This window comes from Agrobacterium sp. (assembly GCF_059499945.1).
Window position 1 is genome coordinate 1 of record NZ_JCABZP010000002.1, and the last position, 53,542, is coordinate 53,542.

Here is a 53,542-nt window from a genome sequence, read left to right on the forward strand (position 1 = left end):
AGCTGCGCTTCGCTATCCGCGAAGGCGGCCGTACCGTCGGCGCCGGCATCGTGGCCTCGATCGTCGAGTAATTTCGACCATTGAAATTCTGACTGGCGGCGGTGTGAACAACACCGCCGCCGGCCTTTTAGTAAAAAGCCTGGCGGCGTTGCATTTTTAGTGCTTGAAAAATTCGGTGAAAGCGCGTAAACGCGCACTCACAATCACCGCTGGATTCGCAAGCGATTGCGGAGCGCGGTGTTTTTAGCAATACAGACTACCGAAATGATTGGGGTGTAACGCTCATCCCTCTCGATTTTTGAAAATCTGCGGCGCCACGATCAATAGAAGTTCATGTGTTTCCGCGTGCGGAAACGAATAACAAAGAACAAGGACAAGACGAATGAACGGCCAGAATATCCGTATCCGCCTCAAGGCGTTCGATCACCGGATCCTCGATGCCTCTACCCGTGAAATCGTGTCGACCGCAAAGCGCACCGGCGCCAGCGTTCGCGGCCCGGTTCCGCTCCCCACCCGCATCGAAAAGTTTACCGTCAACCGCTCTCCCCACGTTGATAAGAAGAGCCGTGAACAGTTCGAAATGCGGACGCACAAGCGTCTTCTCGATATCGTTGACCCCACCCCGCAGACTGTCGATGCTTTGATGAAGCTCGACCTCGCTGCTGGCGTTGACGTGGAAATCAAGCTCTAAGACCCGGCCCGATCCATCCAAGGTGAGGGCTGAAGTAACAAGGCCGGGCTTCACCCTCGGGTGAAGGCCAATAACAAGGAAGGTACGTGGAGAAATCCAACGACTTCCAAACCGGAGACCGGAAACATCGTGAGATGTCGAAGGGCACTCCTTAACAAAGGCCAGAGAGGGTTTTCCCTTCAAGGCTCGCAAGAGGATGAACCAATGCGTTCAGGTGTGATTGCACAGAAAGTGGGTATGACACGCGTCTATAACGACGCAGGTGAACATATCCCTGTAACAGTATTGCGACTGGATAACGTACAAGTCGTTGCCCAGCGCACGGAAGACAAGAATGGCTACACCGCAGTTCAGCTCGGTGCCGGCCAGTCCAAGGTCAAGAACACGACGAAGGCGCTTCGCGGTCATTTTGCCGCTGCCAACGTCGAGCCGAAAGCCAAGCTCGTCGAGTTCCGGGTTTCCCCCGAGAACCTGATCGACATCGGTGCAACACTGACCGCAAATCATTTTCAGTCCGGCCAGCTGGTCGACGTCACTGGAACCACGATCGGTAAAGGTTTTGCCGGTGCTATGAAGCGTCACAACTTCGGTGGTGGCCGCGCTTCGCACGGTAACTCCGTATCGCACCGTGCACACGGTTCGACCGGTAACAACCAGGATCCGGGCCGCGTCTGGAAGGGCAAGCGCATGGCTGGTCATATGGGCCAGACGCGCGTTACGACCCAGAACCTCGAAGTCGTTTCGACCGATGAAGACCGTGGCCTCATCCTCGTGAAGGGTGCAGTTCCCGGCTCGAAGGGTTCCTGGATCATCGTCCGCGACGCCGTCAAGTCGGCTGCGAAGTAAGGGAGCCTTATCATGGAATTGAACGTCAAAACCCTCGAGGGAAAAGACGCCGGCAAGGTTTCTCTGTCGGATGAGATCTTCGGCCTCGACCCCCGCCAGGACATCCTGGCCCGTATGGTTCGCTGGCAGCTTGCAAAGAAGCAGCAGGGAACCCACAAGTCCAAGAACCGGTCGGAAGTTTCCCGCACCGGCGCGAAGATGTACAAGCAGAAGGGTACGGGCCGCGCTCGTCACCATTCGGCTCGCGCACCGCAGTTCCGCGGCGGCGGCAAGGCCCACGGCCCGGTCGTTCGCAGCCACGCACATGACCTTCCCAAGAAGGTTCGTGCGCTTGCTCTGCGTCACGCCCTGTCTGCAAAGCTGAAGGCTGAAGAACTGATCATCGTCGATCAGCTCGTCGCGTCCGAAGCAAAGACCAAGGCTCTGCTGGGCAGCTTCGCTTCGCTTGGCCTGACCAACGCTCTCGTCATCGGTGGCGCCGAACTTGATGGCAACTTCAAGCTCGCTGCTCAGAACATCCCGAATGTGGACGTTCTGCCGGTACAGGGCATCAATGTTTACGACATCCTGCGCCGTGGCAAGCTGGTGCTTTCCAAGGCTGCTGTAGAGGCTCTGGAGGAGCGGTTCAAATGACGGATCTTCGCCACTACGATGTGATCGTATCTCCTTCGATCACGGAAAAGTCGACGCTGGTATCCGAACAGAACCAGGTCGTATTCAACGTCGCCAAAAGCGCTTCCAAGCCTGAAATCAAGGCTGCCGTGGAAGCTCTCTTCGGCGTCAAAGTCACGGCTGTGAACACGCTTATCCGCAAGGGTAAGACCCGTCGTTTCCGTGGGTTCGCCGGTAAGCTTAAGGACGTCAAGAAAGCCGTCGTTACGCTCGCCGAAGGTCAATCCATCGACGTGTCCACCGGACTCTAAAGGTTAGGCCCAAGCGGGCAAAGACCCAAAAGGGAACAAGAATATGGCATTGAAAAGTTTCAATCCGACCACGCCGAGCCAGCGTCAGCTGGTTATCGTGGACCGCGCTTCGCTCTACAAGGGCAAGCCGGTAAAGGCTCTCACCCAGGGCCTCAGCTCCAAGGGTGGCCGTAACAACCAGGGCCGGATCACCGTCCGTTTCCAGGGTGGCGGTCACAAGCGGACCTACCGTCTGGTTGACTTCAAGCGTCGCAAGTTCGACGTTGAAGGCACCGTTGAACGTTTGGAATACGACCCCAACCGCACCGCGTTCATCGCGCTGGTTACGTATACCGACGGCGAACAGGCTTACATTCTCGCGCCACAGCGTCTCGCTGCCGGTGACAAGGTGATCGCCTCCGACAAGGCAGTGGACGTGAAGCCCGGCAACACCATGCCGCTTCAGTACATTCCTGTTGGTTCGATCATCCACAACGTCGAGATGAAGCCGGGCAAGGGCGGTCAGATCGCTCGCTCCGCCGGTACGTATGTCCAGCTCGTCGGCCGCGATGCCGGTATGGCCATCCTGCGTCTCAACTCGGGCGAACAGCGTCTGGTGCACGGCTCCTGCCTCGCATCGATCGGCGCTGTTTCGAACTCGGATCACGGCAACATCAACGACGGTAAAGCCGGTCGTTCGCGTTGGCGTGGCAAGCGTCCGCACGTTCGCGGCGTCGTCATGAACCCGGTCGACCACCCGCACGGTGGTGGTGAAGGTCGCACGTCGGGTGGTCGCCACCCGGTTACTCCGTGGGGCAAGCCCACGAAGGGCAAGCGCACCCGTTCGAACAAGTCGACCGACAAGTTCATCATGCGCTCGCGCCATCAGCGTAAGAAGTAAGAGAGGTAGTCACTAATGGCTCGTTCAGTATGGAAAGGTCCGTTTGTTGACGGCTATCTTCTCACCAAGGCTGAGAAGGTGCGCGAGAGCGGACGTAACGAAGTAATCAAGATCTGGAGCCGTCGCTCCACGATCCTGCCGCAGTTCGTTGGTCTGACGTTCGGCGTCTACAACGGCAGCAAGCATGTGCCCGTCTCCGTCAACGAAGACATGGTCGGACACAAGTTCGGTGAATTCTCTCCGACCCGTACCTATTACGGTCACGGCGCGGACAAGAAGGCAAAGAGGAAGTAATCATGGCGAAGGCTAAGACCGAACGCCGGCTGAAGGACAATGAGGCTCAGGCCATTGCCCGTACGCTCCGCGTCAGCCCCCAGAAACTGAACCTGGTTGCCGCTCTTATCCGTGGCAAGAAGGTTGATCGCGCTCTCGCCGAGCTCGAATTCTCCCGCAAGCGCATTGCAGGCACCGTCAAGAAGACGCTCGAATCTGCAATTGCCAATGCGGAAAACAACCATGACCTCGACGTCGACGCTCTCGTCGTCGCCGAGGCCTATGTTGGCAAGTCCATCACCATGAAGCGTTTCCACGCCCGTGGCCGTGGTCGTGCTTCCCGCATTGAAAAGCCGTTCTCTCACCTCACGATCGTTGTTCGTGAAGTTGAGGAAAAAGGGGAGGCCGCATAATGGGTCAGAAAATCAATCCGATTGGCTTCCGCCTCGGCATCAACCGTACCTGGGACAGCCGCTGGTACGCTGACACCGCTGAATACGGCAAGCTTCTGCATGAAGACCTGAAGATCCGGGCTTACCTGATCAAGGAACTCAAGCAGGCCGGCATCGCCAAGGTCGTCATCGAGCGTCCGCACAAGAAGTGCCGCGTCACGATCCACTCGGCTCGTCCGGGTCTGATCATCGGCAAGAAGGGTGCAGACATCGAGAAGCTTCGCAAGAAGCTTTCCGAGATGACCAACTCCGAAACGCACCTCAACATCGTTGAAGTGCGCAAGCCGGAAATCGACGCGACGCTGGTTGCCCAGTCGATCGCTCAGCAGCTCGAGCGCCGCGTGGCTTTCCGCCGTGCGATGAAGCGTGCTGTTCAGTCCGCAATGCGTCTTGGCGCCGAAGGCATCAAGATCACCTGCGGCGGCCGTCTCGGTGGTGCAGAAATCGCTCGTACCGAATGGTACCGCGAAGGTCGCGTTCCGTTGCACACGCTGCGTGCGGACATCGACTACGGCACAGCCGAAGCTGAAACCGCATTCGGTATCTGCGGCATCAAGGTCTGGATCTTCAAGGGCGAAATCCTTGAGCACGATCCGATGGCTTCTGAGCGTCGCGGTCTCGAAGGCGACGCACAGGGCCCTGCAAGCCGTGAGCGTGGCGATCGTTCCGATCGTCGTCGCGAAAACGCTTGATTGACGCTGGCGAAAGATAAGCTCGGAGAAGTAAGAAAATGTTGCAGCCAAAGCGTACTAAGTACCGTAAGCAGTTCAAGGGACGCATCAAAGGCGTCGCCAAGGGCGGCTTTGACCTGGCATTCGGTGAATTCGGCTTGAAGTCGCAGGAACCGAACCGCGTGAATGCACGCGAGATCGAAGCGGCCCGCCGCGCGATCACGCGTTACATGAAGCGCGCAGGTCGTGTGTGGATCCGCGTATTCCCCGACGTTCCGGTTACGGCCAAGCCGACCGAAGTTCGTATGGGTAAGGGCAAGGGTTCGGTCGATTACTGGGCATGCAAGGTCAAGCCCGGTCGTATGATGTTCGAGATCGACGGTGTTACCGAGGAGATCGCCCGTGAGGCGCTTCGTCTCGGCGCTGCCAAGCTCTCGGTCAAGACGCGCTTCGTACAGCGCATCGCAGAGTAAGGAGCAAGGCACATGAAAGCCGATGAAGTTCGCGGCCTCAGCGCCGACCAGCTCAAGGACAAGCTCGCCGATCTGAAGAAGGAGCAGTTCAACCTGCGCTTCCAGAAGGCAACTGGTCAGCTGGAGAAGTCCTCGCGCATCAACGAAGTCCGCAAGGATATCGCCCGCGTTAAAACCATTGCCCGCCAGAAGGCGGCAGAAGCCAAGGCCTAAGGAAAAATAATATGCCGAAACGCATTCTGCAGGGCGTCGTAGTGTCCGACAAGAACGAGAAGACTGTCGTAGTTCGTGTTGAGCGTCGATTCGCTCACCCGCTGCTTCAGAAGACCGTTCGTCGTTCGAAGAAGTACAAGGCACACGACGAGAACAATCAGTATAAGGTCGGCGATGTCGTTTCCATCGAGGAATGCGCACCGATCTCCAAGGACAAGCGCTGGACGGTTGTATCCGCCCAGGCTTAATTTCATCAGAATCGCGCCAGGTCTCTTGAACTTGGCGCGAATTCCTGTATGAAGCACCGCAAGGACGCTCGTGAATCGAGCGTCTTTTGCTTTGATGCGCACGGAAGGTCCTTCGGGAAACCACCCTGTCACGACATTTCCGCGCAAGACGAAGATATATTCATAAGCTGGGGCAGGGGGCTCGCTCGGGAGAGTTTGCCCAACCGTTCCGGTAACAACAAGAAGGCGACCTGACATGATTCAGATGCAAACAAACCTCGACGTGGCGGATAATTCCGGCGCACGTCGTGTCATGTGCATCAAGGTGCTGGGCGGCTCGAAGCGCAAATATGCTTCTGTTGGCGACATTATTGTCGTTTCCATCAAGGAAGCTATTCCGCGCGGCCGCGTCAAGAAGGGCGACGTGATGAAGGCGGTTGTCGTTCGCACCGCCAAGGACATCCGTCGCGCTGACGGCAGCGTCATCCGTTTCGATAACAACGCAGCCGTTCTTATCGACAACAAGAAAGAGCCGATCGGCACCCGTATCTTCGGACCGGTTCCGCGCGAACTTCGCGCCAAGAACCACATGAAGATCATCTCGCTGGCTCCAGAAGTGCTGTAAGGAGCTATAGCGATGCAGAAAATTCGTAAAGGCGACAAAGTTGTCGTATTGACCGGTAAGGACAAGGGCCGTACCGGCGAAGTAATCCAGGTGATGCCGAAAGAAGACCGTGCCGTTGTGCGTGGCGTAAACATGGTGAAGCGTCACCAGCGCCAGACCCAGGCACAGGAAGCCGGCATCATCAACAAGGAAGCATCCTTGCACATCTCCAACATCGCCATCGTCGACAAGGATGGCAAGCCGACCCGCGTTGGTTTCTCTGTTGTGGATGGCAAGAAGGTCCGCGTGGCCAAGCGTTCGGGAGAAGTGATCGATGGCTGATAAGTACGAGCCGCGTCTCAAGACGGAATACGTTTCCCGTATCCGTGGCGCCATGCAGGAGAAGTTCTCCTACGCCAACGTGATGATGATCCCGAAGCTTGAAAAGATCGTGATCAACATGGGTGTTGGCGAGGCAACTGCCGACTCCAAGAAGCCCACGATTGCTGCCGCCGATCTGGCTGCAATTGCTGGCCAGAAGCCGGTCGTTACCCGCGCTCGCAACTCGATCGCTGGTTTCAAGGTTCGCGAAGGCATGCCGATCGGTGCGAAGGTTACCCTTCGTGGCGCACGCATGTACGAATTCCTTGATCGTCTGGTCAACATCGCGCTGCCGCGCGTTCGCGACTTCCGGGGCCTGAACCCGAAGAGCTTTGACGGCCGTGGCAACTTCGCCATGGGCATCAAGGAACACATTGTGTTCCCTGAGATCAACTACGATAAGGTTGATCAGATGTGGGGCATGGACATCATCGTTTGCACGACGGCGACGTCGGACGACGAAGCTCGGGCTCTGCTGACAGAGTTCAACTTCCCGTTCCGTCACTAACCGTAACGACGAGCGTAGAAAAGGAACTCCGATATGGCGAAAACAAGCGCAGTTGAAAAGAACAAGCGCCGCCGCAAGTCGGTCGCCCAGCAGGCCGCCAAGCGCGCTGCACTGAAGGCGATCGTGATGAACCAGTCCCTTCCGATCGAAGACCGGTTCAAGGCCACTCTGAAGCTCGCTTCGCTGCCGCGTGACGGCTCGAAGACGCGTATCCGCAACCGCTGCGAAGTAACGGGCCGTCCGCGCGCGTTCTATCGCAAGCTCAAGATGTCGCGTATCGCGCTTCGTGAGCTGGGCAATTCCGGCAAGGTGCCGGGCATTGTCAAGTCGAGCTGGTAAGGAGACGGGCACATGACCATGACTGATCCTTTGGGTGATATGCTCACCCGCATCCGCAATGGTGCCGCTCGCCGCAAGTCTGCGGTAAGCACGCCTGCTTCCAGCCTCCGCGCACGCGTTCTCGACGTGCTGCAGGCTGAAGGCTACATTCGCGGTTATTCCAAGGTCGATTTCGAAAACGGCAAGTCCGAATTCACGATCGAGCTGAAGTACTACGAAGGCGCGTCCGTGATCCGTGAGATCGGCCGCGTTTCCAAGCCGGGCCGCCGGGTTTATGTCTCGGTAAAGTCCATTCCGCAGGTCGCGAACGGCCTCGGCATCACCATCCTTTCGACCCCGAAGGGCGTGATGGCCGATCACCAGGCTCGCGAACAGAACGTTGGTGGCGAGGTTCTTTGCTCGGTCTTCTAAGACCCGAGCAAGGATCTCCATAACGAACAGACAGGATTGAATAATGTCTCGTATCGGTAAAAAGCCCGTTCCGGTTCCCGCAGGTGTGACGGCCAATGTCGACGGCCAGAAGGTCACTGCGAAGGGCCCGAAGGGTGAACTGTTTTTCGTCGCTAACGACGACATTCAGCTGAAGCTCGAAGATAACGGCGTTTCCGTAACGCCGGCTAACGGCACCAAGGAAGCTCGTTCGAAGTGGGGCATGTCCCGCACGATGATCGAGAACATCTTCAAGGGTGTTAAGGACGGTTACGAGCGCAAACTCGAAATCAACGGCGTCGGTTACCGTGCCGCCATGCAGGGCAAGAACCTGCAGCTGGCTCTCGGCTTTTCCCACGACGTGGTTTACGAGCCGCCGGTCGGCATCACCATTGCCGTTCCGAAGCCGACGGAAATCATCGTTTCCGGCATCAACAAGCAGCAGGTTGGCCAGGTAGCCGCGGAAATCCGCGAATACCGCGGTCCCGAGCCCTACAAGGGTAAGGGCGTGAAGTACGCTGAAGAGCGTATTGTCCGCAAAGAAGGCAAGAAGAAGTAAGGATCACGCGAAATGGCTAGCAGGAAAGAAGCACTTGCACGTCGCGCGAGCCGTGTGCGCCGCCAGATCAAGGCGGTTGCCAACGGCCGCCCGCGCCTGTCGGTTCATCGCTCGTCGAAGAACATCTACGCCCAGATCATCGATGACGTTGCTGGCAAGACGCTTGCGTCTGCCTCCACGCTCGAAGCAGATCTGCGCGGCTCGCTCAAGACTGGCGCCGACGTTGCAGCAGCAGCTGTCGTAGGCAAGCTGGTTGCCGAGCGTGGCGTCAAGGCTGGCGTCAAGGATGTCGTATTCGATCGTGGCGCGTTCATCTATCACGGCCGCATCAAGGCCCTGGCAGACGCTGCCCGCGAAAGCGGTCTGAACTTCTGATTTTTTTCCGCCCGGACAACGATCCGGGCGGAATTTCACCGGGCCATGCGGGTCTCCTCAAAGAGGCCGGTGGTCTTTTCGTTTGCCGTTCCACCCGTAAAAGAAAAAGGACAAGGACAATGGCACAGGAAAAAAGAGGTTCTCGCGACGATCGCCAGAACCGTGAAGAGCGCGATAGCGAATTCGTCGACAAGCTGGTCGCGATCAACCGCGTTGCAAAGGTTGTTAAGGGTGGCCGTCGCTTCGGCTTCGCCGCTCTCGTCGTCGTCGGCGACCAGAAGGGCCGCGTTGGCTTCGGTCACGGCAAGGCTCGCGAAGTTCCGGAAGCCATCCGTAAGGCTACCGAGAGCGCCAAGCGCGATCTGATCTTCGTTCCGCTGCGCGATGGCCGCACGCTGCATCACGACGTCAATGGCCGTCACGGCGCAGGCAAGGTTCTGCTGCGTTCGGCCAAGGCCGGTACCGGTATCATCGCCGGTGGCCCGATGCGCGCTGTTTTCGAAACCCTGGGTGTTCACGACGTTGTTGCCAAGTCGACCGGTTCTTCGAACCCGTACAACATGGTTCGCGCAACGTTCGACGCTCTGAAGCATCAGGTTCATCCGAAGGACATCGCTGCACAGCGCGGTCTCAAGTATGCGACGCTTCAGGCTCGTCGTGCCGCCTCCGGCAACGCTTCTGAAGAATAAGGAGCTGGATCATGGCCAAGAAGACTACTGAAGCCAAGAAGACTGTTACGGTCGAACAGATCGGCAGCCCTATTCGCCGCCCGGCAATCCAGCGTCAGACGCTGGTCGGTCTGGGTCTCAACAAGATGCATCGTCAGCGCACCCTGGAAGATACTCCTGCGGTTCGCGGCATGATCCGTGCGGTCCAGCATCTCGTTCGCGTCGTTGACGAGAAGTGAGACGGAGTAACCTATCATGAAACTCAATGAAATCAGAGACAACGAAGGCTCCTCCAAGGACCGTATCCGCGTAGGTCGCGGTATCGGTTCCGGCAAGGGCAAGACCGGTGGTCGCGGTGTGAAGGGTCAGAAGGCTCGTTCGGGCGTCGCCATCAACGGTTTTGAAGGCGGTCAGATGCCAATCTACCGTCGTCTGCCGAAGCGCGGTTTCAACAACATCTTCGCTTCCGAATATGTTGTCGTATCGCTCGGCCGCATTCAGACCGCTATCGACGCCAAGAAGCTTGACGCTTCCGCAACGATCGATGCTGCAGCTCTCAAGGCTGCCGGCATCATCCGTCGCGCCAAGGACGGCGTTCGCATTCTCGCTGACGGCGAGCTGAAGGCAAAGGTCGCTTTCGAAGTTGCCGGCGCTTCCAAGCCTGCAATCGAAAAGATCGAAAAGGCCGGCGGCTCGATCAAGCTTCTCGCTGTTGCAGTAGAAGCTTCCGAGTAATATATACACTTCAGACGCCCGGGGCGCATAGTCGCTCCGGGCGTTTGCGCTCCCTGGCCTATGGTGCTTTCGATCTAAATCGATTTATAGAGCATCAGGGCAATCTCTTCGCGGTGTGCTTCCTTGGCCCCGCTTGCGGCAGAAAGTGCTGCAGGGAGAGCCTCACAGTTCTTGAACTTCCGTAGGGGAGGGGATAGGACATAAAAAACAGGGTGAGGCATGATGGCGGTCGAGAGCCGCATTTGTCCGAAGCCCGGTTTTGACCAGTATCTTTTAGACCTTTCCGCATCGGCCGGTTGCGCTGGCTGGCAAGGGTCATTCGGAGAAATTTATGGCTTCAGCAGCGGAACAACTGGCTTCGAACCTGAATTTTTCGACCTTCGCTAAGGCGGAGGATCTGAAAAAGCGTCTCTGGTTTACTCTTGCCGCACTTCTCGTCTACCGTCTCGGCACCCATATTCCGCTTCCGGGCCTGAACCCCGAAGCCTATGCGCAGGCCTTCCGTGGCCAGGCCAACGGTATTCTCGGTCTTTTCAACATGTTTGCGGGTGGCGCTGTCGAGCGCATGGCGATCTTCGCCCTCGGCATCATGCCTTACATCTCCGCTTCGATCATCGTGCAGCTCATGACGTCGGTCGTGCCGTCGCTCGAAGCGTTGAAGAAGGAAGGCGAAGCCGGCCGCAAGATCATCAACCAGTACACCCGCTACGGCACGGTGCTGCTCGGCACGCTGCAGGCCTATGGCATTGCGGTCGGCCTTGAAAGCGGCAACGGCCTTGTGGTCGATCCCGGCTGGTTCTTCCGCGTTTCCACCGTCATCACGCTGCTCGGCGGCACGATGTTCCTGATGTGGCTCGGTGAGCAGATCACTTCGCGTGGTATCGGCAACGGTATTTCGCTGATCATCTTCGCGGGTATTGCCGCAGGCCTGCCCAAGGCGCTCGCCGGCACGCTCGAACTCGGCCGTACCGGTGCGCTTTCGACCCCGCTCATCCTGATGGTTGTCGTGGTCGCCATCGGTGTCATCGCTCTTATCGTCTTCGTGGAGCGCGCCCAGCGCCGTCTGCTCATTCAATATCCGAAGCGACAGGTCGGCAACCGGATGTTCCAGGGCGATACTTCGCATCTGCCGCTGAAGCTCAACACGGCCGGCGTCATTCCCGCGATCTTCGCATCTTCGCTGCTGCTTCTGCCGGCAACGGCTGCTGGTTTTGCCGGCAACACCAACCTGCCGGCCTGGGCGACTTCGATCATCGCGTCGCTGCAGCACGGACAGCCGCTGTTCATGGCGCTCTATGGCCTGCTGATCGCGTTCTTCGCGTTTTTCTATACGGCGATAGTCTTCAATCCGAAGGACACCGCAGATAACCTCAAGAAGCATGGCGGCTTCATTCCGGGCATTCGTCCGGGCGAGCGCACCGCGGAGTACATTGATTACGTCCTGACCCGTATCACCGTGGTCGGCGCGATTTATCTGGTCTTCGTGTGTATCCTTCCTGAGACACTTATCGCACGCACGGGCATTCCATTAGCCCTTGGTGGTACTTCGCTTTTGATCGTTGTCAGTGTAACTCTGGATACGGTTGCGCAGATTCAGGGCCACCTGATCGCGCAGCAATATGAAGGGCTGATCAAGAAGTCGAAGTTGCGTGGAGGAAAGAGGGGACGATGAGACTGATATTTTTGGGTCCGCCGGGTGCGGGCAAGGGAACCCAGGCCAAGCGCCTGACTGATAAGTACGGGATCCCGCAGCTTTCCACCGGTGACATGCTTCGCGCTGCGGTCAGCGCGGGCACCGAAATCGGCAAACGCGCCAAGGCCGTCATGGACGCCGGCGGGCTTGTTTCCGACGATATCGTCAATCAGATCGTTTCCGAACGCATCGAAGCACCGGACTGTGCCAAGGGCTTTATTCTGGACGGCTATCCGCGCACCGTTCCGCAGGCCAAGGCGCTTGCAGACAACATGCGCAAGAAGAATCTGGTCCTAGATGCCGTTATCGAACTCAAGGTCGACGAAGAGGCGTTGATTCGCCGAATCGAAAACCGTGTGGCTGAAACCATTGCCGCCGGCGGCACGGTTCGCTCGGATGACAATCCGGAAGCGTTCCGCAAGCGCCTGACGGAATATCGCGAGAAGACCGCGCCGCTGTCTGCCTATTACAGCGAACAGGGCGAACTCGTAACGCTTGACGGTATGGCTGACGTCGATGCTGTCACCGAGGCCATCGAGCGCGTTCTCGAGAAAGCCTCCGCCTGATCATGGAGCGGATGGGCGAGGCTGTTGTGTTCTTGCCCATATCTCGCTTCCGCATGGCGACTGATCCTTTGGATCGCAAAAGAATCTTGGCGGAGCCGGTTGCTTTTTTGCGCTGATTCCGTTAAACACCGCGCCAACTCGCGACATCCCAAGCGACTGGCGCGGATTTCCCTGAGGGAAGGGAGATCCGGGTTCGGTCGTTTTGACTTGTCGCGGACATCAATTTTGAACTGGCGGTCTCGGCCGCTCGAATGGAATCACCACTTGCCGGATGGCAACTGGAACCAAGGAGAAAAGACGTGGCACGTATCGCTGGCGTCAACATCCCGACTGCAAAGCGCGTTGTTATTGCGCTGACCTACATTCACGGGATTGGTCCGAAATTCGCGCAGGAAATCATGGACAAGGTCGGTCTTCCGGCTGACAAGCGCGTTCATCAGCTGACGGATGCTGAAGTTCTTCAGATCCGCGAAGCCATCGACCGCGACTACCAGGTCGAAGGTGACCTGCGTCGCGATACGTCGATGAACATCAAGCGTTTGATGGACCTCGGCTGCTACCGCGGCCTGCGTCACCGTCGTGGCCTTCCGGTCCGCGGTCAGCGCACGCACACCAACGCCCGCACCCGTAAGGGTCCGGCGAAGGCTATCGCTGGTAAGAAGAAGTAATTTTCCGGTTCTCCGGAAAGGGGAGGCTGGTGCAGTCCGCGCCAGCCTTTCTGAGTTTGGCGTGAAGCTCGGATACGGGTCGATCGCCGGTGTAGCCGCTGGTGTTACGGCGGTGAAGAGATCAATGAAAGGTATAAAATGGCCAAGGAAGCCGCACGCGTTCGCCGTCGCGAACGTAAAAATATTACGTCGGGCGTCGCGCACGTCAACTCGACCTTCAACAACACGATGATCACCATCACCGACGCACAGGGCAATGCTATTGCCTGGTCGTCTGCTGGTGCCAAGGGCTTCAAAGGTTCGCGTAAGTCGACCCCGTTCGCTGCCCAGATCGCTGCTGAAGATTGCGCGAAGAAGGCTCAGGAACACGGCATGAAGTCGCTTGAAGTTGAAGTTTGCGGTCCGGGTTCCGGTCGTGAATCGGCACTTCGCGCTCTGCAGGCTGCCGGTTTCATGATCACCTCCATTCGCGACGTGACGCCGATCCCGCACAACGGTTGCCGTCCGCGCAAGAAGCGCCGCGTCTGACGCGACCGTGGTTCGGAAATTCCGCCTTTCCCCAGGTCAGGCGGAATTTTCGTGTATCTGGCGTGTGCGCGTCGATTTCGATCGACGGACTTGCGCTCAAGAACCCACCGATGAACCACTGAATTAGGTTCCTCTCGGTGTTTTCATGCTCGGTCCGTCACGATTGGATGGTGGCGGCGAACGGAAGGTTTAAAGATGATTCAGAAGAACTGGCAGGAACTTATCAAGCCGAACAAGGTCGAGTTCACCTCGTCCAGCCGCACCAAGGCAACGCTCGTTGCCGAGCCGCTGGAACGTGGTTTCGGCCTCACCCTCGGCAACGCGCTGCGTCGCGTTCTGTTGTCTTCTCTGCGCGGCGCCGCTGTTACGGCCGTGCAGATCGACGGTGTCCTGCACGAATTCTCCTCCATCCCCGGCGTTCGGGAAGATGTGACGGATATCGTGCTCAACATCAAGGAAATCGCCATCAAGATGGATGGCGACGATTCCAAGCGCATGGTCGTGCGCAAGCAGGGCCCAGGTGCCGTAACCGCTGGTGATATCCAGACGGTTGGCGACATCGAGATCCTGAACCCCGACCACGTGATCTGCACGCTTGATGATGGCGCTGAAATCCGCATGGAATTCACCGTCAACAACGGCAAGGGTTACGTACCGGCTGAGCGCAACCGCGCGGAAGATGCCCCGATTGGCCTCATTCCGGTGGACAGCCTCTATTCTCCGGTCAAGAAAGTGTCCTACAAGGTGGAAAACACCCGTGAAGGTCAGGTTCTCGACTATGACAAGCTGATCATGACGATCGAGACCAACGGTTCGGTTTCCGGCGAAGACGCCGTTGCCTTCGCCGCTCGTATTCTTCAGGACCAGCTCGGCGTCTTCGTCAACTTCGACGAGCCGCAGAAGGAAGCAGAAGAAGAATCGGTTACCGAACTCGCGTTCAACCCGGCGCTTCTCAAGAAGGTCGACGAGCTGGAGCTGTCGGTTCGTTCGGCTAACTGCCTGAAGAACGACAACATCGTCTATATCGGCGACCTGATCCAGAAGACCGAAGCCGAAATGCTTCGCACGCCGAACTTTGGTCGCAAGTCGCTGAACGAAATCAAGGAAGTTCTCGCTTCCATGGGTCTGCACCTCGGTATGGAAGTACCGGCATGGCCGCCTGAGAACATCGAAGATCTCGCCAAGCGTTACGAAGACCAGTACTAACAATCAAAAAGGCAGACCCTTTAAAGACTGCCTTTCCCCGTCAAACAGCAGGTAAGTCACCTGCATGTGCCAGGAAACGGCAGGTCCGGATAGGAAGCCTGCACTAAAGGAGAATAGCAATGCGCCACGGAAATTCAGGCCGCAAGCTCAATAGAACCGCCAGCCACCGCAAGGCAATGTTTGCCAACATGGCTGCTTCGCTCATCACCCATGAGCAGATCGTAACCACCCTTCCGAAGGCGAAGGAAATCCGTCCGATCGTCGAGCGTCTCGTGACCCTCGGCAAGCGCGGCGACCTGCACGCTCGTCGTCAGGCGATCTCGCAGATCAAGGATCAGGACGCCGTTCGCAAGCTGTTCGACGCGATCGCTTCGCGTTACGCAACCCGCAACGGCGGCTACCTGCGTATCATGAAGGCCGGCTTCCGCCAGGGCGACAACGCGGCTCTCGCCGTTGTTGAATTCGTCGAGCGCGATGTTGATGCCAAGGGCGCAGCCGACAAGGCTCGCGTTGCCGCAGAAGCTGCTGCTGCCGAAGCCGCATAAGTTCTGACGCCTTCAGGCGTCGTGAATTAAAAAGCCGGGTGAGAGATCACCCGGCTTTTTTGCGTTCGTCTATTGGGAGTAGGAGCAGTTGGGACTTCCGCCATCGCAAAGGTTTGATGGGGGAGGGAGCGCCTCAGTTCCGAAGGTATAGTTCAGGGCTGCGAACCATCCGCTCAAACGTAACCCTGAAGGAAAGTATAGTCTCACTCCGGAACGTGGATGCGGCCCTTGATGTGCTTGAGGTGCGCGACAATTGTAAAGGTCATGATGACCAGCAGCGACCATGAACTCCACTTTCCGATGTGGACGACGGACCAGGCGCCGATTTGATCGGGGTATTTCCAGATGCCGAAGAAGGTGGAGATGTTTTCCGCCAGCCAGACGAAAAAGCCGATCAGGACGAAGGAGAGAAGCAGAGGCATCTTGCGGTCGCGATCATAGGGGCGGTAAACGACGGTGGCGCGGGAATAGAGGCCGATGGTGCAGGCGGCGATGTACCAGCGGTAATCGCCGATGAAGTGATGGGTGAAGAAGTTGGCGTAGATGGCGATACCGATCAGGGTCGCCATCCAGTAGGCGGGATAGTGGCGAATGCGCACATCCAGCAGCCGCCACGCCTGAATGATGTAGCTGCCGACGGCGGCATACATGAAACCGGAAAAGAGCGGTACGCCTAGCACTTTGGTGTAGGCGAAATCCGGATAAGACCATGACTGGATGGCGCTCGACGTCTTGAACACTTCCAGTGCGAAGCCGACGATATGGAACAGCAGGATGGCCTTGGCCTCGTCAAGCGTTTCGAGCCTGCTCCAGATCATGAAGAACTGGATGCCGAGCGCAATGATCAGCAGCACGTCATATCGGGGAATGCCGAGCACGCCGCCATGCGGCACCACGAAGATGGAGACGAAGAACAAGCCCGCGAACATGCAGGCCCGTGCCTCCTTGATGCCGAAATACAGAAACTCTACGATAAAACGCCTGATGCCCTTGAGTTCGCCCCAGGGATAGGTATCGCAGAGCAGATTGTCCAAGACGGAGAGGCGACTTGCGGCCGGGCTTGTTGTTGTGCTCATTTCCGTCCCCGATCTCAGTTCGTTACCTTTCATACGAAAACCCGAAGGAAGCCGTATGGGCCTGCCGCGCGTATCCCCATCTTATTTAGCCCGCATCCGGTTTCTGGCGGCGGCGATGGCGGTGATCGTCTGCGGCCTTTGCCTGCGGACCTTCGGTTACGATGTGGGACTGCCGTTCGTGGCGGTAAAATATGGCGGATCAGTGCTCTGGGGTGCGATGGTTTATCTGTTGCTGGCGACCGTCTTTCCCTACCGTTGGCGTGGCTATGAGGTCCATGCCGCCATTATTGCGGCTATCCTCGTGGAACTCGTCCGGCTTGTTCATTTCCCGGCGCTGGATGGGTTTCGCGCAACGACCTCCGGCGCTTTGCTGCTCGGCCGTGTTTTTTCGCTGTGGAATATAGTCTGTTATATCGCGGGAATTGGGGCCGCCCCCATTATGGCCGGACGGGTCTGGCGCGTTTCGCCCTCTTCATCGCCATGATCGACGGCCGAACCAGCCGGTATCCGAGCAACACCACCATCGTGCTGATATAAAATACCGGCTCCAGCGTGATCGATTTTCGCGCCAGCACGAAATGCAGCACGCCGACGATGAGCACGAGATAGACGAGTTTGTGCAGCGTGTTCCAGCGGCTGCCAAGCTTGCGGATCGACCAGCGGTTGGAGGTGAGCGCAAGTGGAATGAGCATGGTAAGCCCTGCCATGCCGAGCATGATATAGGGCCGTTTCAGAATATCGCCGGCGATGGAGCTGATGATCAGGCCACGGTCCAGCACCAGATAGACGGTGAAATGCGCCAGCACGTAATAAAAGGCGATCAGCCCCAGAGCGCGGCGATAGGCGATGAGGTTGATATTGAACAGGTCGCGCAGCGGCGTCACCAGAAGCCCGAGACAGAGGAAACGCAGCGCCCAGATGCCGAGCAGGTGCTCGAAATCCTTGACCGGATTGAAGCCGAGACCACCGGTTGCGGCGAGGTAGAAATACCAGACGCCCGGACAGAGGCCGATCGCATAAAGCGACCAGATAGCCGCCGGCTGATAACGCTTCGGCAGCGACGGAAGCGAAAAGGCGAGGGCCATGGTCAGTAATTCGCTTTCAGGTCCATGCCGCTATAGAGGCCTGCTACCTCGTCATAACCGTTGAACATCAGGGTAGGGCGGTTCTGGGTGCCGAAAAAGCCGCCTTCGCCGATGCGCTGTTCCGTCGCCTGGCTCCAGCGCGGATGGTCCACATGCGGATTGACGTTAGAGTAGAAGCCATATTCGCGGGCGTTGGAGTTTTTCCACGTCGTTTCCGGCTGTTTCTCGGTCAATGAAATCCGGACGATGGATTTGATGCCCTTGAAACCGTATTTCCACGGAACAACGAGGCGGATGGGCGCACCATTCTGGTTCGGCAGCGTTTCGCCGTAAAGGCCGACGGCGAGGATGGTTAGCGGATGGCGTGCCTCATCGAGGCGCAGACCCTCGACATAGGGCCAGGACAAAGGCTGGAACAGACCGCTCTGGCCGGGCATTTCTTCCGGCCGCACCACGGTTTCGAAGGAGACGTATTTCGCGCTGCCAAGCGGCTCCACCTTGTCGAGCAGCGCGGCGAGAGGGAAACCGATCCATGGAATAACCATCGACCAGCCCTCGACACAGCGCATGCGATAGGTACGCTCTTCGAGCTGATATTTCATCAGCTCTTCGATGCCGAATTCCTGCGGTTTGGAGACAAGGCCATCCACCTTCACGGTCCATGGGGTGGGCTTGAACTTGCCGGAATTTTCCTTGGGGTCGGATTTTCCGACGCCGAATTCGTAAAAATTGTTGTAGCTGGTGACGGCGTCGAGCGGGGTGAGCTTTTCATCCAGCTTGTAGGCGCCGGGTTTCGCCGCAAGCGGAGCGGCAATTGCCTCTCGGCCGCCAAGCCCGATTGCCGCAAGTCCTGCCGCCGTACCGAGGAAGCCGCGTCGGGACAGGTAGATATTCTTCGGCGTGATTTCTGTAGCCGCGATCAGGGGCGGACGATAGGCGGGCATTTCAACCTCCACAAAAGTCGGGTGCATCGGCGATAAATCGATTATGATAGGCTATACGGCTGCTGCACAGATATGTTTCAGCGCGTCGTGCAAAAACAACGGCCGGGCGGCGGAAATCGCGCATTTGTGATAAGTGGTCGCGTGAATTGCTGCACCGGGAAGCGGCGTACCGTACCGAACCGTACTGTTTTGCCTGAAGGTGACAGTGACAGGGCTTGCGGTTTGCGCTAGAAAAACCGCAAAATAGGGCAGGAGCTATTTTTACCGCCTTTGCGGCAATGCGCTCTTCGCCATGAGATCGAGGAAAACACCATGCCAGCCTATCGCTCAAGAACGACAACCCACGGCCGCAACATGGCGGGCGCGCGCGGCCTGTGGCGCGCCACCGGCATGAAGGACAGCGATTTCGGCAAGCCGATCATCGCTGTCGTCAATTCCTTCACGCAGTTCGTGCCGGGCCATGTGCATCTGAAGGATCTTGGCCAGCTCGTTGCCCGCGAAATCGAAGCGGCAGGCGGCGTGGCCAAGGAATTCAACACCATCGCGGTTGATGACGGCATCGCCATGGGCCATGACGGCATGCTCTATTCGCTGCCGTCGCGCGAAATCATCGCTGACTCGGTGGAATACATGGTCAATGCCCATTGCGCCGATGCGATGGTGTGCATTTCCAACTGCGACAAGATCACGCCCGGCATGCTGAATGCGGCGATGCGCCTCAACATTCCTGCCGTCTTCGTTTCCGGCGGTCCCATGGAAGCGGGCAAGGTCGTTCTGCACGGCAAGACGGTCGCGCTTGATCTGGTCGACGCCATGGTTGCGGCAGCAGATGACAAGATTTCCGACGAGGACGTGAAGGTCATCGAGCGTTCGGCCTGCCCGACCTGCGGTTCCTGCTCCGGCATGTTCACCGCCAATTCGATGAACTGTCTGACCGAAGCTCTGGGTCTGTCATTGCCCGGCAACGGTTCGACGCTCGCCACCCATTCGGATCGCCGGCGGCTGTTTGTCGAAGCCGGTCACCTGATCGTTGATCTGGCGCGCCGTTATTACGAGCAGGACGACGAGACCGTTCTGCCGCGCACGATTGCCAACAAGGCGGCGTTCGAAAACGCCATGTCGCTGGATATCGCCATGGGCGGCTCCACCAATACGGTTCTGCATATTCTCGCAGCAGCCCATGAGGGCGGTGTCGATTTCGGCATGGAAGACATCGATCGTCTTTCCCGCAAGGTTCCCTGCCTTTCCAAGGTGGCGCCTGCCAAGCAGGACGTGCACATGGAAGACGTTCACCGTGCGGGTGGCATCATGCGTATTCTCGGTGAGCTGGAACGCGGCGGCCTCATCAACCGCGATACCTATACGGTGCACGAAGCGACGCTTGGCGATGCCATCGACCGCTGGGACATCACCCGCACCAACAGCGAGACGGTGCGTGAATTCTTCAAGGCTGCCCCCGGCGGCGTGCCGACACAGGTGGCTTTCAGCCAGTCCTCGCGTTGGGACGATCTGGATACAGATAGCGACAACGGCGTCATCCGCTCGGTCGAAAAGCCCTTCTCCAAGGATGGTGGTCTGGCCGTGCTTTACGGCAACATCGCGCTCGACGGCTGCATCGTGAAAACTGCGGGTGTTGACGAATCCATCCTGAAATTCACCGGCCCGGCGGTCGTTTACGAAAGCCAGGACGCAGCGGTGAAGGGCATTCTCGGCAACGAGGTCAAGGCGGGCGACGTCGTCGTCATCCGTTATGAAGGACCGAAGGGCGGCCCGGGCATGCAGGAAATGCTCTATCCGACCAGCTACCTGAAATCCAAGGGCCTCGGCAAAGCCTGCGCGCTCATCACCGACGGTCGTTTTTCGGGCGGTACTTCTGGCCTTTCCATCGGCCATGCCTCGCCGGAAGCGGCGCAGGGCGGCGCAATCGGCCTCGTGCGTCAGGGTGACCTGATCGAGATCGATATTCCGAACCGCACCATCAATCTCAGGGTAGCGGATTCGGAACTGGCTTCGCGCCGCGCCGAACAGGAAGAGCTGGGCTGGAAGCCGGAAGCACCGCGCAAGCGCAATGTCACGACGGCGCTGAAGGCCTATGCGGCCTTTGCGTCCAGCGCGGACAAGGGCGCGGTGCGGATTCTGCCGGAGTAATTTCCGCATTTGTGGTATGCTTTAAAGCCGCCGTTGATTAACGGCGGCTTTTTTGTGCCGATCACTCTTTATCGAGCCGATAAGGTCGAAGCGGCACAACTTTTCTCCGTTGCCTGCAAAGGGCAGTTGCACGGCCGGTCGCAACAAAACCCAGCTTGTCCATCAGACGGTGCGACGCCCTGTTGTCAAATAGGGGATTGGCATGCAGGGTCTTGATGCCCATGTGCTGAAAGGCATAATCGATGACGAGGCGTCCGGCTTCTTCTCCGTAGCCCTTTCCCCAAACACGGCGATCAAGCCAAAGACCGAATTCGCCTGAAAGGCCGATGAGACCGACCAGCCTGCCGTCATCCACCGCCCATACCGGGAGCCGGCGTTCAGCAATGCGCCTGATCAGACGCCGTGCATCATCGGGTTCGAAAGGGTAGGTCGTGCGCAGCAGATTGCGCAATATGAGCAGGTCGTTCGTCAGCCGGGCGAGCGGCGGCGAGTCCGTCATCTTAAAAGGTCGGAGGACAAGGCGTGATGATTTCAATTGCGGCATCGTTTCCCGTCTTTTGCATTTGTGGCAGGGCGATAGTCCTCAAGATCAGAAACTGATTCAAGCGCTTCGCATCTCGATTCCGGAATGCATGGCAACGCCTTGTTTTCATGAAGGTTCCGGTGGACTATCAAATTGCGGTATGGGAATGCGGTACTTGAAATATGGTCACATTGGAGTGATTGGCGGAGTTACCTCTTTTCATCGCCGTATGGCTTACTAGCTCAGTGACATGAAAAGACGAACCGCACTCGCCCTCATTGCGTCCCTGCCTTTTGCTGAACTTGCCCGCGCGCAAAGCTCCAGCAATGGCATCCGTTTCGATCCGTTGCTGAGGGAGGCGGACGCGCTTTCCAGCCTCAGGACGGTTCTAGTCAGCATTGACGGCGAGGAGGTCGCAAGCCGCGCCTATCATGGGGCCAGCGTGAATGGCTCCACCAATATCAAGTCGGCCTCGAAATCGATCATTTCGGCGCTGGTCGGCATGGCGATTGATCGCAAGATCATTGAGAGTGCAGACCAGCCGATTGCGACAGTTCTGCGCGGCGATTTTCCGCCAAGTCCCGATCCCCGGCTGGAACGGATCACCATCGGCAACCTCTTGTCCATGCAGTCAGGTCTGGAGCGCATGTCCGGGCCGAATTACGGCCGCTGGGTCGCCAGCCGCAACTGGGTTCGGATGGCGCTGGGTTCCGGTTTTGTCGGAGAACCGGGCGGCGGCATGCTCTATTCCACGGGTTCCACGCATCTGCTCTCGGCGATATTGACCAGGGCCTCCGGCCGCTCGACGCTTGCTCTGGCGCGTGACTGGTTTCGTCCGCTCAAGGGATTTGCGATCGGCGGCTGGGAGCGTGATCCGCAGGGTGTCTATCTCGGCGGCAACCAGATGGCGATGACGGCGCGATCGTTGCTGGCCTTCGGCGAGCTTTACCGGCGTGGCGGGACGACACCGGAGGGCGAGCGACTGATTTCGCAAGGCTGGATCGACCAGTCCTGGCAGCAGCGCACAAATTCGGTCTTCAACGGCGACGGATATGGTTATTGCTGGTTCATCAAGGAAATGGCGGGCGAAACGGTCTATTACGCCTGGGGTTATGGCGGGCAGATGCTCTATATCGTTCCCACGAGGCGGCTATCCGTCGTGATGACCTCTCGTGAGGATGCACCTTCCGCCAGAACCGGTTATCGCGATCAGTTGCATGGCCTCATGGAAGTCATCATCCGTGCGGTGTAAGGGCAGGTGATAATGGTCAGAGCGGCCTGTTGATGCTCTGGAACGCCTCTCCGAGACGTTTCATGCGCTCCTCATAGGCGGCTGTCAGGCAGGCAACGTCGGCTGAACACTCCTGACGTTTCTTCAGCCATTTGCTCTGTTCGTCGCGCAGCGTGTCGCGTGCACCCATGGCCATCAGCTGGGTGAGGATGTCGAAGGTGGTGGCCATCTTCACATCCTGATCGTTGAGGGCACGGTTGTCGCAGATCGCCTTTTCATCTGCGGCCAGATCGGTCTTTGCGCAGTCGAAGCTTGCAGCAGCGGCCGGCGAAACGAGGGAGGAGGCGAGGAGCAGGCCGCAGGCGAGGAGGGGCTTTTTCAAATCCATGACGTGTCTCTTTGAGAAATGCTGTTGCGGATGAAACCGGAAAGGCGGCTCGCTGGTTCCATTTCGCTGTTGCCATGATTTGGGAAAAGGCGCGACTTGGGAAAAGGATAGCCATCATCTTGCCGCTCTTTGCTTTACAGGCTTTGGCGTTATAACTCCATCATATTGATGACGATGAGGAATCACATGCGAAGCGTGTTGAAGTATCTGTCCACCGGCTTTCTCGCCGCGCTCATTCTCCTGCCCGTGGGCGCTGGCGCACAGGACAACAGGACCGTGCCCTCAAGCCACACGGAAATGCAGCTTTCCTTTGCGCCGCTGGTCAAGCGCACCGCAGGCGCTGTCGTGAATGTCTATGCCGAGCGCGTCGTGCAGCGGCGTCTGTCGCCCTTTGCCGGCGATCCTTTCTTCGAGCAGTTCTTCGGCCAGCAGATGCCGAACCGCACGGAAAAACAGTCGTCGCTTGGCTCCGGCGTGATTGTGACCGCCGGCGGCCTCGTGGTGACCAACAATCACGTCATCGACGGTGCTGATGACATCAAGGTGGCGCTGGCGGATGGGCGTGAGTTCTCCTCCAAGGTGCTGCTGAAAGATGACCGGGTCGATCTCGCCGTTCTGCAGATCGATGCGAAAGAGCAGTTCCCGGTGCTGTCGCTTGGCAATTCCGATGCGATTGAAGTTGGTGATCTGGTGCTTGCCATCGGCAACCCCTTCGGTGTCGGCCAGACGGTGACGAGCGGCATTGTCTCGGGTCTCGCCCGCAATCAGGTGACGCAGGGTGATTTCGGCTTCTTCATCCAGACCGACGCCTCCATCAACCCCGGCAATTCCGGCGGCGCGCTGATGAACATGGCGGGTGAACTGATCGGCATCAATACGGCGATCTTCTCCAAGGGCGGCGGATCGAACGGTATCGGTTTCGCCATCCCCGCCAATCTCGTCCGGGTTTTCGTCGCTGCTGCTGAACGCGGTGACGCGAGCTTCGAGCGTCCCTATATCGGCGCCACCTTCGATCCCGTGACATCAGACGTTGCTGAAGCGCTTGGCCTGCACCGGGCCCGCGGCGCGCTTGTCGTCAGCGTCGTCAAGGGTGGACCGGCCGAAAAGGCGGGCATCGAGCCCGGCGAGGTTGTTACGGCCGTCAACGGCTTCGAGGTGGAGCATCCGGATGCGCTGGGATATCGCGTGACCACCGCCGGTATCGGCAAATCCGCCGAACTGACGGTGGTGGAAAAGGGCAAAGAGAAGAAAGTTACGATTGCGCTCGATACTGCGCCGGAAACCGCGCCGCGTGATGAGCGCCTGATCGAGGGCCGCAATCCCTTTGCCGGCGCGACAGTCGCCAATCTCTCGCCGAAGCTTGCCGATGAATTGCGGATGCCGTCGCAGGTGACGGGTGTTGTGATCACCGATGTGAAGCGCGGTTCGCCGGCCTATCGTGTCGGTTTCCAGCCGAAGGATGTGATCCTGTCGCTGAACGGTGCAGACATCGCCTCCACCGCTGCGGTCGAAAAGGCGCTGGATGACAATCCCGGCTTCTGGCGCGTGGAAATCCTGCGTGACGGGCAACGCATTCGGCAGTTCCTGCGATGAGCGACGATCTTTTCGCCCCGCAAGTGCCCGTGGAGGTCGCCAACCGGCGGCCTCTTGCCGATCGCCTGCGTCCGAAGACGCTGGCGGAGGTGACCGGGCAGCCGCATCTGACGGGCGAGGAGGGCGTTCTGCGCCGCATGATCGATAGCGGGTCGTTGGGATCGATGATCTTCTGGGGCCCGCCCGGCACCGGCAAGACCACCGTTGCGCGGCTGCTTTCCGGCGAGGCGGGGTTGGCCTTTGAGCAGATTTCGGCGATCTTTTCCGGTGTCGCCGATCTCAAGAAGGTTTTCGAGGCAGCGCGCACACGTCGGATGAATGGCCGGCAGACGCTGCTTTTCGTTGACGAAATCCATCGTTTCAACCGCGCCCAGCAGGACAGTTTCCTGCCGGTGATGGAAGACGGCACCATCATTCTGGTGGGCGCCACCACCGAAAACCCGTCCTTTGAGCTGAATGCCGCTCTGTTGTCGCGTGCGCGCGTGCTGACGTTCGGCTCGCATGACGAGGAGAGCCTGAGCGAATTATTAAAACGCGCCGAGGAGGCGGAGGGCAAGCCCCTGCCGCTCACCGAGGATGCGCGTGCAAGCCTCATCCGGATGGCCGATGGCGATGGCCGCGCCGTGCTGACGCTTGCCGAAGAGGTCTGGCGCGCGGCGCGCAAGGATGAGACCTTCGATACCGCGGGGCTGACGCGCATCGTGCAGCGTCGCGCCCCGGTTTATGACAAAAGCCAGGACGGCCACTATAATCTCATTTCGGCGCTGCATAAGTCCGTGCGGGGTTCGGACCCGGATGCGGCGCTTTATTATCTCGCCCGCATGTTCGATGCCGGCGAAGACCCGCTCTATCTCGGGCGGCGGCTGGTGCGCATGGCGGTGGAGGATATCGGTCTTGCCGATCCGCAGGCGCTCGTCGTCTGCAACGCCGCCAAAGACGCCTATGATTATCTCGGCTCACCGGAAGGCGAGCTCGCATTGGCTCAGGCCTGCGTCTATCTCGCCACCGCGCCGAAATCGAACGCCGTATATACGGCTTTCAAGTCGGCGATGCGGGCGGCCAAGGAAAACGGCTCGCTGGTGCCTCCGAAACATATTCTGAACGCGCCGACCAAGCTCATGAAGGGCGAAGGTTACGGCGATGGCTATCGCTACGACCATGACGAGCCGGATGCCTTTTCCGGGCAGGACTATTTCCCGGAGAAAATGGGGCGCACGACCTTTTACGATCCGCCGGACCGGGGTTTCGAGCGGGAAATCCGCAAGCGTCTGGACTGGTGGGCGAAGCTGCGCCGCGAGCGGGGATCGCGTTAGGTTTTTTGTGCGGTTTGAGCCGAAACCGTATTGCGGTCGATCTTGAGAAAAAGATTCAGGCCGTTGGCAAAAAGAGTCGCAAAACCGCGGCAACTCACTGTTTTTAAAGAAGATCAGGATGCCTTGCGATGTGGTGCTGCCTGCGGCTGCGCGGGCAGCATCTTGACCGAGGATTCTGCGAGGCCGCTATGGCCTTCGGCGTCGATGACCAGATGCCAGTGTAACGTCTCTGGAATGGCGAGGCGGATCGGCGATTTTTTCGCGACGCCGCCGAGATATTTGAAGTCGAGCAATTCGGTAAAACGCTGGAAATTCGCCCCCGTCATCAGCCGGACATTGTTGACGGCCGACAGGGATACTTCAATGACCGTGCCGGCCCGAAGTTCCTTCAGGTCATAATGCGTATAGCGAAAATTGGGCCGTGCCATCGCGCGCCTCCCTGCAGTGTAATTTCGGTCAAGGAGGATAGGGGCGGCAGGGTTAACGCTGTCTTTAAATGCCGCCGGCCGGTTTGAAAATTCACGCTTTTTGTACCGGTTTGGAATGGCGGCGCGAATTAATATGAGCATATAAGAATAATACCAACGTATAATATGTGTATTTAATAATAATAAATTTTTTGCCTTTAACATCGGCTGGTCGAAGTGCATCAGCGACGTTGAGGGGGAACATGAAAAACGTAACAATATCTATGCGCCTGTATGCGCTCGTCGCATTGTTTCTGGCAATACTGGCCGCGGCTCTCACATTCAGCCTGTTTGAAAGCTACCACGAAATGGAGCGCGAACGGAAAGCCGGGCTTGCGGCAATGAACGAAACCGCTGTTGCCATTCTCGATCAATATTACCGGCTGGAGCAGGGCGGAAGCCTGACGCGGGAGGCGGCGCAACAGCAGGCCAAGACGACCATTGCGGCAATGCGCTACGGCAATGGCAGCGGCTATTTCTGGATCAACGACATGCATCCGAAAATGGTGATGCATCCGATCAAGCCCGAGATGAACGGCACGGACCTTACCGCCAACAAGGACCCGAACGGCAAGGCGCTGTTCGTCGAGTTCGTGAACACGGTCAAGGCAGGCGGCAAGGGCTTTGTCGATTATTACTGGCCGAAGCCCGGTGCGCCGGAGCCGGTCGAGAAATTCTCCCATGTCGCCGGTTTCGCCCCCTGGGGATGGATTGTCGGCACCGGTGTTTATGTTGACGATCTTGAAGCGGTGTTCTGGCGCGATGTCTATTTTAATGGCGGTCTTTGTGTCGTGGCCGGCCTTCTGGTTGTCGGCGTGGCCGCAGCCGTCGTGCGCAGCGTTACACGGCCGATCGATCTCATCCGCCAGAGCATGCGGCGCATCGCCGATGGTGACGGCGCGGCGGATATCCAGTTCGCCGACCGTCGCAATGAAATCGGCGCGATTGCCAAGACGCTGCTGGTACTGCGCGACAGCGTCAATGAGCGCAGCGCGCTGCAGGCCCGCGAGGCCGACCAGCAACGGGCGCTGGAAGAAGCGCGGCACGGCAACGAGATGGTGCTGCGTTCCGCATCCGAGCGGCAGGCCCATGCCATGGAGCAACTGGGCAATGCGCTCGAAGCGCTTGCCAATGGCGATCTGACCGTTTCGCTTACCGATATCGGCGCGGACTATGAAAAGCTGCGCATGGACTTCAACCGTGCCGTCGGCGCATTGCATGGTGCGATCGAGGCCATTGCCAGAACCGGCCATGTCGTCAACGACAGTGCCTCCGACATCAGCGGCGCGACCGGCAATCTTTCTCGCCGGACCGAACAGCAGGCGGCGGCGCTGGAGGAGACGGCAGCCGCTCTCGACGAAATCACCGCCACGGTGCGCACCGCTTCCGAGCGGGCCAACGAGGCCCGGCAGATGGTGCAGGACACGAAAACCAGCGCCGGCCGCTCGGGCGAGATCGTGCGTAATGCCGTCGACGCCATGGGCCGCATCGAGGACTCTTCCAAGCGCATCGGGCAGATCATCTCTGTTATCGATGAGATCGCTTTCCAGACCAATCTTCTGGCGCTGAATGCCGGTGTGGAAGCGGCGCGTGCGGGCGAGGCCGGGCGTGGTTTTGCCGTGGTGGCGCAGGAAGTTCGCGAACTGGCGCAACGTTCCGCCAATGCGGCCAAGGAAATCAAGACCCTCATCAACCGTTCGGCCGAGGAGGTCGGCGGCGGCGTCGCACTCGTGCGCTCGACAGGCGATGCGCTGGAGGAGATCGTGGCGCTGGTCAACCGTGTCGATGGCCACGTCAACTCTATCGCCACGGCCGCGCGCGAACAGGCGACCGGCCTGCAGGAGATCAACACCTCCGTCAACCACATGGACCAGATGACCCAGCAGAACGCCGCCATGGTGGAAGAAACGACGGCGGCCAGCCAGACGCTCGCTGAGGAAAGCCGCCAGCTGCGCTCGCTGTTGTCGCGTTTCGAACTTGGACATGGGGTTGCGCGCGAGGTTTCGCGGGCCGCGTGATTTCAGGTGTTTTGGCTGAAAGTGGAGGGCGCGGCTTTGGCTGCGCCCTTAGATGAATGAGAAGCTTTTCCAGCACTCGACGTCATCCTCGGGCTTGACCCGACATCCATTCCTCGCGCGGCTCTGGATCCTCGGGTCAAGCCCGAGGATGACGGAGGAGACGTTTGAGTGTCGGGTGTCGGAGGAGAGGTTTCAGCGTTTCTGTCATGACCTTCGACGCGATTTCGATCGTGCCTTCTTCATTTGCAGCGTCACGCAACAACCAGGTTCGTTATTTCCCGTAACCAATAAGGTTTCGTTTACCTCATTTCTTTAAAATTTATCCTGTATTGCCGCGAATAGCGGCCGCTGAAGGTACAGGTTCTCGTATGGCGTATGTTTCCCTTCCGCGTCGTCTTGTGACGTTGCTGATGATTTCCACGGTCATGGTGTCGTGTTCGGCGGAGGGCCTCGTGCCACCGGCGGAAGTGGACGGCACCACGCGCGTCAGCGCTATCCGCTCCTCGCGGCAGCAGGGTTACAGCGCGCCGGCGGGTGCCGTGTATCAGGCGGAGCGGGTCGGGCAGGGCGGTGACTATCCCGCGGCCGTTTCTCAGCCAATGCCGGAACCTTACGCCTCGCAGGATCCCCTGCTGCAATCGCCGCAGGGCGGGCAGGGTTATTCGACACTCGATTCCCAGCATCAGGCGCGCATGGCGGCCAGCGGCCATACCACTGTGCCGGCGCAGACCATGCAGAGCCAGACCATGCCCGCGCAGCAGATGACCGGCAACCAGATTGCTGAAGGCGAAGGCGGCGTGAACATGGATTCCATGCTGGGTGTGGAGCCGGTCCGCGGACTTGCCGAAGAACAGGATGCGGAGATTGCCGAGGGTGCTTCCGCGCAGCCGGTGGTGGATGGCATCGGCACGGATAATCCCATGGCCGTGCCTCCGGCCCGCCAGCCGCAACGGGCCAGCCAATCGCGGCTAATCCCGCCGCCGCCGCTCGGCTCCTCCTCGCGCCGCCAGCCGGTGGAGGAAGTCGCCATGCTCATGCCTGATAATCCGATGGCGGGCGGTGGGCCGCAAAGCAACCGCTCCATGCCGCCTGGCGTCATGCCATCTTCCGAAGTTGCCTGCCGCTCCGAACTGCGCCGCCTCGGCGTTGCTTTCCGGGACGTTGCGCGTATTGCCGACGGCCCGACCTGCGGGATCGATTATCCGATTGAACTTAGCGGTCTCGCCAGCGGCGTCGCCATCCGGCCGGCGGTGAAGCTCAATTGCCAGGTCACGCTTGCCTTTGCCAAATGGGTGAAGTTCGAACTCGTGCCATCCTCGCGCTTCCGTTATCTCTCCGGCGTTGGTCGCATCACGCCGATGGGCGGCTATTCCTGCCGCAAGATGAATTCGCGTTCCAGCAATCCCTGGTCCGAACATGCGCGCGGCAACGCCATCGACATCGGCACCATCACGCTGAAGAACGGCAAGGAAATCGACGTGCGCAGCAAGAGCTTCTTCGCCTTCCGCGAAAAGGCGCTGCTGAAGGCGGTGAGGTCCGACAGCTGCAAATATTTCTCGACCGTTCTCGGACCGGGCAGCGATCCCAACCACTGGAACCATTTTCACTTCGACCTGCGCACGCGCAAGTCAGGTTACAGGCATTGTGACTAGGAGACGCGAAAGGCGTGATTGGGCGGGGCGATAGTCGGGCGGCGTTTTAGACGCTCGCTATAATGCGTCATGTTTGCAACTTCCGTCATTCCGGCCTTGAACCGGAATCCAGCCAGCTGAAGTCCTTGAGCTGAAAGGAGCCTTGCCGTCGCGCCGACGCGCGTCGGCTGGATTCCGGCTCAAGGCCGGAATGACGGAAGTGTGGATTCACTTTCCGGAATTCCAACTCTTCTGTCACATTCCCACAAAAAAAGACCGGCCCGAAGGCCGGTTGAAGAAGACAGCCTTATCGGGGGGATATCGGCGTCTTTGCAAGGGCATGCAATGGGAAAACGATCCCATGGAGTGGTCCATCCGGCGCGGATATGCGGCAAAAGACATCGCGCCGTACTGACCTGCGGCCAACATGGCTTGCCGCGCTCTTCTGATACGCTATGAGGGTCACATGTTTGTGACAACGGCCTTCGGGAGCTGCCTTTATGCCCCCTGTTTCAGAGCTGATGGTCTTTGCGGCGGCGCTTGCGGTAGCGGGTGTGGTCGCCGGTCTTCTGGCCGGCCTGTTCGGCATCGGCGGCGGCGCGGTGCTGGTGCCCGTCTTCTACCAGGTCTTCGGGCTTCTGGATGTGCCGGAGGCGGTGCGCATGCATCTCTCGCTCGGCACCTCGCTTGCCATCATCGTGCCCACCTCCATCCGTTCGTTTCTCACGCATCGTCAGAAAGGCGCTGTTGATATCGATCTGCTGAAGGGCTGGATCGTTGCCGTACCGCTCGGCACCATCCTCGCATCCGTGGTTGCCGCCTATGCCTCCAGCGTTGCACTGCGGCTGATCTTCGCTTTCATCGCGCTCGCGCTCGCCTTCCGGATGATCTTCAACCGGGCGAGCTGGCATCTCGGTTCCGACCTGCCGCAAAACCCGGGCCGCTTTCTTGTTGGCACCGGCATCGGGCTCTTTTCCGGCCTGATGGGCGTGGGCGGCGGGGTGATGAACAACACCTTCATGACGCTCTATGGACGCACGATCCATCAGGCGGTCGCCACCTCTTCCGGTGTCGGCGTGCTGATTTCGCTGCCGGGTCTTCTGGGCTACATCTGGGCCGGCTGGGGGCATTCGGGCTTGCCGCCGTTTTCCACCGGCTTCATCAACTGGATCGCCGTGGTGCTGCTGATCCCCATCACGCTTGTCGTTGCGCCCTATGGCGCTCGGCTCGCCCATGCGCTCAGCAAGAAGCAGCTGGAGCGGGCCTTTGGGGTGTTTCTGGTCTTCGTCGCAGCGCAGTTTTTCTATAGCGTCTACGGCTGATTTTCCGTCTCTGCCGAACGCAGTGTTCGGTCCGCTGGGGTGGCATTTGCAACCTCTGCGGTCTATATGGCGTTCATCTTACTCGGTTTTTCGAAAGAATTCGCCATGAATGCCATTGTTTCGATACGGAATCTGACAAAATCCTACGCAAACGGCTTTCAGGCGCTCAAAGGTGTCAGCCTCGATATCAGGGAGGGTGAAATCCTTGCCCTTCTCGGCCCGAACGGCGCCGGCAAGACGACGCTGATCTCGATTGTCTGCGGCCTCGTCAATCCGGGTGAAGGTTCGGTGCTTGTCGGCGGGCATGATGTGGTGAAGGATTTTCGCCAGACCCGCGCCCTGATCGGCCTCGTGCCGCAGGAACTGACGACCGACCAGTTCGAGACGGTGTGGAACACCGTCAGCTTCTCGCGCGGCCTGCACGGGCAGAAGAAGAACCCGGAACTGATCGAGCGCATCCTGAAATCCCTGTCGCTCTGGAACAAGAAGGACAACATGCTGCGCGAGCTTTCCGGCGGCATGAAGCGCCGTGTGCTGATCGCTAAGGCGCTGGCGCATGAGCCGAAGGTTCTGTTCCTCGACGAGCCAACCGCCGGCGTTGATGTGGCGCTCCGCCGCGACATGTGGAACGTCGTGTCCGAGCTGCGGGCCAAGGGTGTCACCATCATCCTCACCACGCATTACATCGAGGAGGCGGAAGAAATCGCCGACCGGGTGGGCGTCATCAATGGCGGCGAATTGCTGCTGGTGGAAGAAAAGACGGCGCTGATGAAGAAACTCGGCCGCAAGCAGCTTTTCCTAGAACTCGCCCAGCCGGTGGAGCAATTGCCCGAAAGCCTCGCGCCCTTCGGTCTGACGCTTTCTGAAGACGGTTGCACCGTCACCTATGAAATCGAGGATAATGGCGAGCAGGGCCGTATTGCCGATGTTCTGAGCGCCCTTTCCGCCGCCAACATCCATTTCAAGGATATTTCAACGCGGCAGAGCTCGCTTGAGGATATCTTCGTTTCGCTGGTGGGAGGCCAGAAATGAATTTCGAAGCCATCAAGGCCATCTATCTGTTCGAAATGGCACGCACGCGGCGCACCCTGCTGCAGAGCGTGGTCTCGCCAGTCATCTCCACCTCGCTTTATTTCATCGTCTTCGGAACCGCGATCGGCTCGCGGATTCAGGAGGTTGGCGGGGTTTCCTACGGCGCGTTCATAACGCCCGGCCTCATCATGCTGACGCTGCTGACGCAATGTATCGGCAACGGCTCCTTCGGCATTTATTTTCCGAAATTCACCGGCACGGTCTATGAGATATTGTCCGCGCCCGTATCGATGACGGAAATTGTCGCCGGCTATGTCGGGGCGGCGGCGACCAAGGGCCTGATGATCGGGACGATCATCCTGATAACAGCCACCTTCTTCGTGGATATCACCATCGCTCATCCGTTCATGATGGTGCTGTTCTTCGTGCTGACGGCTGTCAGTTTCAGCCTGTTCGGCTTCATTATCGGCATATGGGCGACGAATTTCGAGCAGCTGAACCTCATCCCCATGCTGGTGGTGCCGCCTTTGACCTTCCTTGGCGGCAGCTTCTATTCCATCGACATGCTGCCGCCCTTCTGGCAGACGGTCAGCCACTTCAATCCGGTGCTTTATCTCATCAGCGGTTTCCGCTGGAGCTTCTATGAGATCGCCGACGTCAATCCGATCATCAGTCTGGCGATGATCACGCTGTTTCTGGCGCTCTGCCTCGGTGTTGTCAGCTGGATGTTCAAGACGGGGTATCGGTTGCGAAACTGATCGGAAAAGCTTTTTTTAAAATTTAACGCCCGGTTTGCACCGGGCGTTTTCGTATTCACAACAAGGAAGCGCAGATCAGGCGACCTGCTTCTGCACCACGTCCTCGACAACCTCGCCCTTGAGGTAAGAAACGAGATCCTTGATCGTCACAACGAGCAGGCCGTGGCGTTCGGCAAAGGCTTCGAGCTGGGGCAGGCGGGCCATGGTGCCGTCGTCATTGGCGACTTCGCAGATGGTGCCGCAGGGGAATTTGCCCGCAAGACGGCAAAGATCGACGGCCGCTTCGGTATGACCGGTGCGGCCGAGAACGCCTTGCGGGTTGGCGCGCAGCGGGAAGATATGGCCGGGGCGGGCGAAGTCTTCGGGGCGTGAATCCTCCGATACCAGCGCGCGCACGGTCTTTGCCCGGTCGGCGGCGGAAATGCCTGTCGTGGTGCCCGGAATATAGTCCACCGAGACGGTGAACGCTGTCTTGAGGGATTCGGTATTGCGCGACACCATCAAGGGAATGTCGAGGGCATCCAGTCGCTCGCCCGGCATGGCGACGCAGATCAGCCCACGCGCATGGTTCATCATGAAGGCGATCTGCTGCGGGGTAATGCTGTCGGAGGCGGCGATGACATCGCCTTCGTTTTCGCGGTCTTCGTCGTCAACGACAATCACCATCTGGCCACGGGAAATGGCTTCGATGGCGTCTTCAATTCTAGCAATGGTCATTTTCTTTCAAGCCTTTCAAGGGTTATGCCGTTTTGCGGCATTTTCGCGCTTCAAGAAGCGCCAAATATCCCTTGGGCGAACAATGCAATGCGAAGCCAGCTCACGCGCCAGCGTCCTATGCCTTGTCCTCTTCCATCCGGACTATACCGTCGGCTCCGGCCTCTCACCGGATCTGCTGACCTTCCGGCTTTGGAGACCGGAAGCGCTCGCGGGCTCCGGGAAAAATCCCGATACCGCCGGTGGGGAATTGCACCCCGCCCTGAGAACAAGGCCAACATAAATTATCAAATGGGAAGGAATCAAGGGGCAATGGCCCGCCCATTGCCCCAATGTGCGAAAAGAATATCCCCGTTGCGGTCGCATTGGGGTATTTCCTTTCCGGGGCCAATGGCTCGGGAAAACCGCAGAATGAACCGCAAAGGGCAGGGGGTTACCGGTCGCGCAGCCGCAGTTCATCGGTCTGCATCTGCAGCGAACCGAGCGTCGACAGGAAGCTCATGCCGAGCAGGCTCTGGCCCAATTGGCCATCCTGGGCGACGAGGGCCGGGATGTTGCGCCGCACGATCGGGCCAATGCTGATTTCCGACAGGGTGACAGGAGCTGCCGCCGTGCGGCCATTCGCAGTCATGACCGGTACGGTATAGCGGAGGTTTGTGGTGTCGATGCCGATTGCGGCGGCATCTGCATTGGCGAGCACCACCGAGCTTGCGCCGGTATCGACCAGCATGTGGATCGTCTTGCCTTCGAGACCGACATTCGCCTCGAAATGGCCGCTCATCGATTTATGCAGCACGATTTCCTGCTCACCGCCCGATGTGGTGACCACTACGGCGCGGCCGGGTATGAGGCCGCCCAGCAGTCGATCGCCGAAGGTTTGCAGATCGTAGCGATAGAGATAAAGCGAGACGAGGCCGAGAATGATGACAAGCCAGACGGCGAGCTGGCGGATGACGGTGCCGAAACTGCCGCGGCTTCCGGCCAATATGCCGGCTGACAGGAGAGCGGCAATGGGCAGAAGATAGAGAACATGGGCGAATTGATCATTATCGATGCCGAGTGTTCGCCCACCGTCATGATTGATGAGCAGCAGGCCAAGGCCGACGGCCAGCAGAAGGAGAACGATGGTCAGCCTGTTCATGCGGTATGCGTCTCCTTGGCGGTCTTGGGCAGGTTTGCCAGTCTTTGCGGCAGCAACCGCATGATCTCGCGGCGCTTCTCGTCGCTATACCCTGCCCAGCCGCCAATTTCATCCAGCATTCGCCCACAGCCGATGCAGAGGCTGCTGGTTTCATCGAGGCGACAGATGTGGATGCAGGGTGTTTCCATGATGATTTATATCAGGCCGTCATGCTGCAAGGGCAAGGGCGACAAGAATCACGATCTCCGTGATCTGCTGGCAGGCGCCGATGGTGTCGCCGGTATGGCCGCCGATCTTCCTGTCGCAGAGCCTGCCGAAAAGCATGGCCGCCAGAAAGGCTGCCGCCAGCACAAGGGCAATCGACAGGAGCGGCAGGGCGTGCAGCGTAAATAGTATGAAAAGCAGCAACCCGATCAAAAGCGCGATGTTGCGCTCGCTTGTTCCCGGCTGACCGGCGCTGGCGGCGATGCCGGAGGTTTTGGCGGCGGGCAGGGACTGCCAGTGCCAAACCATCAGGGCGCGGCTCATGACAAGCACAGCGATCAGGGCGGCGGCGGCGGTTTTTGCCGGCAGCGTCTCAATGAGCGAGGCGAGCGCGGTGGCGCGAAGCGCAAAGGACAGGATCATGGCGATGGCGCCATAGCTGCCGATGCGGCTGTCCTTCATGATCTCAAGCATTCGCGCCTTGTCCTTGCCGCTGCCGAAACCGTCGGCCATGTCGGCCAGGCCGTCTTCGTGCAGCGCCCCTGTCACGAGCGCCGTCAAGCCGATGACAAGCCAGCCGGTGAGCTGGGGAGAGGCGTCGAAGGCCGCAAAAACCACAACGAGGAAAGCGGCGGGCAGGGCGATCAGCAGACCGGCGGCGGGAAAGGCGCGGGCAGTGCGGCGCATCGACACACTGTCGGCATCATCAAAAAAACGCGAGGGAACGGGCAGGCGGCTCAGAAAGGCGAGGGAATGCATGACATCTGTTATAAAATCCCCGGCCTTCATGCTCTCTCCGTTGCAGTTGCTGCATTTCCGGTTGTTCCGCGGCGCATCCGCGATTATGAGAGGCGCAACAAAGACCGATTTGCCGGAAAACACAAGTTCCGGACGCATGAGCCGATGCGACAGCCAACCCGACGACGAGAAAGACAGATATCATGAGCATGAGCGGATTGCCCTTCGACGATTTCCGCGCGCTGCTGCGCGAGCTTCCCGGCCCGGACACGCACGCGCTTGTGGCGGCCAAGGAGCGCAATGCGCAGCTGACCAAGCCCGCCGGTTCGCTCGGCCGTCTCGAAGAAATCGCCATGTGGCTGGCTGCCTGGTCCGGCCGTTCTCCGGCCGTCACCCGTCCGCTGGTGGCGATCTTCGCCGGCAATCACGGTGTTACCCGGCACGGCGTTACGCCTTATCCGACATCCGTGACCCAGCAGATGGTGGAAAATTTCGCGGCAGGCGGTGCGGCGATCAACCAGATTTGTGTCGCCAATGATCTTGGCCTGAAAATCTTCGATCTGGCGCTCGATTACCCGACCGGCGACATCACCTGCGAGCCTGCGCTCTCGGAGCGCGACTGCGCCGCGACCATGGCCTTCGGTATGGAGGCGATTGCCGGCGGCACCGATCTTCTCTGCGTCGGCGAAATGGGCATCGGCAACACCACCGTTGCGGCGGCGATCAATCTCGCGCTTTATGGCGGCACAGCGGAAGAGTGGACCGGTCCGGGCACCGGCTCGGAAGGTGAGGTCATGGCCCGCAAGATAGCGGCGGTGAAAGCTGCCGTGGAATTCCACAAGGACCACCTGTCCGATCCGCTGGAAATCATGCGCCGTCTTGGCGGACGCGAGATCGCGGCGATTGCCGGCGCCATCCTCGCCGCCCGCGTGCAGCGTATTCCCGTGCTGATTGACGGTTATGTGGCGACGGCCGCTGCCGCTCTTCTCAAGACCGCCAACCCTTCGGCGCTCGATCATTGCCTGATCGGCCATGTCTCGGGCGAGCCCGGCCATCTGGCCGCCATTGAAAAGCTCGGCAAGACGCCGCTGCTGGCGCTTGGCATGCGGCTTGGCGAAGGGACGGGGGCAGCACTTGCCGCCGGCATCGTCAAGGCCGCTGCCGCCTGCCATTCCGGCATGGCGACGTTCGAAGCGGCGGGTGTGGACACCCGCATCAGTTCCCGCACCGATCATTGAGGCTGAAGATGGACGTGACGCCGCAAAAGAAGCAACCGGAACCCGTCTTTCGCAAGGAAAAAGGCTGGCGGCATCTTTTGGCCGCCGCCCGCTATTCCGTGCAGGGGCTTGGCCGGCTGTGGCAGGAAGCAGCGTTCCGGCATGAGGTTCTTGCCTTCGGCGTCGGGCTCGCCCTGCTTCTGGTCGTGGGCGCGCCGTTTGCGCATCTTCTCGTCTTTACGGTGCTGATGCTGCTTCTTTTCTCGGTGGAGGCGCTGAATACCGCCATCGAAGAGTTGGTGGATCGCATTTCGCCGGAAATCTCCTCGGTCGGGCGGCATGCCAAGGACCTCGGTTCCTTTGCCGTCTTCTGCCTGTTGATGGCGAACGGATTTTTCGTGCTGTATTCGCTGGTGACGACGCTGTTCCTCTAAGCGGAGCGCCTCCGCTTTTTTGGCTAATGCTCAGGGTTTTCAGGCGAAGGACCGCCGGCGCGGCTGGATGGCGTGGGTTTCCTCCACGGCCGGCAGGCTCTGCAGCACGCGTTTTGCCGGCAGGATGGCGATGCCCTCGGTGCCCTCGCGCAGTTTCGATTTCAGGATGAACTGGCCGTCATGCTTGGCGAGAATGGCCTGAACGATGGGCAGGCCAAGCCCGGTTCCCTGTTCGGCGCTCTTGATCGCGATCGAGCCCTGACCGAAGGCCGACAGCACCACGGGGATTTCGTCTTCGGGAATGCCGGGGCCGTTATCCCTGATCGACACATATTGGCCGCCGCCCGCCGTCCAGCCGGCTTTCACAAGGATTTCACCGCCCTGCGGCGTGAATTTCACGGCATTTGAGAGAAGGTTGAGAATGACCTGGCGGATCGATTTTTCGTCAGCCCAGACCTGCGGCAGGCTGCTTTCGAACTGCTGCGAAATCCTGATATTCTTGGCGCGGGCGCGAAGCTGGATCATGCCGATGCAATCCTCGGCGATTTCCAGCATCGAGATGGATTCCTCATTGAGATCATAGCGACCGGCCTCGATGCGCGACAGGTCGAGGATTTCGTTGATGAGATCGAGCAGGTGCTGGCCGGAGCGGTGGATATCGCCGGAATATTCCTTGTAGAGCGGGTTGTTGAGCGGGCCGAGCACTTCTGACGCCATGACCTCGGAGAAGCCGAGAATGGCGTTGAGCGGGGTGCGCAGCTCATGCGACATGGAAGCGAGAAAACGTGATTTGGCCAGATTGGCCTCTTCGGCGCGGCGTCGCGCCTCATCCGAAACCGAGTTGGCGACTTCGAGCTCGGCGATAAGGTCGTCCTTTTCCGTCTGGGACGACAGGAGCTTGACGCTGGTCTGGTAGAGCCGGCTGGTGATGCGATGACAAAAGAGGATCGCCATGCCGAACATCAATGCAAGGCCGACATCGAATGGATCACGAGAGATGGCCGAGGTGACGCACAGCGCCGCCATAACCGGCAGGAAGGTCATGAAAGTCGCCCGCCGCAGCATGAAATTGGCCATGGCGGTCAGCGAAAGCGCGATCAGCAGCGTTGCGCCCTTGAAGAAGAGAACAAGCGTCGGGTCGTTGCGCACCGGTTCGGCCAGTGCGAACATGGCCCATGCGCAGCCGATGAGGATCTGCATGCCGAGGAACAGATTTTTCCAGTGCTGGAGGTTTTCGGCGGTGATCTCCTGTTTCGCCGCTTTCTTGGCCAGCACCAGAGCGATGGCGTGGAAGCTGAGCGCAATCAGCGACCAGATGATCAGCCCGATGTCGCGGGTGATATAAAGACCGATGACGGAGGCGAGCACGATGAAAAGCGGCATGAACATCGCGCCTTGAAGGGTCTCGGCGATGTGCATGGTCAGCATTTCGCGTTCATAGGCTTCGGTTCCGCCAGCACCCTGTTGCAGGCGTTCACGCGTCGTCTTCACCGTGTCGAAAACCGCCTTGTTGCGGTGTTTTTTCGAGCGGTCGACGATGATCTTGTCGGTGGACGTGCTGACGCTTTTACTCATTGTTACAACGCGGGTGACATGAACCCTTGCAGACTACGCGCAAAATCTTAAGAAGATGCTGCCGTTAAAGGATTTGTTTGCCATTTCTGACAAGGGTTTGTTGTTACATGAGACGAAATGGAGGCAAAAGCAGGCGTTTTTCGGCATTTCGCGATGGCGGGCTTTTTCTCGCCACGGTTTTTCTCGGTATTCTGATCGCGGCCAAGCTCGATCAGATCAACAGCGAAACCTATAGCGGCCGCTTCTTCGTGATCGATGGCGACACGCTGTCAAAGGGTGAGGAACGTTTCCGGCTGCTCGGTATCGATGCGCCGGAGCTTGCCCAGACATGTCTGCGCGGCAGCGAAAGCTGGCCGTGCGGCGAGGAGGCGCGCCGTGTCCTGCAACGGCTGGCCCGGCCGACGGATTTTTCCTGTTCCGGCAGTTCCAGAGACCGTTACGGGCGGCTGCTCGTCTATTGTTCCGCAGACGGCAGGGATGTCTCATCGGAAATGGTGTCGGCGGGTTTTGCGGTCGCATCAGGTTATTTCCAGTTCTCAAGCGAGCAGGCGGCGGCGCGCAGGGAGGCGCGCGGCATCTGGGCGGGAGAATTCGAGAAACCATCGCAATGGCGGCGGGAACACCGTGCCGCGGATCTGGAAACGCCGGCGGCGGGTTTCCTCACCATTATCCGCCATCTCATGGGATGGGACCATGGTTGAGCTAGCGCTGGTGCGTGATGATGGGCTGGACGGGTTGCGCGGCGAAATCGCCCACTGTCGTCTCTGTCGCGATATGCCGCTCAACGGAATGGCTGATCGCCTGCCGCACGAACCCCGGCCGGTGGTCGTCATGTCGACCAAGGCGCGTATCCTGATTGCCGGGCAGGCGCCGGGGCTTCGTGTGCACGAAACGGGGTTGCCCTTCAACGATGCCTCGGGTGACAGGCTGCGCCAGTGGCTGAACGTCGATCGGGAGACATTCTATGACCCGGATCGTTTCGCCATCGTGCCCATGGGCTTCTGTTTTCCCGGTTATGACGACAAAGGCAGCGACCTGCCGCCCCGGCGCGAATGTGCGCCGCACTGGCGCGAGCGGGTAATGGTGGCAATGCCGCAGGTGGAGCTGATCCTCGCCATCGGCCAATATGCACAGGCTTTTCACCTGGGTGAAAGGCGGCGCAAAACCATGACCGAAACGGTGCAAAACTGGCGCAGCTATCTCCATGCCAATTCCGGTCCCGGCATTTTTCCCCTGCCGCATCCGAGCTGGCGCAACACCGGCTGGCTGAAAAAGAACCCATGGTTCGCGGAGGAGCTGCTGCCGGTTCTGCGACAACATGTGGAAATGCGGCTTTAGTGAAACAATTTTCTGTTTTTCTGCGAAAATTAGTGTATTGAAAGGAAATTAATTCAGGAGGGTAGACGCATTGGATCGCCTAGACCGTAAGATTTTGCGCATTCTGCAAGAGGATTCCACGCTGGCCGTTGCCGATCTGGCGAAAAAGGTCGGCCTTTCCACGACGCCCTGTTGGCGGCGTATTCAGAAGATGGAAGAAGACGGCGTCATCCGCCGGCGCGTGGCGCTGCTCGATCCGGTCAAGGTCAACACCAAGGTCACGGTTTTCGTTTCCATCCGCACCGCTTCCCATTCCATCGAATGGCTGAAGCGCTTCTCCGAGGTGGTTTCCGAGTTTCCGGAAGTCGTCGAATTTTACCGCATGAGCGGTGACGTCGATTATCTGCTGCGCGTCGTCGTGCCTGACATTGCCGCCTATGACGCTTTCTACAAGCGCATGATCGCCAAGATCGAAATTCGCGACGTGTCCTCCGCGTTTGCGATGGAGCAGATCAAATATACGACCGAACTGCCGCTCGATTACATGCTGCTGGATAATCCGAAATCCGGCGAGGAGTGATCCGCCGCTGGCTGGGTTTTTGATCAATGCCCTTTCCGGCTGCCGGGGAGGGCATTTTTATTGGCGGGTTGCCTTTCCTGCCCTGCCAGGGGTTGATCCTGTCGGAAGGGCCATCCGATAGCGGCCGCCCGGCCACGACAATCTTATTCCGCCCATAACGGCAAATTCGCACATTCAATTCTCTCGGCGCTGTCTACGCGCAAACTGGGATTTTGATAAAATCTCTCGAATATCTACGCTTTTACTGTCGAAGGATGGAATAGCGAGGGATATCCATATGCTCACACGACGCGGAACATTGGGACTGATTGCAGGTGCGACCGGGGCGGCGTTTCTGCCGCATATCCGGCGGGCAAGCGCCGCAACCACCACATTGCGGATTGGTTGGCAGAAGAATGGCGTGATAGCGCTTGCGAAAAGCCAGGGCGCGCTCGAAGCGCTGCTGAAAGATCGCGGCATCGAGGTCAAATGGTCGGAATTCTCCTCCGGGCCGCCGCTTCTCGAAGCGCTTGGCGCAGGCGCGCTGGATATCGGCCCGACTGGCGATGTGCCGCCGCTTTTCGCGCAGGCCGCCGGCGGCAATCTGCGTTACGTCGGCACCTACAAGGCGGCGGCCGGCGGATCGGCTATCCTCGTGCAGAAGGATTCGCCGCTGAAGGCGCTCGAAGACCTGAAAGGCAAGAAGGTTGCCTTCAAGCGCGGCTCCAGCGCCCACAACGTCACGGTCAAGGCGCTGCGAAAGGCCGGATTGACCTTGAACGACATTACCCCAGTCGATCTTGCGCCGCCGGATGCGGCCGCCGCCTTCCGCAGCGGCAGCATCGACGCCTGGTCGATCTGGGATCCCTATTTCGCGGTGGCGGAAAAAGAGCCGACAACACGGGTTCTCTCGACCGCCGAAGGCATCGTCGATCCGTGGAGCTACTTCCTCGCCAACGGCGATTTCGTCGAGACCAATCCCGATCTCGTGCCGCTGATCCTCAAGGAACTGGCGAATGTGGGTGCGAAGGCGCAGGCCAATATCGATGCAACGGCAAAATCGCTGGCGTCGATCACCGGCGTTCCCGAGGATGTCACCAAGGTCTCGCTGACACGGCCGGGAGCCGATCTCGGACGGGTCTCGCTGGTTCCGGATGAAGCCATTGCCTATCAGCAGGCACTTGCAGACGAATTCTATGATCTGAAGATCGTGCCGAAGAAACTCAAGGTGGCGGATATCGTCTGGCGTCCGAAGGCGAGTTGAGAGGGCGGGAAAATTGAGTCTCTTCAACCCGCTGGCGGATGTTGCTGAGAGCTTGATTCAGGCAGGAGCCGTGTTCGCCATATATAGGGCGAGCGCGTGCTGCTTGTTTCTTCTCCCCGCCGGGGAGAAGAAAGGTGCCGAGATGTCGGGGGCATAAGCCTCCGATGTCGCATCAGCCCTTGAGCTTCGCAATCACCAGATGACCGGGCGTCGGATTGCCGTCCTGCATGCGCACGTTGATGTCGGTCACTTCGAGAACCTCGAAACCGGTCGCGGCCAGTCTTTCGCGGACATAAGTTTCCGCATGGGCGAAACGCTGGTGCGGGCCGACCATATAGGGGCGTCCGGCGAGCGTCGCTTCGGGCAGAGTTTCCGACGAGAAGATCAGCAGGCCGCCGGCATTGAGGTTTTCGGCAGCGCCGAAAAACAGTGGCTCCAGCGCGCCGAGATAGGGCAGCACATCGGTTGCGGTGATGATGTCGAAGGGCTCGTCGTCATTATCTTCAAGAAAGTCCTCGGCTTCGGCGACGTAGAGCGTCTCGTAAAGGTCCTTCTCATGGGCGATCTCGACCATGTTTTCGGAAATATCAATGCCGGTGATATCGTCGGCCATATCGCGCAGCGCTTCGCCGGTGAGGCCGGTGCCGCAGCCGAGATCGAGCAGGCGCTTGAAGGGGCCGAGGTTGAGGGTCTGCAGCCGCTGGCGCACCATCATCGGCACGGCGTAACCGAGCTGCTCGACAAGAATATCCTCGAAAGCTTCGGCATGCTGGTCGAACAGGGTTTCGACATAGGCATCAGGTGCTTTCGATGGCTGTTCGCCCCGGCCCATGGCGGCGATGCGAACGGCCGCGCCGCCGTGATCCTCCGGATCGATGGCGAGAACTTCTTCATAGGCCTTCACCGCCGCATCCACATCGCCTGATTTTTCAAGCGCGAGTGCGCGGTTATAGGCCTCGGCAAGCGCCTCTTCGTCGATTTTCTGGTTCTTCGTCATCGTGCCTTATCCGTCAGCGTCTTCAGTTGAAGTTTGCTGTAAGCCGCATCGGAGGCGGGCGCAATGTTTATGTGGCGCGATGGCTCAGTGGAGGATGAACTCCCCTTTGAGCGCGCGCCATTCCTGCGCCGAGATCACCTGCCGGTGCACGTAGCGGACGGAGTGCAAAGGCCCGTCGAGCTTTTCCTGCCAGAATTTGAGGAACCCGTGCATTTCGGGGAAATCAGGGGCCAGATCATAGTCCTGCCAGACATAGGTCTGGAGAACCAGCGGATGGTCCGGCAGGCGATAAAAAATCTGGGCGGTGGTGAGGCCGTAGCCTCTCAGCATCATTTCCATGTCCTTGTTCATGACGGCGGTTCCCGTTTCCATGATTGCCGATCACAGCATTGCCGCTGTATCGAATATGGGAACACGACATGGTTAATCCAAGCTTGCCAGGGACATGGATTGTCATAAAATAGTTATATTTTTCAAAATGTTAGCAGCCTTCCTTGATGAGTGCTGCCAACTTTTCCGCTTAGCGCTTGAGATGGCGCGTCAGGCGGGCCTCCAGCCATGCCCAGACATGTCTAAGCGTTTCGACGATCGTCAGGTAGAAGATCGCCGCCCAGAGATAGGCCTGATAATCGAAGGTGCGGGAAAAGGCGTAACGCGTCTGCCCCATGAGGTCGAAGACCGTGACGATGGAGACCACCGCCGAACCCTTGATCATCAGGATGATCTCGTTGCCATAGGGACGCAGCGCCACGATGAGCGCCTGCGGCAGGATGACCTTGCGGAAGGTGATGAGTTTCGACAGGCCGAGCGAGGCGGCCCCCTCGTGCTGGCCGCGCGGCACGCTGCGGATCGCGCCGCGCAGGATTTCGGCCTGATAGGCGGCGGTGTTGAGAGTGAGCGACAGGAGGCCGCAATACCAGGCCTCGCGGAAGAACCACCACAGGCCGACGGTCTCCAGCCCCTGGCGGAAGCTGCCGAGGCCGTAATAGATCAGGAAAAGCTGCGCCAGAAGCGGTGTGCTGCGAAAGACATAGACATAGGCATAGGCGAGTGCGCCGATGACGCGGTTTTCCGACATGCGGCCGAAGGCGATCGGCACGGAAAGAATGGCGCCGAGAATGATCGAGCTGCCGACCAGCGTGATGGTGGTGATGAGACCATCGATGTAACGCGGCCCGTAACGCCCGAATTTATCCCAGTCCCAGCCTTCGATCATGGCGAAGATCAGCCCGGCGGCGAGCAGCAGCCAGAGCGTGATGACGGCGATGCCGACGATGCGGGAAATATTGAGCGGCTTGTCCGCTACCGCCGGGGCAGGGCGCGCGGGAATGAGTTCCTGAACATGGCTCATCGGCTTACCTCCGACTTGCGCGACCAGCGATCGATGAAACCGATGCCGATGGACGAAAGCAGCGCGAGAATGAGATAGAGCAGGCAGGCGATGCTGTAAAAGAAGAAGGCTTCCTTGCTGACGCGGGCGGCGATGCCGGTCTGGCGGATGATATCGGCAAGGCCGATGATCGAGACGTAGGACGTGTCTTTCAGGAGGATGACCCAGAGATTGGTCATGCCGGGCAGGGCGATGCGGACGAGTTGCGGAATGATGATGAGCACCATGGTGCGGCCCCGCGAAAGACCAAGTGCGGCACCTGCCTCATATTGCCCCCTGGGTATGGCCTTGAAGGCGGAGAGCAACACTTCGGAAGCATAGGACGAGAACACCACCGACAGCGCCACCATGCCCGCCACGAAAGCGTTGATCTCGACCGGGCCGGTGATGCCGATATAACCGGCCACCGATTGCAGCAGCATCTGGATGCCGTAATAGACGATGAAGAGCGTCAGGAGTTCCGGCAGACCTCGGAAGATGGTGGTGTAGATACCGGTCGCCAGCCGCAGCGATTTTTCTTCCGATTGTGCAGCGAGCGCGATGAGAAAACCGATCAGCAGTCCGACGGGCAGGGTGGCAAGCGCCAGCGAGATCGTGACCTTGACGCCGAAAGCGATCTCATCGCCCCAGCCAGCATCGCCGCAGGCGACCAGGGTGCCGTTTCCGAAAAGCGAGAAGAGACCGACCGGCCCGCAGAAGGGATCGAGAAGTGTCGAGACATAGGTCCAGAACGCACCTATGGCGGAAAATGCTCCGCTCATGCCAGTTTTCCCCTGCGGTCTTAAGCCGCCGTGATTGTTATCGTGACGTTTTCAAACAAAAATGGCGGAAGGGCAAGCCTTCCGCCACGAGATTTCAACAGATCGAACAGGCTTACTCGCCGTAAACGTCGAAATCGAAGTATTTTTTGTTGATCTCCTGATACTTGCCACTGGCGCGGATGCCGGCGATGGCGGCGGTGAACTTGTCGGCGAGCGCCGTGTCACCCTTGCGCACGGCAACGCCCGCGCCATTGCCGTTGATCTCGACGTCGACCTTGAGCGGCGTCAGGATCTTGCAGCAGGCGCCGGCATCCGTCTTCAGCCATTCCGAAAGCACGACGATGTCGTCGATGACGGCGTCGATGCGGCCATTGGCGATGTCGAGCTTATATTCGTCGGCGGTCGGATACATCTTCAGGTCGGCATCCGGGAAATGCTTTTCGGCATAGTTGGAGTGGGTGGTGGAACCCTGCGCGCCGAGCGACTTGCCCTTGAGATCATCGAGGGACTTGATCGGCGAATCCTTCGGTACGGCGATAGCCGGCGGGGTGTTGTAATATTTCTTGGAGAAGTCGACCTTCTGGAGACGTTCCGGCGTGATCGACATGGACGCGATGATGGCGTCGAACTTCTTGGCCTGCAGGGCGGGGATGATGCCGTCCCAGTCATTGGTGACGAAGGTGCACTCGGCCTTCATTTGTTCGCACAGCGCCTTGGCGATGTCGATGTCGAAGCCGGTCAGCGTGCCGTCGGCTTCGAGATTGTTGAAGGGCGGATAGGCGCCTTCGGTGCCGATGACGATCTTGTCCTGCGCGAGGGCTGCGCCCGACAACAGCGAGATGGCGGCAATCGATACGGCTGCGAGCAGACGGGTGGAAATAGGCATTTCGATCCTCTCTTTTGGTCGTTCATCCGCAGTCTGTTGTTGTTTTCAGTGCGGACGCCATGGGCGCTGGGCGCGGCAGGACGGAGGATACCGCCTGTGGCCTTCAGCGCGGATGCAATTATTCATCCGGTTGGTCAAAAAATGCAACTGCAATATTAGTCATCGCGTTTGTGCCGCAGAGCCTCCACGAAAAGGCCTTGATCTGTTCATTTCCGGTACAGAACGCTTTGTTCATCATGGGAACCGAAGTGTGTGCCGGGCGTTGACCAGCGCCTGCACGCGCAGCCGGAATCACGATGTCGCAAGACTGGCGACCAATAATGGCAGATGAGGAAACACCGATGCTGAAGAAGAACACATTGCTGACGGGGGTGGTTTTCCCCCTCATGTCGCTGGCGATTGCGGTGGAGCCGGCCGCGGCCGGTTTTGCCGGTGCCGCGCGGGCGCAGGCGCTTCCCGGACAGGCGACGACCGGTCAGGTGATTCTGGCGCAGGCACAGCCGGAAGAGCCGAACCCGGAAGAGGAACTGCGCAAGCGGCGCAAGCAGGCCGAAGAGGCGCAGCCGCAGGCCGAGCCGCAACGCCAGGAGCGCGCACCGGAACCGCCGCGTGAGCCGGAGTCCAAACGCGAAGCCGCGCCCGCCGAGCCACGCCCAGAACCGCAGAGGGAGCCCCAGAGGGAACCCCAGCGTGAGCCGCAGCCCGAACCCCAGCGGGAACCGCAGCAGCAGCGCGAGGCCCGCCCGGAGCCCGCGCCGGCCGAACAGCCGCAGGAGCGTCCCCGCAAACCAGAACGCGCACAGGAGCCGCAGGGCGAGGGCGAACAGCGCCCGGCACGCCAGCGCGAGGCGGCACCCGAAGCCGCACCTGCCGAGGAGCAGCCGAAGGAACGTCCGCGCAAGCCCGAACGGGCCGAGCAGCCCGCAGGTGAGGGTGAGCAGCAGCGTCCCCGTAAGGAGCGCGCGAAAGAACCTGCAGCCGAACAGGAGCCCGCAGCACGCCCTGAAAATGCCGAGCAGCCGGCCAAGCCTCGCGAGCCGGCGCCTTCCAAAAAGCCGCAGGTAGAGGAAAAGGCCCCGGAACAGAAAGCCGAACCGGCTGAAAAAGCCGTTCCGGAGAAAAAGCCTGCCGCCCCGGAGCCGGCAGTGAAGGAAGCACCGGTTCCGACCGAAGCCCCGACGCCCGCACGTCCGCCGGCGCCCGAGGCCCAGCCCAATCCCGCACCGGGTCGTCAGCCTTCCGAACAGCCGCCGGTAGAGGGCCAGGGTAGAACTGAACCTGCAGCCCCGCTGCCAGGCGCGCCGACGCCTCCGCCGCCGAGCGGTACGACGACCGGACAGGCGCCGGCCGGCGAACCCGTGCCCAATCAGGTCGCTGTTCCGCAGACGGAAGCGCCGCCGATGACGAAGGAAGAGCTGGACAAGGCCAAGGCCATTGCCAAGGACCCGTCCAAGACCGCCGATACCGTCATTCTGCCGGTCGACAAGGGTGCCGCCGTTCTCGACAGCGACAAGGAAGTGGAACGCTCCGGCAACCGCCAGACCCGCGAGGAGCGCCGTCGTGAACGCGAGCAGGCCGGCGACGTGAAGGTTCCGACATCGGACGCCGAAGCGCAGCGCGCCGGCGCCGCCGAAGGCAAGGCTCCGCCACCGCCCGTCAAGATGGAGGCGATCACCTCCCAGCAGGGCGAACGTGTCGATCGTCGTCCGCAATATGAGCGGCCGGAAGGTGTCCGCGAATGGCAGCCGCGCGAAGGCCGCCCGCGCGATCGGGATCGTGACGGCGACGCGCCGATCATCCTGCAATTCGGCGACCGTGTCGTGGTGCGCGGCGATGATAACCAGCGCTTCATCCGCGATGGTGGTGAGCCCTATTACGAGCGCTTGGGCGGCGGTCGTGTCCGCGAAACCGTGGAGCGCCGCGATGGAACGCAGGTGGTTACGATCCGCAACCGTTATGGCGACGTGATCCAGCGCTCGCGCATCGACGATCGCGGCCGCGAATATGTGCTGTTCTATGCACCGGAGCTGATGGAAGATCCGGACCGTGATTATGTCTATCGCGATCCCGGCCTCGACCTGCCGCCGATGCGCCTGCGCATTCCCGTGACCGATTATATCATCGACACGTCGAGCGATCCGGACCGCGATTATTACCGCTTCCTGGAACAGCCGCCCGTCGAACCGGTGGAGCGGGTCTATTCGCTGGATGAAGTGCGTTATTCGGCCCGTATCCGCGACAAGGTGCGCCGTATCGACCTTGATACGATCACTTTTGCCACCGGCAGTGCCGAGATCCCGATGGCGCAGGCACGTTCGCTGCGCAAGGTGGCTGATGCCATCAACAAGGCGCTCAACAAGAACCCGGGGGAAACCTTCCTGATCGAAGGCCATACCGATGCCGTCGGTTCGGATGAAAGCAACCTCGTTCTCTCGGACGAGCGCGCCGCTTCCGTCGCCAATGTGCTGACCGATGTTTACGGTATTCCGCCGGAAAACCTCGCGACTCAAGGCTATGGCGAGCGTTACCTGAAGGTTCAGACACTTGGCCCGGAACAGCAGAACCGCCGCGTCACCATCCGCCGTGTGACGCCGCTGGTGAAGCCGGTCGCACAGAACTGATTGGGTTCAGGAACTGAAAAGAAAAGGCCTGGAAAGCGCAAGCTTTCCGGGCCTTTTTTGTTGGTTGCGAGGCCTTCTGCTTTCACACCGTCATCCTCGCCCTTGAGGCGAGGATCCATTCCTGCGAGCGCATCGTGGATCCTCGGATCAAGCCTGAGGATGACTGAGAAGACGATTTTTTCTTCAGTTCAGCGCCACGGCGATCTCAGCAGCAAGCTGCGCATTGTTGCGCACCAGCGCAATATTGGTCTCCAGGCTGCGGCCATCTGTGAGGCGGAAAATATCGCCGAGCAGGTAGGGGGTGACTTCCTTGCCGGTGACTTCGTCGCGCTCGGCGTGCGAGATGGCGCGGTTGATGTAGATTTCCATCTCCTCGCGCGGAATTTCGTCTGCTTCCGGCACGGGATTGGCCACCAGCATGCCGCCGTCGATGCCCAGCTGTTCGCGGGTTGCCTGGAAATTGGCAATCGCCGCCGGGCTATTGAGCGAAAGCGGGCTCGACAGGCCGGAAGAGCGGGACCAGAAGGCCGGGAATTCTTCCGACCCGAAGGTGACGACAGGCACGCCGTTGGTTTCGAGAACCTCCAGCGTCTTCGGAATATCGAGAATGGCTTTCGCGCCGGCGCAGACGACGATCACGCCGGTCTTGGCAAGCTCGGTCAGATCGGCGGAGATGTCGAAGGTCTCTTCCGCGCCCTTGTGCACGCCGCCGATACCGCCTGTCGCAAAAACGCGGATGTCGGCGCGGGCGGCGGCGATCATGGTGGCTGCAACCGTGGTCGCGCCCGTGCGGCGCTCGGCGATGGCAAAGGCGATATCGGCGCGCGAGACCTTCATGGCGTCGGTTGTCTGGGCAAGCGCCTCAAGCTGGTCCTTCTCAAGACCGATATGCAGCGTGCCGTGAATGACGGCGATGGTGGCCGGAACCGCACCCTGATCGCGGATGATCTGTTCGACGCTTTCGGCCATCTCGATGTTGCCGGGATAGGGCATGCCATGGGTGATGATGGTCGATTCAAGCGCCACGATCGGCGCGCCGCGCTGCTTGGCTGCGGCGACTTCCTGAGAATAGACGATGGGCAGGAGCGGGGAGATGGGGCGGGTCATGGCATCTGTTCCAGTTTTCAAAAGCGGGTTCATGCCAGCATTTCAGCCTGGGGAACAAGCCCCAACATGGCTTCGACACTGTCTTTTGATAGTTCATGCGAGGTGGCGAAGGGGGACTGCACGGTGATGGCCGCCGCGGCCGCCCCCTGTCGCAAGGCCTCCGCAATCGTCTTTCCCTCGGCGATGGCGGCGAGATAACCAGAGGCCATGGCGTCGCCCGCACCGGTGACATCCTTCACCTCGCGGATGAGAGGCGGGTGGAGGATTGCTTTTTCCGTTCCATTGAAGGCAACGACTTCGCTTGCGCCGCGGGTAACGACGCCGCCGCAAAGCCCGGCCTTGCGCAGAATATCCGGCCAGTCGCGGACATTGGCCGCCGTCTCGCCGGTCAGCGCGCGGGCTTCCGCCTCGTTCATGAAGAGGACGTCGATATCGCCGAGCGTCGCTTTCAGCTTCACCGCCTTGGCGGGCGATATGGCAATGGCGGCCAGCGGTTTTTCGCAGGCGCGGGCAACGAGGCCGAGCGCCGTCAGCGTATCATCAGGCAGATTGGCGTCGCAAAGCAGGATATCGCTCGCAGTGATCGCCTCCCGCACGGCGCGTATCTTCAGGCGGCGCGGGGTGAAGAGCTTGTAGAGGTCCATATCCGCAAGCGCGATGACGAGGTTGCCGTCACGCTCCAGAATGGCGGTGTAGCTTGGCGTGCGGCGGTCGAGGAAGGTGAAGGGCGTGTCTTCAACGCCCGCCTGCTTCGCAGCCTCCGCCACCGCTTCGCCTGTCACGTCACCGCCGCGCGGAGCAATGATGCGGACCTGAAAACCGAGGCGGGAGAGATTGCGCGCGGCGTTGAAACCGCCGCCGCCGGCCTCTTCCATCCACGAGCCGGGGTTGCTCGCGCCGGGCGCCGTCTCAGTCTCGATCATGCCGCGCCGGTCGATATGTGCGCCGCCCAGAACGAGTATTTTCTTCACGCTTGCGTTTCCCTCTTTGGCGGATGGAAAGACCGGACGATTCGGCCTAAACTGACGTCTTCCTGACCTCGCATCCGGTTTGCGGCGATGGGCCGGGCACGGAAAAACGAAAGCAGAACAAACTACTTATCGCTATTTGTTTTCAATATGCTGGCTCAGCCTTGCGAAATGAGAACAAATAGAGTACATACCGTTTCCATACTGCTTCATTGCCTGTGCGGCTTCAATAACCTAAAGGTGGTTCGGATGGCACAAAATTCTTTGCGTCTCGTAGAGGATAAATCGGTGGATAAAAGCAAGGCACTGGAAGCGGCGCTCTCCCAGATCGAACGGTCGTTCGGCAAGGGATCGATTATGAAGCTCGGTTCCAATGAAAATGTGGTTGAGGTGGAGACCGTTTCGACGGGTTCTCTCAGCCTGGATATCGCGCTCGGCATCGGCGGTTTGCCGAAGGGGCGCATCGTTGAAATTTATGGCCCGGAAAGCTCGGGTAAGACGACGCTGGCGCTGCAGACGATTGCGGAAGCCCAGAAGAAGGGCGGCATCTGCGCCTTCGTGGATGCCGAGCACGCGCTCGATCCGGTCTATGCCCGCAAGCTTGGCGTGGATTTGCAGGGCCTTCTGATCTCGCAGCCGGATACGGGCGAGCAGGCACTTGAGATCACCGATACGCTGGTGCGTTCCGGTGCGGTTGATGTCCTGGTGGTCGACTCCGTTGCGGCGCTGACGCCGCGGGCGGAAATCGAAGGTGAGATGGGCGACAGCCTGCCGGGTCTTCAGGCCCGCCTGATGAGCCAGGCGCTGCGCAAGCTGACCGCTTCGATCTCCAAGTCGAAATGCATGGTCATCTTCATCAACCAGATCCGCATGAAGATCGGCGTCATGTTCGGTTCGCCGGAAACGACGACAGGCGGTAACGCTCTCAAGTTCTATGCGTCCGTTCGCCTCGACATCCGCCGTATCGGCGCCGTCAAGGAGCGCGAAGAGGTTGTCGGCAACCAGACCCGCGTCAAGGTCGTCAAGAACAAGATGGCTCCGCCCTTCAAGCAGGTGGAATTCGACATCATGTATGGCGAGGGTGTTTCCAAGACCGGTGAGCTCGTCGACCTCGGCGTGAAGGCCGGTATCGTCGAGAAATCCGGTGCATGGTTCTCCTATAACAGCCAGCGTCTGGGGCAGGGGCGTGAGAACGCCAAGACCTTCCTGCGCGACAATCCGGAAACGGCAAATGAGATCGAACTGGCATTGCGCCAGAATGCAGGTCTGATCGCCGACCGCTTCCTGCAGAATGGCGGCCCGGATGCCGGTGAAGGCGACGACGGCAGCGACGAGGGCTGATGCATTCCGCGAAGGTCCTGATGTCGCCGTCCGGAGACTTCGTCGAGCTGGTATAGATCAAAAGGGTCGTGCGATTTTTCTTCGCGCGGCCCTTTTTCTTTGCCTATATGTCTTGCTTCGCCTCCATGGCTGGACAGGGCAGGATGCGGACGATAAAAGCCAGTGATTTTGCAATATAGCCATCGTTTCCGGTGGCGGTGATGGACTCCAGCTGTGAGCGGTGTGTGGGCATGAGCGGTGTGAATGAAATTCGGTCGACCTTTCTCGACTACTTCAAGAAGAACGGACATGAGATCGTGCCCTCCAGCCCGCTGGTGCCGCGCAACGATCCGACACTGATGTTCACCAATGCCGGCATGGTGCAGTTCAAGAACGTCTTCACCGGTCTTGAAAGCCGTCCTTATTCCACGGCCGCTTCGGCGCAGAAATGCGTGCGCGCCGGCGGCAAGCATAACGACCTCGACAATGTCGGTTATACCGCCCGCCACCACACCTTCTTCGAAATGCTCGGCAATTTCTCCTTCGGCGATTATTTCAAGGAAGAAGCGATCACCCATGCCTGGAACCTGATCACCAGGGAATTCGGCATCGACCGCAACCGTCTGCTGGTGACTGTCTATCACACCGACGACGAGGCCTTTAACCTCTGGAAGAAGATTGCCGGTTTCTCCGACGACCGTATCATCCGCATTGCGACCAGCGACAATTTTTGGGCAATGGGCGATACCGGTCCCTGCGGTCCCTGTTCGGAAATTTTCTATGACCACGGCGATCATATCTGGGGCGGCCCGCCCGGCTCGCCGGAAGAGGATGGCGACCGTTTCATCGAAATCTGGAACCTCGTCTTCATGCAATATGAGCAGCTGACGAAGGAAGAGCGCATCGACCTGCCGCGTCCGTCGATCGACACGGGCATGGGTCTTGAGCGTATTTCCGCGCTGCTGCAGGGCAAGCACGACAATTACGATACGGATCTGTTCCGCGCGCTGATTGCTGCTTCCGTGGAAGCGACCGGTGTTCCGGCCGAAGGTGAAAAGCGCGCCAGCCACCGGGTCATCGCCGACCATCTGCGCTCTTCCGCCTTCCTGATCGCCGATGGCGTCCTGCCGTCCAATGAAGGCCGCGGTTATGTCCTGCGCCGCATCATGCGTCGCGCCATGCGCCATGCCGAACTTCTCGGCGCGCGCGAGCCGCTGATCTACAAGCTGCTGCCGGCACTCGTGCAGCAGATGGGCCGCGCCTATCCGGAACTGGTTCGCGCCGAGGCGTTGATTTCCGAAACGCTGAAGCTGGAGGAAACCCGTTTCCGCAAGACCCTGGAACGCG

65 protein-coding genes and 1 riboswitch (1 of these 66 cut by a window edge) are annotated in these 53,542 nt (G+C 59.4%); of the genes, 47 read left to right on the plus strand and 18 right to left on the minus strand.

Annotated elements, in window-relative coordinates; translation table 11 throughout:
- The 28 genes from AC5I5B_RS00960 to rplQ all read left to right on the plus strand — a co-directional run.
- The coding region (locus AC5I5B_RS00960) for an EF-Tu C-terminal domain-related protein (protein WP_143541087.1) at positions 1 to 71 on the plus strand (71 nt) is incomplete at its 5' end.
- 311 nt (positions 72 to 382) lie between these two features.
- Entirely contained in the window at positions 383 to 691 is a 309-nt protein-coding gene (rpsJ, locus tag AC5I5B_RS00965; protein ID WP_003507767.1) for a 30S ribosomal protein S10, read from the plus strand.
- Positions 692 to 895: 204 nt separating this feature from the next.
- A complete protein-coding gene (rplC, locus tag AC5I5B_RS00970; protein WP_003507769.1) occupies positions 896 to 1,537 on the plus strand; it encodes a 50S ribosomal protein L3 in 642 nt (213 codons plus the stop codon).
- Positions 1,538 to 1,549: 12 nt separating this feature from the next.
- The gene (rplD, locus tag AC5I5B_RS00975; protein WP_003495173.1) at positions 1,550 to 2,170 is read left to right on the plus strand and encodes a 50S ribosomal protein L4; all 621 of its coding nucleotides are present in this window, start codon (positions 1,550 to 1,552) and stop codon (positions 2,168 to 2,170) included.
- A complete protein-coding gene (locus tag AC5I5B_RS00980; RefSeq protein WP_003495178.1) occupies positions 2,167 to 2,460 on the plus strand; it encodes a 50S ribosomal protein L23 in 294 nt (97 codons plus the stop codon). The genes rplD and AC5I5B_RS00980 overlap by 4 nt, the downstream gene beginning before the upstream one ends.
- A 43-nt stretch (positions 2,461 to 2,503) precedes the next feature.
- Positions 2,504 to 3,340 carry a 50S ribosomal protein L2 gene (gene rplB, locus AC5I5B_RS00985; protein WP_003507771.1) on the plus strand — a complete coding sequence of 279 codons (837 nt, stop codon included), beginning with the start codon at positions 2,504 to 2,506 and terminating at the stop codon, positions 3,338 to 3,340.
- A 15-nt stretch (positions 3,341 to 3,355) separates the two neighbouring features.
- A complete protein-coding gene (gene rpsS / locus AC5I5B_RS00990) occupies positions 3,356 to 3,634 on the plus strand; it encodes a 30S ribosomal protein S19 (RefSeq protein WP_003507772.1) in 279 nt (92 codons plus the stop codon).
- A gap of 2 nt (positions 3,635 to 3,636) precedes the next feature.
- Entirely contained in the window at positions 3,637 to 4,026 is a 390-nt protein-coding gene (rplV, locus tag AC5I5B_RS00995) for a 50S ribosomal protein L22 (RefSeq protein ID WP_003495184.1), read from the plus strand.
- Complete coding sequence (rpsC, locus tag AC5I5B_RS01000) at positions 4,026 to 4,757, plus strand: 30S ribosomal protein S3 (protein ID WP_003507773.1); 732 nt, start codon at positions 4,026 to 4,028, stop codon at positions 4,755 to 4,757. The genes rplV and rpsC overlap by 1 nt, the downstream gene beginning before the upstream one ends.
- 38 nt (positions 4,758 to 4,795) lie before the next feature.
- Entirely contained in the window at positions 4,796 to 5,209 is a 414-nt protein-coding gene (gene rplP, locus AC5I5B_RS01005; protein WP_003507774.1) for a 50S ribosomal protein L16, read from the plus strand.
- Positions 5,210 to 5,221: 12 nt separating this feature from the next.
- Complete coding sequence (gene rpmC, locus AC5I5B_RS01010) at positions 5,222 to 5,422, plus strand: 50S ribosomal protein L29 (protein ID WP_003495193.1); 201 nt, start codon at positions 5,222 to 5,224, stop codon at positions 5,420 to 5,422.
- An 11-nt stretch (positions 5,423 to 5,433) separates the two neighbouring features.
- Positions 5,434 to 5,670, plus strand: a complete 237-nt coding sequence (gene rpsQ / locus AC5I5B_RS01015; protein ID WP_003495195.1) for a 30S ribosomal protein S17 — start codon at positions 5,434 to 5,436, stop codon at positions 5,668 to 5,670.
- Positions 5,671 to 5,905: 235 nt separating this feature from the next.
- Complete coding sequence (gene rplN / locus AC5I5B_RS01020) at positions 5,906 to 6,274, plus strand: 50S ribosomal protein L14 (protein WP_003495199.1); 369 nt, start codon at positions 5,906 to 5,908, stop codon at positions 6,272 to 6,274.
- Positions 6,275 to 6,286: 12 nt separating this feature from the next.
- Positions 6,287 to 6,595, plus strand: a complete 309-nt coding sequence (rplX, locus tag AC5I5B_RS01025; RefSeq protein WP_003495200.1) for a 50S ribosomal protein L24 — start codon at positions 6,287 to 6,289, stop codon at positions 6,593 to 6,595.
- Positions 6,588 to 7,142 carry a 50S ribosomal protein L5 gene (rplE, locus tag AC5I5B_RS01030; RefSeq protein ID WP_003507784.1) on the plus strand — a complete coding sequence of 185 codons (555 nt, stop codon included), beginning with the start codon at positions 6,588 to 6,590 and terminating at the stop codon, positions 7,140 to 7,142. The genes rplX and rplE overlap by 8 nt, the downstream gene beginning before the upstream one ends.
- Positions 7,143 to 7,175: 33 nt before the next feature.
- A complete protein-coding gene (gene rpsN / locus AC5I5B_RS01035; protein WP_003507785.1) occupies positions 7,176 to 7,481 on the plus strand; it encodes a 30S ribosomal protein S14 in 306 nt (101 codons plus the stop codon).
- Positions 7,482 to 7,493: 12 nt separating this feature from the next.
- Positions 7,494 to 7,892 carry a 30S ribosomal protein S8 gene (rpsH, locus tag AC5I5B_RS01040; RefSeq protein WP_003507786.1) on the plus strand — a complete coding sequence of 133 codons (399 nt, stop codon included), beginning with the start codon at positions 7,494 to 7,496 and terminating at the stop codon, positions 7,890 to 7,892.
- A 43-nt stretch (positions 7,893 to 7,935) separates the two neighbouring features.
- Positions 7,936 to 8,469 (plus strand): 50S ribosomal protein L6, encoded by a 534-nt coding sequence (gene rplF / locus AC5I5B_RS01045; protein ID WP_003495204.1) that lies wholly within the window; start codon positions 7,936 to 7,938, stop codon positions 8,467 to 8,469.
- A 12-nt stretch (positions 8,470 to 8,481) separates the two neighbouring features.
- Positions 8,482 to 8,844, plus strand: a complete 363-nt coding sequence (gene rplR / locus AC5I5B_RS01050; protein ID WP_003507787.1) for a 50S ribosomal protein L18 — start codon at positions 8,482 to 8,484, stop codon at positions 8,842 to 8,844.
- Between the two features lie 119 nt (positions 8,845 to 8,963).
- Positions 8,964 to 9,533, plus strand: a complete 570-nt coding sequence (rpsE, locus tag AC5I5B_RS01055; RefSeq protein WP_003495208.1) for a 30S ribosomal protein S5 — start codon at positions 8,964 to 8,966, stop codon at positions 9,531 to 9,533.
- A gap of 11 nt (positions 9,534 to 9,544) precedes the next feature.
- Positions 9,545 to 9,751, plus strand: a complete 207-nt coding sequence (rpmD, locus tag AC5I5B_RS01060) for a 50S ribosomal protein L30 (RefSeq protein WP_003495212.1) — start codon at positions 9,545 to 9,547, stop codon at positions 9,749 to 9,751.
- Positions 9,752 to 9,767: 16 nt separating this feature from the next.
- Positions 9,768 to 10,247 (plus strand): 50S ribosomal protein L15, encoded by a 480-nt coding sequence (gene rplO, locus AC5I5B_RS01065; protein ID WP_003507788.1) that lies wholly within the window; start codon positions 9,768 to 9,770, stop codon positions 10,245 to 10,247.
- A 331-nt stretch (positions 10,248 to 10,578) separates the two neighbouring features.
- A complete protein-coding gene (gene secY / locus AC5I5B_RS01070) occupies positions 10,579 to 11,919 on the plus strand; it encodes a preprotein translocase subunit SecY (RefSeq protein WP_003507789.1) in 1,341 nt (446 codons plus the stop codon).
- On the plus strand, positions 11,916 to 12,506 hold the full coding sequence (locus AC5I5B_RS01075) for an adenylate kinase (RefSeq protein ID WP_003507790.1): 591 nt from the start codon (positions 11,916 to 11,918) through the stop codon (positions 12,504 to 12,506). The genes secY and AC5I5B_RS01075 overlap by 4 nt, the downstream gene beginning before the upstream one ends.
- A 299-nt stretch (positions 12,507 to 12,805) precedes the next feature.
- Positions 12,806 to 13,174 (plus strand): 30S ribosomal protein S13, encoded by a 369-nt coding sequence (gene rpsM / locus AC5I5B_RS01080; RefSeq protein ID WP_003507791.1) that lies wholly within the window; start codon positions 12,806 to 12,808, stop codon positions 13,172 to 13,174.
- A gap of 138 nt (positions 13,175 to 13,312) precedes the next feature.
- Positions 13,313 to 13,702, plus strand: coding sequence for a 30S ribosomal protein S11 (gene rpsK, locus AC5I5B_RS01085; RefSeq protein ID WP_003495225.1), 390 nt, complete (start codon positions 13,313 to 13,315; stop codon positions 13,700 to 13,702).
- A 195-nt stretch (positions 13,703 to 13,897) separates the two neighbouring features.
- Positions 13,898 to 14,908, plus strand: a complete 1,011-nt coding sequence (locus tag AC5I5B_RS01090; protein WP_003495228.1) for a DNA-directed RNA polymerase subunit alpha — start codon at positions 13,898 to 13,900, stop codon at positions 14,906 to 14,908.
- A 119-nt stretch (positions 14,909 to 15,027) separates the two neighbouring features.
- Positions 15,028 to 15,453: a 50S ribosomal protein L17 gene (gene rplQ, locus AC5I5B_RS01095; protein ID WP_003495230.1), complete on the plus strand. Its 426-nt coding sequence runs from the start codon at positions 15,028 to 15,030 to the stop codon at positions 15,451 to 15,453.
- A gap of 203 nt (positions 15,454 to 15,656) precedes the next feature.
- Here rplQ and AC5I5B_RS01100 read toward each other — a convergent pair whose 3' ends face one another.
- Positions 15,657 to 16,529 carry a DUF817 domain-containing protein gene (locus AC5I5B_RS01100; protein ID WP_111835043.1) on the minus strand — a complete coding sequence of 291 codons (873 nt, stop codon included), beginning with the start codon at positions 16,527 to 16,529 and terminating at the stop codon, positions 15,657 to 15,659.
- Between the two features lie 55 nt (positions 16,530 to 16,584).
- On the opposite strand from AC5I5B_RS01100, the gene AC5I5B_RS01105 reads away from it, so the two are divergent.
- A complete protein-coding gene (locus tag AC5I5B_RS01105; RefSeq protein ID WP_112958746.1) occupies positions 16,585 to 17,013 on the plus strand; it encodes a ribosomal maturation YjgA family protein in 429 nt (142 codons plus the stop codon).
- On the opposite strand, the gene msrQ is transcribed toward AC5I5B_RS01105, so the two are convergent.
- Complete coding sequence (gene msrQ / locus AC5I5B_RS01110) at positions 16,967 to 17,614, minus strand: protein-methionine-sulfoxide reductase heme-binding subunit MsrQ (protein WP_111835045.1); 648 nt, start codon at positions 17,612 to 17,614, stop codon at positions 16,967 to 16,969. The two genes, AC5I5B_RS01105 and msrQ, sit on opposite strands and share 47 nt — an antisense overlap.
- A 2-nt stretch (positions 17,615 to 17,616) precedes the next feature.
- Positions 17,617 to 18,558 (minus strand): protein-methionine-sulfoxide reductase catalytic subunit MsrP, encoded by a 942-nt coding sequence (gene msrP / locus AC5I5B_RS01115; RefSeq protein WP_111835046.1) that lies wholly within the window; start codon positions 18,556 to 18,558, stop codon positions 17,617 to 17,619.
- A gap of 312 nt (positions 18,559 to 18,870) precedes the next feature.
- Between msrP and ilvD the strand changes: the two genes are divergently transcribed.
- Complete coding sequence (gene ilvD, locus AC5I5B_RS01120; protein ID WP_003507800.1) at positions 18,871 to 20,706, plus strand: dihydroxy-acid dehydratase; 1,836 nt, start codon at positions 18,871 to 18,873, stop codon at positions 20,704 to 20,706.
- A 61-nt stretch (positions 20,707 to 20,767) separates the two neighbouring features.
- On the opposite strand, the gene AC5I5B_RS01125 is transcribed toward ilvD, so the two are convergent.
- Entirely contained in the window at positions 20,768 to 21,250 is a 483-nt protein-coding gene (locus AC5I5B_RS01125) for a GNAT family N-acetyltransferase (RefSeq protein WP_111835047.1), read from the minus strand.
- A gap of 229 nt (positions 21,251 to 21,479) precedes the next feature.
- Between AC5I5B_RS01125 and AC5I5B_RS01130 the strand changes: the two genes are divergently transcribed.
- Positions 21,480 to 22,481, plus strand: coding sequence for a serine hydrolase domain-containing protein (locus tag AC5I5B_RS01130; protein WP_112958745.1), 1,002 nt, complete (start codon positions 21,480 to 21,482; stop codon positions 22,479 to 22,481).
- A 16-nt stretch (positions 22,482 to 22,497) separates the two neighbouring features.
- On the opposite strand, the gene AC5I5B_RS01135 is transcribed toward AC5I5B_RS01130, so the two are convergent.
- On the minus strand, positions 22,498 to 22,848 hold the full coding sequence (locus AC5I5B_RS01135; protein ID WP_003507804.1) for a lysozyme inhibitor LprI family protein: 351 nt from the start codon (positions 22,846 to 22,848) through the stop codon (positions 22,498 to 22,500).
- A gap of 186 nt (positions 22,849 to 23,034) precedes the next feature.
- Here AC5I5B_RS01135 and AC5I5B_RS01140 point away from each other — a divergent pair, with 186 nt between their 5' ends.
- Both AC5I5B_RS01140 and AC5I5B_RS01145 read left to right on the plus strand, forming a co-directional pair.
- Positions 23,035 to 24,441 carry a DegQ family serine endoprotease gene (locus tag AC5I5B_RS01140; RefSeq protein ID WP_060726354.1) on the plus strand — a complete coding sequence of 469 codons (1,407 nt, stop codon included), beginning with the start codon at positions 23,035 to 23,037 and terminating at the stop codon, positions 24,439 to 24,441.
- On the plus strand, positions 24,438 to 25,754 hold the full coding sequence (locus AC5I5B_RS01145) for a replication-associated recombination protein A (protein WP_060726353.1): 1,317 nt from the start codon (positions 24,438 to 24,440) through the stop codon (positions 25,752 to 25,754). Before AC5I5B_RS01140 ends, AC5I5B_RS01145 begins: the two co-directional genes overlap by 4 nt.
- Before the next feature lie 113 nt (positions 25,755 to 25,867).
- Here AC5I5B_RS01145 and AC5I5B_RS01150 read toward each other — a convergent pair whose 3' ends face one another.
- Positions 25,868 to 26,182, minus strand: a complete 315-nt coding sequence (locus AC5I5B_RS01150) for a DUF1883 domain-containing protein (protein ID WP_060723301.1) — start codon at positions 26,180 to 26,182, stop codon at positions 25,868 to 25,870.
- 242 nt (positions 26,183 to 26,424) lie between these two features.
- Here AC5I5B_RS01150 and AC5I5B_RS01155 point away from each other — a divergent pair, with 242 nt between their 5' ends.
- The 5 genes from AC5I5B_RS01155 (at position 26,425) to AC5I5B_RS01175 (ending at position 32,982) form a co-directional block, all read left to right on the plus strand.
- On the plus strand, positions 26,425 to 28,239 hold the full coding sequence (locus tag AC5I5B_RS01155; RefSeq protein ID WP_035213153.1) for a methyl-accepting chemotaxis protein: 1,815 nt from the start codon (positions 26,425 to 26,427) through the stop codon (positions 28,237 to 28,239).
- A 368-nt stretch (positions 28,240 to 28,607) separates the two neighbouring features.
- Positions 28,608 to 29,891 (plus strand): extensin-like domain-containing protein, encoded by a 1,284-nt coding sequence (locus tag AC5I5B_RS01160; protein WP_003507821.1) that lies wholly within the window; start codon positions 28,608 to 28,610, stop codon positions 29,889 to 29,891.
- A 479-nt stretch (positions 29,892 to 30,370) separates the two neighbouring features.
- A complete protein-coding gene (locus AC5I5B_RS01165; protein ID WP_003507823.1) occupies positions 30,371 to 31,192 on the plus strand; it encodes a sulfite exporter TauE/SafE family protein in 822 nt (273 codons plus the stop codon).
- Positions 31,193 to 31,297: 105 nt separating this feature from the next.
- Positions 31,298 to 32,224: an ABC transporter ATP-binding protein gene (locus AC5I5B_RS01170; RefSeq protein ID WP_003507825.1), complete on the plus strand. Its 927-nt coding sequence runs from the start codon at positions 31,298 to 31,300 to the stop codon at positions 32,222 to 32,224.
- Positions 32,221 to 32,982 (plus strand): ABC transporter permease, encoded by a 762-nt coding sequence (locus tag AC5I5B_RS01175; protein WP_003507827.1) that lies wholly within the window; start codon positions 32,221 to 32,223, stop codon positions 32,980 to 32,982. Before AC5I5B_RS01170 ends, AC5I5B_RS01175 begins: the two co-directional genes overlap by 4 nt.
- Positions 32,983 to 33,057: 75 nt before the next feature.
- Here the strand turns inward: AC5I5B_RS01175 and ribB are convergent, their stop codons facing one another.
- The 4 genes from ribB to AC5I5B_RS01195 all read right to left on the minus strand — a co-directional run bounded on the left by ribB (position 33,058) and on the right by AC5I5B_RS01195 (position 35,830).
- Positions 33,058 to 33,699, minus strand: coding sequence for a 3,4-dihydroxy-2-butanone-4-phosphate synthase (gene ribB / locus AC5I5B_RS01180; RefSeq protein ID WP_003507829.1), 642 nt, complete (start codon positions 33,697 to 33,699; stop codon positions 33,058 to 33,060).
- Between the two features lie 120 nt (positions 33,700 to 33,819).
- A riboswitch (FMN riboswitch) is annotated at positions 33,820 to 33,970 on the minus strand.
- A gap of 159 nt (positions 33,971 to 34,129) precedes the next feature.
- Positions 34,130 to 34,837, minus strand: coding sequence for a TIGR02281 family clan AA aspartic protease (locus AC5I5B_RS01185; RefSeq protein WP_080866257.1), 708 nt, complete (start codon positions 34,835 to 34,837; stop codon positions 34,130 to 34,132).
- The gene (locus tag AC5I5B_RS01190) at positions 34,834 to 35,025 is read right to left on the minus strand and encodes a DUF1289 domain-containing protein (protein WP_003507833.1); all 192 of its coding nucleotides are present in this window, start codon (positions 35,023 to 35,025) and stop codon (positions 34,834 to 34,836) included. Before AC5I5B_RS01190 ends, AC5I5B_RS01185 begins: the two co-directional genes overlap by 4 nt.
- 19 nt (positions 35,026 to 35,044) lie before the next feature.
- A complete protein-coding gene (locus tag AC5I5B_RS01195; RefSeq protein ID WP_080570344.1) occupies positions 35,045 to 35,830 on the minus strand; it encodes an adenosylcobinamide-GDP ribazoletransferase in 786 nt (261 codons plus the stop codon).
- A 152-nt stretch (positions 35,831 to 35,982) separates the two neighbouring features.
- Here AC5I5B_RS01195 and cobT point away from each other — a divergent pair, with 152 nt between their 5' ends.
- Both cobT and AC5I5B_RS01205 read left to right on the plus strand, forming a co-directional pair.
- Positions 35,983 to 37,017 (plus strand): nicotinate-nucleotide--dimethylbenzimidazole phosphoribosyltransferase, encoded by a 1,035-nt coding sequence (gene cobT, locus AC5I5B_RS01200; RefSeq protein ID WP_495752198.1) that lies wholly within the window; start codon positions 35,983 to 35,985, stop codon positions 37,015 to 37,017.
- 8 nt (positions 37,018 to 37,025) lie between these two features.
- The gene (locus AC5I5B_RS01205; RefSeq protein ID WP_003507839.1) at positions 37,026 to 37,430 is read left to right on the plus strand and encodes a diacylglycerol kinase; all 405 of its coding nucleotides are present in this window, start codon (positions 37,026 to 37,028) and stop codon (positions 37,428 to 37,430) included.
- A 39-nt stretch (positions 37,431 to 37,469) separates the two neighbouring features.
- Here the strand turns inward: AC5I5B_RS01205 and pdhS2 are convergent, their stop codons facing one another.
- A complete protein-coding gene (gene pdhS2, locus AC5I5B_RS01210; protein ID WP_099085242.1) occupies positions 37,470 to 39,005 on the minus strand; it encodes a two-component system sensor histidine kinase PdhS2 in 1,536 nt (511 codons plus the stop codon).
- 107 nt (positions 39,006 to 39,112) lie between these two features.
- Between pdhS2 and AC5I5B_RS01215 the strand changes: the two genes are divergently transcribed.
- The 4 genes from AC5I5B_RS01215 to AC5I5B_RS01230 all read left to right on the plus strand — a co-directional run bounded on the left by AC5I5B_RS01215 (position 39,113) and on the right by AC5I5B_RS01230 (position 42,145).
- The gene (locus AC5I5B_RS01215; protein WP_111834512.1) at positions 39,113 to 39,706 is read left to right on the plus strand and encodes a thermonuclease family protein; all 594 of its coding nucleotides are present in this window, start codon (positions 39,113 to 39,115) and stop codon (positions 39,704 to 39,706) included.
- Entirely contained in the window at positions 39,699 to 40,343 is a 645-nt protein-coding gene (locus tag AC5I5B_RS01220; RefSeq protein WP_162724162.1) for a uracil-DNA glycosylase family protein, read from the plus strand. The genes AC5I5B_RS01215 and AC5I5B_RS01220 overlap by 8 nt, the downstream gene beginning before the upstream one ends.
- A gap of 70 nt (positions 40,344 to 40,413) precedes the next feature.
- Positions 40,414 to 40,902 (plus strand): Lrp/AsnC family transcriptional regulator, encoded by a 489-nt coding sequence (locus AC5I5B_RS01225; protein ID WP_003507846.1) that lies wholly within the window; start codon positions 40,414 to 40,416, stop codon positions 40,900 to 40,902.
- 277 nt (positions 40,903 to 41,179) lie between these two features.
- Positions 41,180 to 42,145, plus strand: coding sequence for an aliphatic sulfonate ABC transporter substrate-binding protein (locus tag AC5I5B_RS01230; RefSeq protein ID WP_111781116.1), 966 nt, complete (start codon positions 41,180 to 41,182; stop codon positions 42,143 to 42,145).
- A 172-nt stretch (positions 42,146 to 42,317) separates the two neighbouring features.
- Here AC5I5B_RS01230 and AC5I5B_RS01235 read toward each other — a convergent pair whose 3' ends face one another.
- The 5 genes from AC5I5B_RS01235 to AC5I5B_RS01255 form a co-directional block, all read right to left on the minus strand.
- The gene (locus AC5I5B_RS01235; RefSeq protein WP_111785015.1) at positions 42,318 to 43,142 is read right to left on the minus strand and encodes a class I SAM-dependent methyltransferase; all 825 of its coding nucleotides are present in this window, start codon (positions 43,140 to 43,142) and stop codon (positions 42,318 to 42,320) included.
- A gap of 84 nt (positions 43,143 to 43,226) precedes the next feature.
- On the minus strand, positions 43,227 to 43,493 hold the full coding sequence (locus tag AC5I5B_RS01240) for an usg protein (protein WP_060723297.1): 267 nt from the start codon (positions 43,491 to 43,493) through the stop codon (positions 43,227 to 43,229).
- Between the two features lie 169 nt (positions 43,494 to 43,662).
- On the minus strand, positions 43,663 to 44,493 hold the full coding sequence (locus AC5I5B_RS01245; RefSeq protein ID WP_003507864.1) for an ABC transporter permease: 831 nt from the start codon (positions 44,491 to 44,493) through the stop codon (positions 43,663 to 43,665).
- A complete protein-coding gene (locus tag AC5I5B_RS01250) occupies positions 44,490 to 45,293 on the minus strand; it encodes an ABC transporter permease (RefSeq protein ID WP_003507866.1) in 804 nt (267 codons plus the stop codon). The genes AC5I5B_RS01245 and AC5I5B_RS01250 overlap by 4 nt, the downstream gene beginning before the upstream one ends.
- A 112-nt stretch (positions 45,294 to 45,405) precedes the next feature.
- Complete coding sequence (locus tag AC5I5B_RS01255) at positions 45,406 to 46,179, minus strand: ABC transporter substrate-binding protein (RefSeq protein WP_111834511.1); 774 nt, start codon at positions 46,177 to 46,179, stop codon at positions 45,406 to 45,408.
- Positions 46,180 to 46,520: 341 nt separating this feature from the next.
- Between AC5I5B_RS01255 and AC5I5B_RS01260 the strand changes: the two genes are divergently transcribed.
- Positions 46,521 to 48,800, plus strand: a complete 2,280-nt coding sequence (locus tag AC5I5B_RS01260) for an OmpA family protein (RefSeq protein WP_111834547.1) — start codon at positions 46,521 to 46,523, stop codon at positions 48,798 to 48,800.
- 183 nt (positions 48,801 to 48,983) lie between these two features.
- On the opposite strand, the gene AC5I5B_RS01265 is transcribed toward AC5I5B_RS01260, so the two are convergent.
- Positions 48,984 to 49,907: a pseudouridine-5'-phosphate glycosidase gene (locus AC5I5B_RS01265; RefSeq protein WP_060723296.1), complete on the minus strand. Its 924-nt coding sequence runs from the start codon at positions 49,905 to 49,907 to the stop codon at positions 48,984 to 48,986.
- Between the two features lie 29 nt (positions 49,908 to 49,936).
- The gene (locus AC5I5B_RS01270) at positions 49,937 to 50,878 is read right to left on the minus strand and encodes a carbohydrate kinase family protein (RefSeq protein WP_111834510.1); all 942 of its coding nucleotides are present in this window, start codon (positions 50,876 to 50,878) and stop codon (positions 49,937 to 49,939) included.
- Positions 50,879 to 51,124: 246 nt separating this feature from the next.
- Between AC5I5B_RS01270 and recA the strand changes: the two genes are divergently transcribed.
- Positions 51,125 to 52,216, plus strand: a complete 1,092-nt coding sequence (gene recA / locus AC5I5B_RS01275) for a recombinase RecA (RefSeq protein WP_020012874.1) — start codon at positions 51,125 to 51,127, stop codon at positions 52,214 to 52,216.
- A 230-nt stretch (positions 52,217 to 52,446) separates the two neighbouring features.
- Positions 52,447 to 53,542 carry the 5' portion of an alanine--tRNA ligase gene (gene alaS / locus AC5I5B_RS01280; RefSeq protein WP_111834509.1) on the plus strand. It continues 1,568 nt past the right edge of the window, so the window shows 1,096 of its 2,664 coding nt (coding positions 1–1,096); the start codon lies at positions 52,447 to 52,449; the stop codon falls past the right edge of the window.

Coding starts and splice junctions, on each gene's coding strand:
- rpsJ (WP_003507767.1), top strand. CDS start 383: ATGAACGGCCAGAATATCCGTATCCGCCTCAAGGCGTTCGATCACCGG.
- rplC (WP_003507769.1), top strand. CDS start 896: ATGCGTTCAGGTGTGATTGCACAGAAAGTGGGTATGACACGCGTCTAT.
- rplD (WP_003495173.1), top strand. CDS start 1,550: ATGGAATTGAACGTCAAAACCCTCGAGGGAAAAGACGCCGGCAAGGTT.
- AC5I5B_RS00980 (WP_003495178.1), top strand. CDS start 2,167: ATGACGGATCTTCGCCACTACGATGTGATCGTATCTCCTTCGATCACG.
- rplB (WP_003507771.1), top strand. CDS start 2,504: ATGGCATTGAAAAGTTTCAATCCGACCACGCCGAGCCAGCGTCAGCTG.
- rpsS (WP_003507772.1), top strand. CDS start 3,356: ATGGCTCGTTCAGTATGGAAAGGTCCGTTTGTTGACGGCTATCTTCTC.
- rplV (WP_003495184.1), top strand. CDS start 3,637: ATGGCGAAGGCTAAGACCGAACGCCGGCTGAAGGACAATGAGGCTCAG.
- rpsC (WP_003507773.1), top strand. CDS start 4,026: ATGGGTCAGAAAATCAATCCGATTGGCTTCCGCCTCGGCATCAACCGT.
- rplP (WP_003507774.1), top strand. CDS start 4,796: ATGTTGCAGCCAAAGCGTACTAAGTACCGTAAGCAGTTCAAGGGACGC.
- rpmC (WP_003495193.1), top strand. CDS start 5,222: ATGAAAGCCGATGAAGTTCGCGGCCTCAGCGCCGACCAGCTCAAGGAC.
- rpsQ (WP_003495195.1), top strand. CDS start 5,434: ATGCCGAAACGCATTCTGCAGGGCGTCGTAGTGTCCGACAAGAACGAG.
- rplN (WP_003495199.1), top strand. CDS start 5,906: ATGATTCAGATGCAAACAAACCTCGACGTGGCGGATAATTCCGGCGCA.
- rplX (WP_003495200.1), top strand. CDS start 6,287: ATGCAGAAAATTCGTAAAGGCGACAAAGTTGTCGTATTGACCGGTAAG.
- rplE (WP_003507784.1), top strand. CDS start 6,588: ATGGCTGATAAGTACGAGCCGCGTCTCAAGACGGAATACGTTTCCCGT.
- rpsN (WP_003507785.1), top strand. CDS start 7,176: ATGGCGAAAACAAGCGCAGTTGAAAAGAACAAGCGCCGCCGCAAGTCG.
- rpsH (WP_003507786.1), top strand. CDS start 7,494: ATGACCATGACTGATCCTTTGGGTGATATGCTCACCCGCATCCGCAAT.
- rplF (WP_003495204.1), top strand. CDS start 7,936: ATGTCTCGTATCGGTAAAAAGCCCGTTCCGGTTCCCGCAGGTGTGACG.
- rplR (WP_003507787.1), top strand. CDS start 8,482: ATGGCTAGCAGGAAAGAAGCACTTGCACGTCGCGCGAGCCGTGTGCGC.
- rpsE (WP_003495208.1), top strand. CDS start 8,964: ATGGCACAGGAAAAAAGAGGTTCTCGCGACGATCGCCAGAACCGTGAA.
- rpmD (WP_003495212.1), top strand. CDS start 9,545: ATGGCCAAGAAGACTACTGAAGCCAAGAAGACTGTTACGGTCGAACAG.
- rplO (WP_003507788.1), top strand. CDS start 9,768: ATGAAACTCAATGAAATCAGAGACAACGAAGGCTCCTCCAAGGACCGT.
- secY (WP_003507789.1), top strand. CDS start 10,579: ATGGCTTCAGCAGCGGAACAACTGGCTTCGAACCTGAATTTTTCGACC.
- AC5I5B_RS01075 (WP_003507790.1), top strand. CDS start 11,916: ATGAGACTGATATTTTTGGGTCCGCCGGGTGCGGGCAAGGGAACCCAG.
- rpsK (WP_003495225.1), top strand. CDS start 13,313: ATGGCCAAGGAAGCCGCACGCGTTCGCCGTCGCGAACGTAAAAATATT.
- AC5I5B_RS01090 (WP_003495228.1), top strand. CDS start 13,898: ATGATTCAGAAGAACTGGCAGGAACTTATCAAGCCGAACAAGGTCGAG.
- rplQ (WP_003495230.1), top strand. CDS start 15,028: ATGCGCCACGGAAATTCAGGCCGCAAGCTCAATAGAACCGCCAGCCAC.
- AC5I5B_RS01100 (WP_111835043.1), bottom strand. CDS start 16,529: ATGAGCACAACAACAAGCCCGGCCGCAAGTCGCCTCTCCGTCTTGGAC.
- AC5I5B_RS01105 (WP_112958746.1), top strand. CDS start 16,585: ATGGGCCTGCCGCGCGTATCCCCATCTTATTTAGCCCGCATCCGGTTT.
- msrQ (WP_111835045.1), bottom strand. CDS start 17,614: ATGGCCCTCGCCTTTTCGCTTCCGTCGCTGCCGAAGCGTTATCAGCCG.
- msrP (WP_111835046.1), bottom strand. CDS start 18,558: ATGCCCGCCTATCGTCCGCCCCTGATCGCGGCTACAGAAATCACGCCG.
- ilvD (WP_003507800.1), top strand. CDS start 18,871: ATGCCAGCCTATCGCTCAAGAACGACAACCCACGGCCGCAACATGGCG.
- AC5I5B_RS01125 (WP_111835047.1), bottom strand. CDS start 21,250: ATGCCGCAATTGAAATCATCACGCCTTGTCCTCCGACCTTTTAAGATG.
- AC5I5B_RS01130 (WP_112958745.1), top strand. CDS start 21,480: ATGAAAAGACGAACCGCACTCGCCCTCATTGCGTCCCTGCCTTTTGCT.
- AC5I5B_RS01135 (WP_003507804.1), bottom strand. CDS start 22,848: ATGGATTTGAAAAAGCCCCTCCTCGCCTGCGGCCTGCTCCTCGCCTCC.
- AC5I5B_RS01140 (WP_060726354.1), top strand. CDS start 23,035: ATGCGAAGCGTGTTGAAGTATCTGTCCACCGGCTTTCTCGCCGCGCTC.
- AC5I5B_RS01145 (WP_060726353.1), top strand. CDS start 24,438: ATGAGCGACGATCTTTTCGCCCCGCAAGTGCCCGTGGAGGTCGCCAAC.
- AC5I5B_RS01150 (WP_060723301.1), bottom strand. CDS start 26,182: ATGGCACGGCCCAATTTTCGCTATACGCATTATGACCTGAAGGAACTT.
- AC5I5B_RS01155 (WP_035213153.1), top strand. CDS start 26,425: ATGAAAAACGTAACAATATCTATGCGCCTGTATGCGCTCGTCGCATTG.
- AC5I5B_RS01160 (WP_003507821.1), top strand. CDS start 28,608: ATGGCGTATGTTTCCCTTCCGCGTCGTCTTGTGACGTTGCTGATGATT.
- AC5I5B_RS01165 (WP_003507823.1), top strand. CDS start 30,371: ATGCCCCCTGTTTCAGAGCTGATGGTCTTTGCGGCGGCGCTTGCGGTA.
- AC5I5B_RS01170 (WP_003507825.1), top strand. CDS start 31,298: ATGAATGCCATTGTTTCGATACGGAATCTGACAAAATCCTACGCAAAC.
- AC5I5B_RS01175 (WP_003507827.1), top strand. CDS start 32,221: ATGAATTTCGAAGCCATCAAGGCCATCTATCTGTTCGAAATGGCACGC.
- ribB (WP_003507829.1), bottom strand. CDS start 33,699: ATGACCATTGCTAGAATTGAAGACGCCATCGAAGCCATTTCCCGTGGC.
- AC5I5B_RS01185 (WP_080866257.1), bottom strand. CDS start 34,837: ATGAACAGGCTGACCATCGTTCTCCTTCTGCTGGCCGTCGGCCTTGGC.
- AC5I5B_RS01190 (WP_003507833.1), bottom strand. CDS start 35,025: ATGGAAACACCCTGCATCCACATCTGTCGCCTCGATGAAACCAGCAGC.
- AC5I5B_RS01195 (WP_080570344.1), bottom strand. CDS start 35,830: ATGAAGGCCGGGGATTTTATAACAGATGTCATGCATTCCCTCGCCTTT.
- cobT (WP_495752198.1), top strand. CDS start 35,983: ATGAGCATGAGCGGATTGCCCTTCGACGATTTCCGCGCGCTGCTGCGC.
- AC5I5B_RS01205 (WP_003507839.1), top strand. CDS start 37,026: ATGGACGTGACGCCGCAAAAGAAGCAACCGGAACCCGTCTTTCGCAAG.
- pdhS2 (WP_099085242.1), bottom strand. CDS start 39,005: ATGAGTAAAAGCGTCAGCACGTCCACCGACAAGATCATCGTCGACCGC.
- AC5I5B_RS01215 (WP_111834512.1), top strand. CDS start 39,113: ATGAGACGAAATGGAGGCAAAAGCAGGCGTTTTTCGGCATTTCGCGAT.
- AC5I5B_RS01220 (WP_162724162.1), top strand. CDS start 39,699: ATGGTTGAGCTAGCGCTGGTGCGTGATGATGGGCTGGACGGGTTGCGC.
- AC5I5B_RS01230 (WP_111781116.1), top strand. CDS start 41,180: ATGCTCACACGACGCGGAACATTGGGACTGATTGCAGGTGCGACCGGG.
- AC5I5B_RS01235 (WP_111785015.1), bottom strand. CDS start 43,142: ATGACGAAGAACCAGAAAATCGACGAAGAGGCGCTTGCCGAGGCCTAT.
- AC5I5B_RS01240 (WP_060723297.1), bottom strand. CDS start 43,493: ATGAACAAGGACATGGAAATGATGCTGAGAGGCTACGGCCTCACCACC.
- AC5I5B_RS01245 (WP_003507864.1), bottom strand. CDS start 44,493: ATGAGCCATGTTCAGGAACTCATTCCCGCGCGCCCTGCCCCGGCGGTA.
- AC5I5B_RS01250 (WP_003507866.1), bottom strand. CDS start 45,293: ATGAGCGGAGCATTTTCCGCCATAGGTGCGTTCTGGACCTATGTCTCG.
- AC5I5B_RS01255 (WP_111834511.1), bottom strand. CDS start 46,179: ATGCCTATTTCCACCCGTCTGCTCGCAGCCGTATCGATTGCCGCCATC.
- AC5I5B_RS01260 (WP_111834547.1), top strand. CDS start 46,521: ATGCTGAAGAAGAACACATTGCTGACGGGGGTGGTTTTCCCCCTCATG.
- AC5I5B_RS01265 (WP_060723296.1), bottom strand. CDS start 49,907: ATGACCCGCCCCATCTCCCCGCTCCTGCCCATCGTCTATTCTCAGGAA.
- recA (WP_020012874.1), top strand. CDS start 51,125: ATGGCACAAAATTCTTTGCGTCTCGTAGAGGATAAATCGGTGGATAAA.